At 42.4% G+C, this 57,671-nt stretch carries 54 protein-coding genes, 1 tRNA gene and 1 rRNA gene (1 of these 56 running past the window's edge); 16 read left to right on the top strand and 40 right to left on the bottom strand.

What is annotated here, in order from left to right:
• From walK to IEW05_RS16500, 6 genes are all read right to left on the bottom strand, one after another.
• A protein-coding gene (gene walK / locus IEW05_RS16525) for a cell wall metabolism sensor histidine kinase WalK (RefSeq protein ID WP_188540961.1) crosses the window boundary here: on the bottom strand, positions 1–1,312 show its 5' portion. Its footprint begins 515 nt before the window's first position; only the first 1,312 of its 1,827 coding nucleotides appear in the window; it begins with the start codon at positions 1,310–1,312; its stop codon lies off the left edge, out of view.
• Between the two features lies 1 nt (position 1,313).
• Positions 1,314–2,033, bottom strand: a complete 720-nt coding sequence (yycF, locus tag IEW05_RS16520; RefSeq protein ID WP_188540960.1) for a response regulator YycF — start codon at positions 2,031–2,033, stop codon at positions 1,314–1,316.
• Between the two features lie 130 nt (positions 2,034–2,163).
• Positions 2,164–3,717 carry a M23 family metallopeptidase gene (locus tag IEW05_RS26020; protein WP_188540959.1) on the bottom strand — a complete coding sequence of 518 codons (1,554 nt, stop codon included), beginning with the start codon at positions 3,715–3,717 and terminating at the stop codon, positions 2,164–2,166.
• Between the two features lie 237 nt (positions 3,718–3,954).
• Complete coding sequence (locus IEW05_RS16510; protein WP_188540958.1) at positions 3,955–4,632, bottom strand: hypothetical protein; 678 nt, start codon at positions 4,630–4,632, stop codon at positions 3,955–3,957.
• Positions 4,633–4,839: 207 nt separating this feature from the next.
• Positions 4,840–6,126, bottom strand: coding sequence for an adenylosuccinate synthase (locus IEW05_RS16505; RefSeq protein WP_188540957.1), 1,287 nt, complete (start codon positions 6,124–6,126; stop codon positions 4,840–4,842).
• A 293-nt stretch (positions 6,127–6,419) separates the two neighbouring features.
• A complete protein-coding gene (locus IEW05_RS16500; protein WP_188540956.1) occupies positions 6,420–8,108 on the bottom strand; it encodes an MFS transporter in 1,689 nt (562 codons plus the stop codon).
• A gap of 164 nt (positions 8,109–8,272) precedes the next feature.
• Between IEW05_RS16500 and IEW05_RS16495 the strand changes: the two genes are divergently transcribed.
• Positions 8,273–8,905, top strand: coding sequence for a TetR/AcrR family transcriptional regulator (locus tag IEW05_RS16495; RefSeq protein WP_188540955.1), 633 nt, complete (start codon positions 8,273–8,275; stop codon positions 8,903–8,905).
• 38 nt (positions 8,906–8,943) lie between these two features.
• Here the strand turns inward: IEW05_RS16495 and dnaB are convergent, their stop codons facing one another.
• The 15 genes from dnaB to rpsF all read right to left on the bottom strand — a co-directional run bounded on the left by dnaB (position 8,944) and on the right by rpsF (position 23,420).
• Positions 8,944–10,305, bottom strand: coding sequence for a replicative DNA helicase (gene dnaB / locus IEW05_RS16490; RefSeq protein WP_188540954.1), 1,362 nt, complete (start codon positions 10,303–10,305; stop codon positions 8,944–8,946).
• A 1-nt stretch (position 10,306) separates the two neighbouring features.
• Entirely contained in the window at positions 10,307–10,750 is a 444-nt protein-coding gene (gene rplI / locus IEW05_RS16485) for a 50S ribosomal protein L9 (protein ID WP_188540953.1), read from the bottom strand.
• Positions 10,747–12,729: a DHH family phosphoesterase gene (locus IEW05_RS16480; RefSeq protein ID WP_188540952.1), complete on the bottom strand. Its 1,983-nt coding sequence runs from the start codon at positions 12,727–12,729 to the stop codon at positions 10,747–10,749. The genes rplI and IEW05_RS16480 overlap by 4 nt, the downstream gene beginning before the upstream one ends.
• An 11-nt stretch (positions 12,730–12,740) precedes the next feature.
• Entirely contained in the window at positions 12,741–13,685 is a 945-nt protein-coding gene (locus tag IEW05_RS16475; RefSeq protein ID WP_188540951.1) for a DUF2232 domain-containing protein, read from the bottom strand.
• A 7-nt stretch (positions 13,686–13,692) separates the two neighbouring features.
• Entirely contained in the window at positions 13,693–13,995 is a 303-nt protein-coding gene (locus tag IEW05_RS16470; protein ID WP_188540950.1) for a MazG-like family protein, read from the bottom strand.
• A gap of 95 nt (positions 13,996–14,090) precedes the next feature.
• Positions 14,091–14,516, bottom strand: a complete 426-nt coding sequence (locus tag IEW05_RS16465; protein ID WP_188540949.1) for a CBS domain-containing protein — start codon at positions 14,514–14,516, stop codon at positions 14,091–14,093.
• Between the two features lie 184 nt (positions 14,517–14,700).
• A complete protein-coding gene (locus IEW05_RS16460; protein WP_188541460.1) occupies positions 14,701–15,756 on the bottom strand; it encodes an LCP family protein in 1,056 nt (351 codons plus the stop codon).
• A 371-nt stretch (positions 15,757–16,127) separates the two neighbouring features.
• Entirely contained in the window at positions 16,128–17,102 is a 975-nt protein-coding gene (locus IEW05_RS16455) for an ABC transporter ATP-binding protein (RefSeq protein WP_308420431.1), read from the bottom strand.
• Positions 17,099–18,088: an ABC transporter ATP-binding protein gene (locus IEW05_RS16450; protein ID WP_188540948.1), complete on the bottom strand. Its 990-nt coding sequence runs from the start codon at positions 18,086–18,088 to the stop codon at positions 17,099–17,101. Before IEW05_RS16450 ends, IEW05_RS16455 begins: the two co-directional genes overlap by 4 nt.
• Positions 18,089–18,189: 101 nt before the next feature.
• Positions 18,190–19,101, bottom strand: a complete 912-nt coding sequence (gene opp4C, locus IEW05_RS16445) for an oligopeptide ABC transporter permease (RefSeq protein WP_188541458.1) — start codon at positions 19,099–19,101, stop codon at positions 18,190–18,192.
• A gap of 27 nt (positions 19,102–19,128) precedes the next feature.
• A complete protein-coding gene (locus IEW05_RS16440; RefSeq protein WP_188540947.1) occupies positions 19,129–20,091 on the bottom strand; it encodes an ABC transporter permease in 963 nt (320 codons plus the stop codon).
• A 66-nt stretch (positions 20,092–20,157) separates the two neighbouring features.
• The gene (locus IEW05_RS16435; RefSeq protein ID WP_188540946.1) at positions 20,158–21,912 is read right to left on the bottom strand and encodes an ABC transporter substrate-binding protein; all 1,755 of its coding nucleotides are present in this window, start codon (positions 21,910–21,912) and stop codon (positions 20,158–20,160) included.
• Between the two features lie 393 nt (positions 21,913–22,305).
• Positions 22,306–22,575, bottom strand: coding sequence for a 30S ribosomal protein S18 (gene rpsR / locus IEW05_RS16430; protein WP_188540945.1), 270 nt, complete (start codon positions 22,573–22,575; stop codon positions 22,306–22,308).
• 21 nt (positions 22,576–22,596) lie between these two features.
• Positions 22,597–23,094 (bottom strand): single-stranded DNA-binding protein, encoded by a 498-nt coding sequence (gene ssb, locus IEW05_RS16425; protein WP_188540944.1) that lies wholly within the window; start codon positions 23,092–23,094, stop codon positions 22,597–22,599.
• Positions 23,095–23,135: 41 nt separating this feature from the next.
• Positions 23,136–23,420, bottom strand: a complete 285-nt coding sequence (gene rpsF, locus IEW05_RS16420; protein ID WP_188540943.1) for a 30S ribosomal protein S6 — start codon at positions 23,418–23,420, stop codon at positions 23,136–23,138.
• 270 nt (positions 23,421–23,690) lie between these two features.
• Between rpsF and IEW05_RS16415 the strand changes: the two genes are divergently transcribed.
• Positions 23,691–23,888, top strand: coding sequence for a YjzC family protein (locus tag IEW05_RS16415; RefSeq protein WP_188540942.1), 198 nt, complete (start codon positions 23,691–23,693; stop codon positions 23,886–23,888).
• 378 nt (positions 23,889–24,266) lie between these two features.
• On the opposite strand, the gene IEW05_RS16410 is transcribed toward IEW05_RS16415, so the two are convergent.
• From IEW05_RS16410 to IEW05_RS16395, 4 genes are all read right to left on the bottom strand, one after another.
• Positions 24,267–24,357, bottom strand: a tRNA-Ser gene (locus IEW05_RS16410).
• A 74-nt stretch (positions 24,358–24,431) separates the two neighbouring features.
• Entirely contained in the window at positions 24,432–24,659 is a 228-nt protein-coding gene (locus tag IEW05_RS16405; protein ID WP_188540941.1) for a DUF951 domain-containing protein, read from the bottom strand.
• A 28-nt stretch (positions 24,660–24,687) separates the two neighbouring features.
• The gene (locus IEW05_RS16400; RefSeq protein WP_188540940.1) at positions 24,688–25,524 is read right to left on the bottom strand and encodes a mechanosensitive ion channel family protein; all 837 of its coding nucleotides are present in this window, start codon (positions 25,522–25,524) and stop codon (positions 24,688–24,690) included.
• Between the two features lie 42 nt (positions 25,525–25,566).
• On the bottom strand, positions 25,567–25,818 hold the full coding sequence (locus IEW05_RS16395; RefSeq protein WP_188540939.1) for a putative Se/S carrier protein: 252 nt from the start codon (positions 25,816–25,818) through the stop codon (positions 25,567–25,569).
• A gap of 193 nt (positions 25,819–26,011) precedes the next feature.
• Between IEW05_RS16395 and yyaC the strand changes: the two genes are divergently transcribed.
• The gene (gene yyaC / locus IEW05_RS16390) at positions 26,012–26,599 is read left to right on the top strand and encodes a spore protease YyaC (RefSeq protein WP_188540938.1); all 588 of its coding nucleotides are present in this window, start codon (positions 26,012–26,014) and stop codon (positions 26,597–26,599) included.
• Here the strand turns inward: yyaC and IEW05_RS16385 are convergent.
• The 12 genes from IEW05_RS16385 to rpmH form a co-directional block, all read right to left on the bottom strand.
• A complete protein-coding gene (locus IEW05_RS16385) occupies positions 26,580–27,071 on the bottom strand; it encodes a DUF4446 family protein (protein WP_188540937.1) in 492 nt (163 codons plus the stop codon). The two genes, yyaC and IEW05_RS16385, sit on opposite strands and share 20 nt — an antisense overlap.
• Positions 27,072–27,099: 28 nt before the next feature.
• The gene (locus IEW05_RS16380) at positions 27,100–28,254 is read right to left on the bottom strand and encodes an aminotransferase class V-fold PLP-dependent enzyme (RefSeq protein WP_188540936.1); all 1,155 of its coding nucleotides are present in this window, start codon (positions 28,252–28,254) and stop codon (positions 27,100–27,102) included.
• A gap of 118 nt (positions 28,255–28,372) precedes the next feature.
• Positions 28,373–29,212, bottom strand: a complete 840-nt coding sequence (locus IEW05_RS16375) for a ParB/RepB/Spo0J family partition protein (protein ID WP_188540935.1) — start codon at positions 29,210–29,212, stop codon at positions 28,373–28,375.
• Complete coding sequence (locus IEW05_RS16370) at positions 29,205–29,966, bottom strand: ParA family protein (RefSeq protein ID WP_188540934.1); 762 nt, start codon at positions 29,964–29,966, stop codon at positions 29,205–29,207. Before IEW05_RS16370 ends, IEW05_RS16375 begins: the two co-directional genes overlap by 8 nt.
• A 196-nt stretch (positions 29,967–30,162) precedes the next feature.
• A complete protein-coding gene (gene noc, locus IEW05_RS16365) occupies positions 30,163–30,981 on the bottom strand; it encodes a nucleoid occlusion protein (RefSeq protein WP_188540933.1) in 819 nt (272 codons plus the stop codon).
• Between the two features lie 335 nt (positions 30,982–31,316).
• The gene (gene rsmG, locus IEW05_RS16360) at positions 31,317–32,039 is read right to left on the bottom strand and encodes a 16S rRNA (guanine(527)-N(7))-methyltransferase RsmG (protein ID WP_188540932.1); all 723 of its coding nucleotides are present in this window, start codon (positions 32,037–32,039) and stop codon (positions 31,317–31,319) included.
• A gap of 5 nt (positions 32,040–32,044) precedes the next feature.
• Positions 32,045–33,931, bottom strand: coding sequence for a tRNA uridine-5-carboxymethylaminomethyl(34) synthesis enzyme MnmG (gene mnmG / locus IEW05_RS16355; RefSeq protein ID WP_188540931.1), 1,887 nt, complete (start codon positions 33,929–33,931; stop codon positions 32,045–32,047).
• A 127-nt stretch (positions 33,932–34,058) separates the two neighbouring features.
• On the bottom strand, positions 34,059–35,438 hold the full coding sequence (gene mnmE, locus IEW05_RS16350) for a tRNA uridine-5-carboxymethylaminomethyl(34) synthesis GTPase MnmE (protein ID WP_188540930.1): 1,380 nt from the start codon (positions 35,436–35,438) through the stop codon (positions 34,059–34,061).
• Between the two features lie 872 nt (positions 35,439–36,310).
• A complete protein-coding gene (gene jag, locus IEW05_RS16345) occupies positions 36,311–37,024 on the bottom strand; it encodes an RNA-binding cell elongation regulator Jag/EloR (RefSeq protein WP_188540929.1) in 714 nt (237 codons plus the stop codon).
• Positions 37,021–37,914, bottom strand: coding sequence for a YidC/Oxa1 family membrane protein insertase (locus IEW05_RS16340; RefSeq protein ID WP_188540928.1), 894 nt, complete (start codon positions 37,912–37,914; stop codon positions 37,021–37,023). Before IEW05_RS16340 ends, jag begins: the two co-directional genes overlap by 4 nt.
• Positions 37,915–37,986: 72 nt before the next feature.
• Positions 37,987–38,337 carry a ribonuclease P protein component gene (rnpA, locus tag IEW05_RS16335; protein WP_188540927.1) on the bottom strand — a complete coding sequence of 117 codons (351 nt, stop codon included), beginning with the start codon at positions 38,335–38,337 and terminating at the stop codon, positions 37,987–37,989.
• A gap of 282 nt (positions 38,338–38,619) precedes the next feature.
• On the bottom strand, positions 38,620–38,754 hold the full coding sequence (rpmH, locus tag IEW05_RS16330; RefSeq protein ID WP_019914530.1) for a 50S ribosomal protein L34: 135 nt from the start codon (positions 38,752–38,754) through the stop codon (positions 38,620–38,622).
• Between the two features lie 340 nt (positions 38,755–39,094).
• Between rpmH and IEW05_RS16325 the strand changes: the two genes are divergently transcribed.
• The 9 genes from IEW05_RS16325 (at position 39,095) to IEW05_RS16285 (ending at position 49,603) form a co-directional block, all read left to right on the top strand.
• Positions 39,095–39,772 (top strand): GntR family transcriptional regulator, encoded by a 678-nt coding sequence (locus IEW05_RS16325; RefSeq protein ID WP_188541457.1) that lies wholly within the window; start codon positions 39,095–39,097, stop codon positions 39,770–39,772.
• Between the two features lie 39 nt (positions 39,773–39,811).
• Positions 39,812–41,365, top strand: coding sequence for a gluconokinase (gene gntK / locus IEW05_RS16320; RefSeq protein ID WP_188540926.1), 1,554 nt, complete (start codon positions 39,812–39,814; stop codon positions 41,363–41,365).
• Positions 41,366–41,870: 505 nt separating this feature from the next.
• Positions 41,871–43,217, top strand: a complete 1,347-nt coding sequence (gene dnaA, locus IEW05_RS16315; protein ID WP_188540925.1) for a chromosomal replication initiator protein DnaA — start codon at positions 41,871–41,873, stop codon at positions 43,215–43,217.
• Positions 43,218–43,646: 429 nt separating this feature from the next.
• Positions 43,647–44,789: a DNA polymerase III subunit beta gene (gene dnaN, locus IEW05_RS16310; protein ID WP_188540924.1), complete on the top strand. Its 1,143-nt coding sequence runs from the start codon at positions 43,647–43,649 to the stop codon at positions 44,787–44,789.
• 52 nt (positions 44,790–44,841) lie between these two features.
• Complete coding sequence (yaaA, locus tag IEW05_RS16305) at positions 44,842–45,057, top strand: S4 domain-containing protein YaaA (protein WP_188540923.1); 216 nt, start codon at positions 44,842–44,844, stop codon at positions 45,055–45,057.
• A gap of 49 nt (positions 45,058–45,106) precedes the next feature.
• Positions 45,107–46,219, top strand: coding sequence for a DNA replication/repair protein RecF (recF, locus tag IEW05_RS16300; protein ID WP_188540922.1), 1,113 nt, complete (start codon positions 45,107–45,109; stop codon positions 46,217–46,219).
• 15 nt (positions 46,220–46,234) lie between these two features.
• The gene (remB, locus tag IEW05_RS16295; RefSeq protein WP_188540921.1) at positions 46,235–46,483 is read left to right on the top strand and encodes an extracellular matrix regulator RemB; all 249 of its coding nucleotides are present in this window, start codon (positions 46,235–46,237) and stop codon (positions 46,481–46,483) included.
• Positions 46,484–46,532: 49 nt separating this feature from the next.
• The gene (gyrB, locus tag IEW05_RS16290) at positions 46,533–48,443 is read left to right on the top strand and encodes a DNA topoisomerase (ATP-hydrolyzing) subunit B (RefSeq protein WP_188541456.1); all 1,911 of its coding nucleotides are present in this window, start codon (positions 46,533–46,535) and stop codon (positions 48,441–48,443) included.
• A 143-nt stretch (positions 48,444–48,586) separates the two neighbouring features.
• Positions 48,587–49,603: a LacI family DNA-binding transcriptional regulator gene (locus IEW05_RS16285; RefSeq protein ID WP_188540920.1), complete on the top strand. Its 1,017-nt coding sequence runs from the start codon at positions 48,587–48,589 to the stop codon at positions 49,601–49,603.
• Between the two features lie 80 nt (positions 49,604–49,683).
• Here IEW05_RS16285 and IEW05_RS16280 read toward each other — a convergent pair whose 3' ends face one another.
• Together IEW05_RS16280 and IEW05_RS16275 are read right to left on the bottom strand one after the other, a co-directional pair.
• Positions 49,684–50,031 (bottom strand): RidA family protein, encoded by a 348-nt coding sequence (locus IEW05_RS16280; RefSeq protein ID WP_229753454.1) that lies wholly within the window; start codon positions 50,029–50,031, stop codon positions 49,684–49,686.
• 153 nt (positions 50,032–50,184) lie between these two features.
• Positions 50,185–51,141, bottom strand: a complete 957-nt coding sequence (locus tag IEW05_RS16275; protein ID WP_268238752.1) for a sugar kinase — start codon at positions 51,139–51,141, stop codon at positions 50,185–50,187.
• 201 nt (positions 51,142–51,342) lie between these two features.
• Between IEW05_RS16275 and IEW05_RS16270 the strand changes: the two genes are divergently transcribed.
• A complete protein-coding gene (locus IEW05_RS16270; protein ID WP_188540918.1) occupies positions 51,343–52,008 on the top strand; it encodes a bifunctional 4-hydroxy-2-oxoglutarate aldolase/2-dehydro-3-deoxy-phosphogluconate aldolase in 666 nt (221 codons plus the stop codon).
• A 78-nt stretch (positions 52,009–52,086) separates the two neighbouring features.
• Here the strand turns inward: IEW05_RS16270 and IEW05_RS16265 are convergent, their stop codons facing one another.
• Positions 52,087–52,872, bottom strand: a complete 786-nt coding sequence (locus IEW05_RS16265) for a YheC/YheD family protein (protein WP_229753453.1) — start codon at positions 52,870–52,872, stop codon at positions 52,087–52,089.
• A 355-nt stretch (positions 52,873–53,227) separates the two neighbouring features.
• Here IEW05_RS16265 and gyrA point away from each other — a divergent pair, with 355 nt between their 5' ends.
• The 3 genes from gyrA to IEW05_RS16250 form a co-directional block, all read left to right on the top strand.
• The gene (gyrA, locus tag IEW05_RS16260) at positions 53,228–55,792 is read left to right on the top strand and encodes a DNA gyrase subunit A (protein WP_188540916.1); all 2,565 of its coding nucleotides are present in this window, start codon (positions 53,228–53,230) and stop codon (positions 55,790–55,792) included.
• A 273-nt stretch (positions 55,793–56,065) separates the two neighbouring features.
• Positions 56,066–57,148 carry an HD-GYP domain-containing protein gene (locus IEW05_RS16255; protein WP_188540915.1) on the top strand — a complete coding sequence of 361 codons (1,083 nt, stop codon included), beginning with the start codon at positions 56,066–56,068 and terminating at the stop codon, positions 57,146–57,148.
• Positions 57,149–57,429: 281 nt separating this feature from the next.
• Positions 57,430–57,671, top strand: a 16S ribosomal RNA gene (locus IEW05_RS16250); the annotation flags it as partial.

The following is a 57,671-nucleotide window of genomic DNA, read 5'->3' as shown; positions in this document are numbered from 1 at the left end:
AGAGATGCAGCAAATCCGTGACCAGCCGAATCATCCGTTCTGTCTGATTCTGGATAACCGAAGCAAATCTTGGACCTAGATCAGGGTCATTCATCGCGCCATCTTCTAGCGCCTCCGTGTAACTCTTGATCGTTGTAAGTGGTGTCCGTAATTCATGGGATACGTTCGCCACAAATTCGCGCCGCGATGCTTCCAGCTTCTCCTGCTCTGTTACGTCCTGCAATACCGCAATCGTACCGATGATTCCAATTTCCCGCCGATGAATCGGTGTGAAGGTTACTCGGATCAAGAACGTATCGCCTTCCCCCGTTTCATTCTCCAAAATAGTAGAATGCATCGTTCCTTGCTTCAGGAATTCACGTTCCTCATCTGATAGATTGAGCAGTGTCATCATGTCCGTATCACTACCTGCAGACTCTTCTTCAACCTGCAGCATCTCGTGTGCACGCCGATTCATCAGAATCACATGGCCTGTCTCATCTGTCGCAATGACCCCATCACTCATATTGGTCAGAATGGAGGTCAACTTCTCTTTCTCTTCTTCATTTTGCGCCAACGCATTGCGTAGACGACTGGTCATGTAGTTGAAGGCTTTGCTAAGTTGTCCGATTTCATCATTGCCCAGCACGGGCATGGTCTGATGGAACTGACCTTCCGCCACCGCCGTCGCCCGCCGGGTTAATTCCATAATCGGCGAGGTAATCGTGTGTGCCAGAATCACGCCGAGCACCGCCGTCAGCCCTAAGGCCAGTAACATACCGGATATAAAAATATTATTAATCCGCTCCATCGTGTCATACAAATCACTCATCGATGCAGCAATATAAATTGCACCGACGATTTTCCCACCGCTATATACGGGCTTGGCCAATACTTTCTTGCGGATATCATCCACATCGATGATATATTCCTCATTATCACGATTTCCTTGCAATGCACGGCTAACCACTGTCTGTGTATTCTTCGTGCCTACGTAATCCGCATGGGACGGCTTCGACGTCGTAAGTACCTTGCCCCCGGCATCCAACACCTGAATCTCTGCACCATTGATGTTAAAGAGGTTATTAACCAACACTCGTAAATTATCTAGTGATTCTTCTGCCGCTTCTCCGGTTACCCCCAGGTTTTGTGCTGCTAATACCGAGAGCAATTCCGCACGTTCCTGCAATTCCTTAGTGAAATTGTTAGTCAGTGACGTCTTCATTGCGCTCACGAAATAGACCCCAATCAATTGCATCGCGATCAGGATCAGCAGTACATAAATAATAATTAATTTAGCCTGGATCGTACGGAAAAAAGAAGGCAATTTCATTCTATAATACACCCGCTTTGGAGCTACGCATCATATACCCCAATCCCCGCCGTGTCAAAATATACTCTGGTTTACTTGGGTCTTTCTCGATCTTCTCCCGCAGACGGCGAATCGTTACATCGACTGTACGCACATCCCCAAAATACTCAAAGCCCCATACCGCTTGTAGCAGATGTTCCCTCGTCATCACACGTCCAGAATTCTTCACCAGATAGTGAACAAGCTCAAACTCCCGGTGTGTCAGATCTAGTGGTTCATTGTTCTTATACACGGTATACATGTCCGTATCAATGAACAATTCGAATAGACTAATCCCTTGTGCCTGCGGACTTTCATCTCCTTCTGGAGTCACGGGCTTCTGTTGACGTCGCATCTGTGCCTTCACCCGAGCAAGCAGCTCACGAGTGCTGAAGGGCTTCGTAACATAATCATCTGCACCAAATTCGAGTCCCAATACTTTATCAATCTCTCCATCTTTAGCTGTCAGCATAATAATAGGGGTTTGCAGTTTCGCACGAACTTCTCTGCAAACATCCATACCATCCTTACCGGGCAACATCAAGTCTAATAGAATCAGATCCGGATGTTCCGAGAACGCTAATTCAACCGCTTCGATCCCATCGAAAGCCAGGATCACCTCATAGCCTTCTTTTTCCAAATTGAATTTTAAAATATCAGCAATTGGTCGTTCATCATCTACGACTAGAATTTTCCCTTGCATTCTTGACTTCACCCCATACTTTCAGGCCTTGGCCGTCTCTTTTCCTATCTTACCATACCTGATGCCGCCCTTCCCACTCAGCCATTAAAAAAGGCCAACCAGTATATGCTGGTTGACCTCAATCTATATTTTACAAATATTTCATTGGATTCTGCACGGAGCCGTTCTTAATAATTTCAAAATGTAGGTGTGTTCCAGTAGATCGACCTGTATTACCCATAATACCAATGACAGAGCCTTTCTCTACAACCTGACCTTTCTTAACACTGATTTTACTCAGATGTCCATACAAGGTTTCATATCCATTCTTATGATTAATAATGATACAATTGCCGTATCCTGATTTCGTGCCTGCAAAAGTGACAACACCTTCGTCTGAAGCCATAATATTTCGTTTGGAGGAGACAAGGTCAACTCCCTCGTGCATTCTGCCCCAGCGTTTGCCGTAGCTACTACTCATCGTAGCACTAGCAACTGGCCATGCAAAATCACCAGTTCCTTCACCAAGAATCTTCGTACCTTTAAGTACGATCTTTGGCTTGGACTCGACGCTAACTTCCTGGCCCAACCATTCCTCGGCAACAACGACTCCATTCTCTTTCGTCAAACGATATTCCATTGTCTTCAGGCCACTTTGACCTTCAGATATCACCTTCGTTTTACCCGCCTGCATATCACTACTCTTGCGAACAATAACTTGCGGCTCAGTCACAATCTCCTCGGATACGCGTTCCACCGTCTTCACAGTCAACGCGGGCTTCACTGCTTTAATCTTCAGCTCCGTACCGATTTGCAAGCTACGTTCTTTGACGTTTGGATTGTTGCTGAATAGCTCTTTTTGCGCTATACCAAAACGCTGTGCAATGGAAGAGATCGTGTCTCCTTCACGTACTTCATATGAGATTGCCTTTTCGCTACCTTGAAGAATAATATCCAACGCTTCTTGTGGATCTATAACCTGATTCGGTTCTGCCTTTAGAGAAGCCTGTGAAATCTCCTCGTTAAATTTAACCGATTCTAATGTGACACTTGAACCTTTGGTCTTAGCTGAGGTTGCTTGGACCCCTCCGGTTCGCTTCATCTTGTCGGCCACTTTTGTTGTAGTTTCCGGTGTATACTTGCCCTTTAATTCATTCAGAACCGCCGTCACTGCAGCCTCATCCTTGAGTAGCCCAATCACTTTTCCATCAATCCGAAGTTCCACTGCTTTTGCATGAACTTGCACTAAGCTATCTAGTTTGTCCAAAGTCTCATCCGTATTCACTTCCGCTTTATAGGAACGCTCTGGGACCGTCTTGATTCCATTATGTTCTACCACGATATCAGCCTGCGGATATTGCTCTTTATATTGTGTTTCCTTACGTTCGTAGAGAGCCTTTAAACTATTCTCACTATCTATCGTTCCAATTTCCTGTCCGTCCGCATACACTCTCAAATAAGAGACCGTATTCGCTTGTACATATTGTTTTCCAGCAAAGAAAAGGGTCCCTGATATCACGACAGTAGCGATCGCACCAATGACAACCACCTTAGACTTTAATTTGAGGCGCATAGCGGAATGAACTGCAACTTCGGTGTCCTGTCCAGTCAATCCATGAACTTCTCCTGAATGACTGTCTTTCTCCCTCGCCCGGGACCATTTCCCGCGCCAGAGCTGCTCAACCTTCCCTCTGAAACCTTTCATATAAATCTCCTTTACCCATCTACTAGATTGAACCTTAAATAGTGTCAAAAATTTAACCTTTATCACTATCGTCTACTGTACCATAGGCAGGTAAAAGAATTCAACTATCGGTAAAAATAGAAAAACCCGCTTACAGTGCGGGTTTCGTCGAATTTTAGCATTTTTAATAATTAGTATATTGTTTACAATTATGTGAATGTTACCGCTTTATTAGGTAAAGTCTATCAGAAAATATAGTCATTTCTGGAGAATCTCCATCATTTTGGAGTATTCCTCTTTATCCAAATATTTAGACAAGATTTGTTCGATATCAAATATTTCGGACTCCGTTAGTCCTCCCTCCATCGCCTCCGTTAGTTTACGCATTTCCTCTTCTGGAAGCTTGGACATCAGCATAGAGAATACTTCCTCCTTCTCTGTGCTAGCCAGTCCATCCTTCTTCGCCACCAGATCATCCGGTGAAACAATAATCTCTTGATCCTGTTGAGAGTCACCCGAAGTGATTCCCCCCATCACCGGTAGGGCATCTTCCGGTATATCTTGCTCCGTATCCTCGCTGGTAGACTTTCCATTATCTTTGTTCTGATCCGTGGTCCCTTTAGACGGATCTCCGGAAGTATCAACTCCACTTGGCGATGTTCCTACTGAACCATCTACTGTACCATTTCCAATTTTCCCTGTGGAATCAGCTCTTTGAGAATCCTTGGTATCCTTTGTTTTATTACCTCCACCTAGCCCCAGCATTTCCTTAAAAATCCCACCGATGCTAGGCGCCTGGGCAGCCACCGGAATATTATAACTGCTCAATAACGAACCGATGTAATGATTCACAACGTACCCGGTCGTCAACACTGTCAGTAAACTAACCATAACTATCGTAATGGAGAGCTTCAGCAGCCACCCGATCCATTTCATTCTTGTTTGCCTCCCTCTCACTCACTCACTCACTAGCCTTATAGAACAACACACTTACACTACCTATTGTCCTAGTACCAGTATGGACGGTGAGAGAAGGATTCAACCCAGTAGATCAGAAATTTATGCATTTCTACATAAAAAAAACCATCCAGAACGTAGCAACTATCGTTACGCTGAATGGTTATAAGTTATATTATTTGGTTTCTACTCGTAAATTGGCAATACTTGATTCGTTTGACTCCGGTTACGGCCAACGGAGAAGATCGCAATCGGAATTCCCGTTAATTCCGACACACGTTCTACGTACTTGCGAGTTGTTTCAGGCAGCTCATCTAGCGTCTTCACGCCAGAGATATCCTCGCTCCAACCTGGCAATTCTTCATAGACAGCTTCACACTCAGCAAGCATCTTGAGGCTAGCTGGATAATGCGTGATCACTTCACCACGGTATTTATAACCGGTACAAATCTTCACTGTCTGAAGTCCTGTAAGTACGTCAAGCGAGTTAAGTGATAGACCCGTTAGACCACTAACACGACGAGCATGACGAACAACGACCGTATCGAACCAACCTACTCGACGAGCCCGACCCGTAACTGTACCATATTCATGGCCTGTTTCACGGATGAAATCTCCAACCTCATCTTTTAGCTCCGTTGGGAATGGGCCATCGCCTACACGAGTTGTGTACGATTTAGCGACCCCAATGACTTGGTCGATCTTCGAAGGACCTACACCAGAACCGATACAAACCCCACCTGCGGATGGATTAGAAGACGTTACGAAAGGATAGGTTCCTTGGTCGATATCAAGCATGACGCCTTGTGCACCTTCAAATAATACCTTGCGATTATCATCAATTGCATCATTCAATACAACGGAAGTATCCGTTACATAAGGGCGAATGAATTCAGCATATTCTAAATATTGTTTCAGCGTTTCTTCAACTTCAAGCGGCTCAGAACCATAAACTTGCTCAATAATGTGGTTCTTCTCCTTCATCAAATGACGCAATTTCGTTTCAAACTCTTCAGCATCAAGCAAATCGGCAATCCGAATGCCGTTACGTGCCGCTTTGTCCATATAGGCTGGACCGATCCCTTTACGAGTCGTACCAATCTTATTCGGTCCTTTGCGATCTTCTTCTAGCGCATCCAGCACCATATGATATGGCATTATGACATGTGCACGGTCACTGATGACCAGATTCTTTGTACTGAATCCATTCTCATGGATATAAGTAATTTCTTCAATAAGCGCAGCCGGATTGATAACCATACCATTACCGATTACGCATTTCTTATCTTCATAAAAAACACCTGACGGAATCAAACTAAGTTTGTACTTCTTACCATCGATGAGTATGGTGTGACCGGCATTATTACCGCCTTGATAACGGGCCACCACATCTGCGCTCTCCGCCAGAAAATCCGTGATTTTACCTTTACCTTCGTCTCCCCATTGTGTTCCCACAACGACTACCGTTGACATGTACATTCCCCCGTCGGTGCTGTGCACCTATATTTGCAATTAATATAACAACATCACATTTTAAGTAACATATCCATTTACTGCCTTAACGCAGCAATAACAGTTTAACAGCCTACATTTTCAAAGTCAAATTAAAGACGAACAATCCTAGTAATAACTATATAATTGTTCGGAAAATTGAGAGGATAGACCTATAAATCAAGTATATATCAACTAAAGACTACGATAGAGCCATGAAAGAACGGGTACGTCTCAATAAAGATCGTACCCGTTTCTGTAATAATTATACGCAATTATGACTCTGTTTTATAATTCAGGCTTTCTATACCGGCCCTCTCTTTTCGGCGATAATCACTAAACCATGCAAAAGGAATCCCCAATAACATCAACACGCTTGAGAATACAAATGTTCCATTAAACGCATTTGAAGCTGCCTCCAGGTAACTGTGCTGAATTCTCAGAAGAAGCTGCTTCACTTCCTCTGCCTGCTGCTCAAGCGCAGCGACAAATACTGGACGTTGCTGTTCTGTAAGCTGCTCGGCAGCTACCTTGCCTTGCTCCTTCATCGTGTTCACGATCTCATCCGCAGATATTTGCGCGCTACCCGTAGAGCTTACACTCGTATGCATCAACCCTGTCTTCAGTTGTTCCTTAACCTCCACACTTAATGCCGCATTAGACTGTACCAACTCAAGCGCTGCCCCGCGGGCTTTATCCATTTCCCCGGTCATATTGCTTTGGAGAATAGTAACAATGATGGCCACGCCCAGAACGCTACCCAACGCCCTCATCATATTCACTGCCCCCGACGATATCCCGACCTTCTCCTCAGGTACATTTCGAACGATTGAGCCCATGAGCGGAGCCATAGTTAACCCAACTCCAACACCAGCAAGTGCGAGCCGAATCACGACATCTATTTTCGTGGAATCTATGCCTAGACCGCTTAACCAATAAGTCGAAATACACAGTATCACAACCCCAATGACTGCGAACCACCGACTGCCATACTTACTCGATAACGGACCTACAATCATGGAAGCGACCATTGAACCTACAGCAAGAACCGAAATGAGTAATCCTGCCTTCAACTCCGTCATTTCCATTACCCTAGTAAGGTAAAAGGAAGATAGAAAAGTAATGTTCATAATCCCTGCTCCAACCATAAATAACGTCAAAGCTGCTCCATCAAACACACGAATTTTCAATAGTGATAGAGGGAGCATAGGATGTTTGCCCTTGGCCTCTACCACAAAGAATAGAAGGAGAAGTAAGCATCCCCCGGCAATTAACCCCATGATCTCATAAGAGCCCCAGCCATATTCATTGGCTTTGATCAATGCGTAGGTGAGGCAAAACATTGCTCCCGATATAGATATCGTACCAGCATAATCAATTCTTTTACTGGAAGTGGAATCATAAGATTCCTTAATAAAGAACATCGTGAGTAAAATACTAATGATCCCTAACGGAATATTCACAAAGAAGATCCACTGCCAATTTAATTTTTCGGTTAAAATACCTCCCAGTGCTGGACCACTTGCTGCCGCTAACCCAGAGATACCACCCCAAATTCCAACAACTGTCCCATGCATTTCTTTGGGGAAGATTTCAGTAGCCATTGGAACTGTAACAGGAACAATAATCGCTCCAGCCAATCCCTGCAACACGCGCAGACCAATTAACACCTGGGCCGATGGAGCAAACCCCGCGAGAAGTGAAGTCACAGTAAACAACAACACACCAATTAAGAACACCTTTTTCCGTCCAAATTGATCGGCCAGCCGAGCTGCTGTAAGGATAAAGACGGCAAATGCTAGGTTATACCCATTCATAACCCATGAAATCTGTCCCACTGAGCCGCCAAAATGCTTGATCATTTCCGGCAAGGCAATGTTAACGATCGTTGAATCCAGCAAAGCCATAAAGAAGCCCAATACAATAGCTACAAAAGAAATCGTTCGTCTCGTTACTGTACTCATCTCTTCTCCACTTCCTCACTAACAAAATATGAACTTTGGTTCATATTTGGATTATATGAACTTTGGTTCAACTTTGTCAATATAAAAAATGAACCTTGGTTCAAGTTTTATTGACACTCCTAGAGACTTCAACTACAATCGAGTCGAAAGGAGCGATTGGTTGAATGAATAGTACTAAGAACACAACGGAGAGCACTACACGCAAACCTATACAAGACCGTAGTATTAAGACGAGAGAAGCGATCGTGCAAGCGGCGATGAAGCTCTTCTCTGAAGCAGGATATCATCGTACCAATACCAAACAAATCGCAGCAGCGGCTAACGTGTCCACAGGCAGCTTCTACTCCTATTTCACCGATAAACGAGAAGTTTTTATGGAGGCTTTGAAATTATATTGTCATCAATTCACACGCCAACTGGACAGCTTACTTCAAGAAATGGATTTCTCAAACGCAGACAAGCTTACCGGAATTAAGCAACTGATTGATTGTCTTGTTCGATCACATGATGTGTATATCGGATTTCACAGTGAGCTAACAGCGATGTATGAAATGGATTCCGAGGTTCGATCTCTAATAGATACACAAATGGCCGCCAATCGTGAGAATGCGAAGAAATATTTATATACGTGGAAGGATGAACTGAAGGTTGGCGATCTGGACGCAGCTTCGATCGTAGTATTCGAGGCTCTTGATCGACTCGTCGATATGATGGTCTTTTACAATAAAGGGCTGGATCTGGAGAAAATAAAGGCAGAAACTGCCGATATGATCTATGTCTATTTGTTTGTTCGATGAATTGAACAAGATATAAAAAACGGACTGACGATAGTTCGTCAGCCCGCAAACGCATCGGTATGCGCTCGTTCATAATTTGCAAATTTATTGAAATTCTTCAAGAAGACAAGCTCGACTGTACCTACCGGACCATTCCGCTGCTTAGCGATAATGATCTCGATGATATTCTTCTTCTCTGTCTCCTGATTATAATAATCATCCCGATACAGAAACGCCACGATATCAGCATCTTGCTCGATGGAACCCGATTCCCGAAGGTCAGACATCATCGGACGCTTGTCCTGCCGTTGCTCTACGCCCCGGCTAAGCTGTGACAGTGCAATAACCGGCACTTCCAACTCCCGAGCAATCTGCTTGAGGGTCCGTGAAATTTCCGATACTTCCTGCTGACGGTTCTCCCCCGCCTTACCACGTCCGTGAATCAACTGAAGATAGTCAATGAGGATCATCCCGAGCCCCTTCTCCTTCTTCAATCGACGGCATTTCGCACGAATATCCGCAACCGTAATCCCCGGTGTATCATCGATATAAATCTCAGCTTCTGATAAGGCAGCAATCCCCATCGTTAGCTTCGACCAGTCATCATCACTCTTAAAATCACCTGTACGCATGACACTCGCATCCAGGTTCGCCTCTGCACAAATCATCCGTTGTACAAGCTGTGGAGCCGACATCTCCAGACTGAAGATCGCAACGGTCTCTTTAGCTCGCACAGCAACGTTCTGGGCAATATTAAGGGCAAACGCCGTCTTACCTACGGATGGACGCGCAGCAACGATAATGAGATCATTGCGCTGAAATCCCGCCGTCATTTTATCTAAGTCAATGAAGCCCGAAGGAATCCCCGTCGTAGTTCCACTATTCTGATGGAGAACTTCCACTCGTTCGAATACTTCCATCAATACATCACGAATGGCGACAAATCCGCTACCGGAGCTGCGATTGGAGATCTCCAGAATCTTACGCTCCGCATCGCTTAACATACCGGAGACATCTTCGCCACCGGTATAACCGTCACTGACGATCTGCGTTGCCGTCCGAATCAAACGACGGAGCATCGATTTTTCTTCAATGATCCGTGCATAATAATCAACATTAGCTGCCGTTGGTACGGCATGGGCTAGCTTGGACAAATAACTAACTCCGCCGATATCCTCCAGTTCGCCCCGATCCTGAAGCCGTGAAGTTAGCGTCACCAGGTCGATCGGCTGACTCTCCTCACCCAGCTGCACCATAGCTTCATAGATCATTTGATGCGGTTTGTCATAGAAATCCTCTGTCCGCACCCGTTCCATCGCTGTAATTAATGCCTCTGACTGGAGTAGAACCGCACCGAGGACCGCCTGTTCCGCCTCTAAATTCTGCGGAGGGATCCGGTCGAAAAAAACATCTGCAGCCATTTTATTCCTCCGTTACTTGGACCTTAATCGTTGCCTTTACTTCAGGATGAAGCTTAACTGCAACTTCCGTTACACCAAGGCTCCGAATAGAATCACTCATCTCAATTTTGCGTTTATCAATTTTATAGCCAGCCTTGATCACAGCTTCTGCCACTTGTTTGCTCGTAATAGCACCAAAGAGACGTCCACCTTCACCGGCCTTGGCTTTCAGGGTGATTGTCATTTCTTCTAATTTCTTACCGAGGGCAATCGCGTCTTCCTTCTCTTGCGCCTTACGTTTCTGTTCTGCCGCTGTTTGATTCTCGAGCGTTTTCACATTACCGCCTGTTGCTATGGACACAAGTCCACGTGGAAGCAAAAAGTTTTGAGCATACCCTTCTGAAACGTCCTTAATTTCCCCTTTTTTACCTTGACCCTTTACATCTTTTAAGAAAATTACCTTCATTCGAATAACCCCTCTTCCTTCTCTATTTCATCCAGTACCTGCATTAATCTTTTCTCTGCATCCTCCTGGGTTCCTTCTAATTGTACAGCGGCATTCGTCAAATGCCCACCACCACCAAGTCGTTCCATGACGACTTGCACATTCATGCTGCCCAGCGAACGGGCACTAATGCCGATAAGACCATCAGGACGTTCGCTAATGACGAATGAGGCAAGCACATTCGTCATATTCAACAATGTATCAGCCACCTGAGCGATCAGTAGCTGTGGAATAGGATGACCTGGCTCGGATACAGCGATCGCAATATTGCCATAAATCAAACGAGCATGCTTGATAATATCAGCTTTCGCCATATATTCCTGCAAGTCTTCCTTCAACAAGCGTTGTACCATCATCGTATCAGCACCAACCCGGCGTAGAAAGGCCGCCGCCTCAAACGTCCGCGAGCCGGTATGCAGAGCGAATTGCTTCGTATCTACCGTGATACCCGCTAGCAGGGTTGTTGCTTCGAGCGGGCTAATTACTACCTTCTCATGGATATATTGCAATAGTTCCGTCACTAACTCACATGTAGAGGAAGCGTACGGTTCAAGATATACGAGCATGGCATCGTTGATGAATTCCTCACCACGGCGATGATGGTCAACGACCACGATTCTTGAAGCTTCTTCTACTAACTCTGGCTCCATCGTCATGGACGCCTTATGCGTGTCCACGAGCACGAGCAGTGTATGCTCGGTCATGATCCCCATTGCTTGTTCCGGTGAGATAAATCTCCGGGATAATGCTTCTTCCTTCTCAATTCGATCCATGAGTCGATCAATGCTCGGATTTGAACCATCAAGAACAATATAAGACTCCACCTTGTACATATCGGCGGCCTTCAGCACACCGATGGAAGCCCCGATCACATCGAGATCAGGCATACGGTGGCCCATAATAATCACGCGATCGCTCTCCTGCATCAAATCGCGCAACGCATGCGCGATGACACGAGCACGGACACGCGTCCGCTTCTCTGTGGCGCCTGTCTTGCCGCCATAGAATGACAAGCGCTGACCGGCCTTCACAGCGGCCTGGTCACCACCCCGCCCGAGAGCCATATCAAGACTGGACTGCGCAAGCTCGCCCAGTTCACTGAAGCTCTCGGTCCCAAAGGCTAGGCCGATGCTAAGCGTCATCGGCACCTTGAGGTCCGCGGTCATCTCGCGGACCTCATCCAAAATCACAAATCGGCTCTGCTCCAATTCGCTGAGCGATTTCTTGTTCAGTATCATTAACGTTCGCTCCGAGGACAGCCGTCGCAAATAGAGCTGATACTGTTTGCCCCACTCCGTAATCGCCGTCGTGACACGAGCAATTAACGCCGTACGCTGCTGATCATCCATCCCTTGAGTTGCTTCATCCAAGTTATCCAGCATTACGATACCTAGCGCAGCTTTCCCGTCTTCATAGCTTTCACGAAGTAAGGCCAGCTCTGTTGTATCGCGAATATAAATCAAGCGTTCAGCCGAATCAATCATCAACTCATAGTGCCGTTGATTAATCGGAATCTCGATCGTAGACCTTCCGGCGTTTCCCTCTTTCTTATCCTTAGACAATTGCGGTAGCACCGGCAACAGTTCGGATAAGGGTTTGCCTACAACTGAATCTTGATCAAACATCGCGGCAACAAACCGATTATGCCACTCTACAGAACGATCCTCACTGTAGAGCAGAATCCCAAACGGTAGACGACTAACCGCTTCACCTTCCACACGTTTGATCCGGTAGGACAAGTCAGTAACGTACCTGACCAGTTCCTTGCGGAATCGCCGCTCTGCACTGAGCATGGCATACGTCAAACCAATAACCAAACATAGTCCGATTAAGCCAAGCACCCAGTTATAATAAGAGATGACAATGATGAGCAGGAGTTGAAGCATAAACACCCACACGGTTTGATAACCGTGCCAACGTTTTTGTAACAAATTAGGCATGCCTTCTCACCCTATCGTCTTGATCTAGTAATCATCTCACGTAGCGGAAATGCAATATCCAATAGCCCCAATAGCCACAACCCCGGGATGAACAACAACAATATAACACCTAACACCGCAAGTATTGGATTCCATTTTTTGTGATAGGCCACAAAGAAGATAAAACTGGCTGTCTGAATTATAAAGAAAGCTTGCAGCAGCGGAATTAAATTATCCAGAATCATACCTAAGAATCCTTCATTTGCTGCAGACCCGGCAAACATAGCTAAGATTGTAGCGATCAGATAGTACCAAATAAGCGACCTTGGTAATCTCCAATCTCGAAGCGCTGGTAGCTTAGACACCACATGTCCCATACTTCCAAGTGTAGGTCTGACGATAGCATGACTTACCGTAGAAATTAACAACGAACATAAGATTAACGTAAATGGAATAAATCTCACCGTATAAGACGAGAATTGCTCTGTCATCTCAGGAGACCAGGCGATGCCACCAGTTAGAGACGGGTCCGTTACATTTTGTAGCGGAGCCATAGCATTATTCATGATATCCTCAATAGAAGCTGCCAGATTAAAATCAAGGAACAGCGTACCTATCATCAGAATAAGCAAAAATTCAAGCAGAATAACTCCCGCTCCAGATATTACGATTTTAACAGCAGAAGCCCGTTTCTTGTATAAGTGACCCATTACCAAAGAAGGAATCAAGAAATAAAGGGCTTGTAACAATAATACGGCTCCTATTAAATAGCTCCATACTAACGTTCCAATTACAGCAACAATAATCCATACAGCCGCAACATGTACAACAAACCTCTTACGCGGTAGCGTCGTATAGAGAATTATTCCCGGAATGACGAGAAAAAAAGCTGTAATGACCGTCAGCGGAGTTAAAAGTGATAACAGCAGCAACAGATAGACCGCGCTCCATGCAATCGATGTCCAGTGTGATTTCAAAATCGTTTCACCTCTTACGCAAATGATCTTCAAGTGTGGAGATATCCTGATACCAATCCTCTAATTGGTGTCCTTCTTGTTTATGCTTCTTTAATTTATCCATGATGGTATCGTCTAAATCCCGATAGGATACTCCAAGTCTACGTCCCAGAATATAACTGCTGACAATCAGACTCGCGAGGCTGTCACTTACCCGTGTCGTGCTGCCTTCCCACAATGCTTTGAATAAACGGGCTACGTGATCGACTACTTCCGTTTTGAGCCATTCAATCACTTTGGCGCGTTTGGCCACATCCATTTCTTTGTGCATGGCAGACAGCTTTCCACCCTCCTAGGTAAAGTCATTCACTTCATTATAGCATAAAGCAATTACTCTTAGAGAAGCAACCACCTTGACCTGTGGCTTCAATTTTTGGCTTGGATGTCCCGAGTAACAAATTTCTCGCAATATTCAATAATTTGGCTGCGCCGAACAATTCCGATGAATCGCCCGATATCATCAACAACCGGAACAAAGTTCTGAACCTTCGCCAGATTAATTAATCCTTCCATATCCTCGTCAATCGATACGGGTTTGATATGCATTTTTAATGGGACATCCTTGAGTAGAAATTTTGAAGCGTTCTCAAAAGTAACCTTCCCGCCCGAATTTTTCATATACCAAAGAAGGTCACCCTCTGTCACAGTACCCACATATACTCCATCCTTACCAATAATCGGAACAGCAGTATACCTGTGATACTCCATTCGCTCCAGCGTTTGCCGCAAAGTGTAGTCCAGTGTTACAGCAACAACATCATTCTTCGGCAATAAAAAGAACGCAATATTCATAAGAAAAAATCCTCCCTTACTCGTTTCAGACTCCCCTATTTATAACGTTTCAAAACAGAAACTGTTCCATCATTCGCGACAAATCGGCAGCCGGAAACCGGACTGCCGAAGGACTTGCTGAGCTAAATCGCTCTTTATAAAAATCTCTATAAGTTAAATTATGATTACTTCGTGTCACTCATTCTTACTCTTGCGGCCGTGATTCAGGTTTCAACAATTCTTCCGGCTTCGTATCCGGGTTAGACCAGTTCTCGATCATCTCTTTGGCAAACGCTACATCTTCTTCATTTGCAATATCATAGTAAACACCATTCATTCGCTTACCTTCGCCAACAATCGTGAACCCACTAATTTCTGGACGATCGCCAAGCAATATTTGCTTCGCTAGAGCAATAATAGAGCTTGGAGTCATATCTGTCTTAAAATTTTCCCCGAGCATATCCATCAAGTCTGGTATTTTCATGACTTGATCCAGCTTCAACATCCGATCAACCATTGCGTTTAGAAATATCTGATGTCGTATCGTCCGGTTAACACCGCTATCCTCACGATATCGAACATAGTTCAGAGCCTCTTGACCATCATATAATGGTTTACCCGCTTTGATCGTGAACTTCTCATGATCTTTCTCTTTATTCACGATATCTTTAGTAATAGGAAGCTCAATACCACCTAGCGCATCCACGACTTCACGCAGACCTTCGAAATTAATTGCTGCATAATAATCCAGATCATATCCAATAAAGTTCCTCACGGTATCCTTAGCCATCTTCTCACCGCCAAAGGCGTAAGCATGATTAATCTTATCCTGTTTATCCTTCCCAACAATCTCAGTATACGTGTCCCGTGGGATAGAAATAAGTAGTACCTTGGAATCCTTAGGGCGTACAATCGAATAAATCATCGTATCTGAACGAGCTGGTTCATTATCTCGCTGATCTATTCCTAGTAGAAGTATACTAAACGGGTTCAACTGCTCTTCCTTAACAACGGCTACTGGTTTAGCAACCTCACCTTCTAAAGGAGCATAAGACTTATCTAATTTCTTTTCTACTTGACCGGAAAGGAACATATCAAAAGCCATAACCGCTAATGGTTTACGGAATACATATCCTCCTACCCCGACTAGGATCAAGACTACCAACGAAATCAGAGCAATTTTCCCTTTATTCCTGCGCTTTTTATCTTTATTTTGTTTATCACTGGGTTTATTTTTAACTCGTGATCTTCTTTCCAATATCGTCTGCCTCCATTTTATTGATTAAATGATGTCGATCCTGTTGTTATAACTCAACGCTTCTTCTATTAATTGTAATCGCTAGTCTCCATATAGAAACTACAAAATAGTAATAAAAAATAGAAGTAATCAAAATAACCCTTCCGTTTCGTACTATACCACATGGGGTAATTTCGATACAAATATTGCTCTACTATCAGGGTCAAAACTATGAGAACTATGTGAAAAATAGGAGTGAGAATCACTCAAACTATCCATTATTTTCAGTCGATAGGGGTCAAAATCCTTGGCACTAACTATCATTCGGAAGAAAGACGGTAAAATAGAAAACCGCTAGGAAATGATTCCCTAGCGGTTTCTCTGAACTTTCCTTTTTATACAAAATGACAAGAAACTAGGTGTTCATTATCTGCAGTACCTACATTACGGTATTCTGGTATTTGCTGTTTACAAATATCCGATGCCATAGGACAACGTGTATGAAACTTACATCCTGATGGTGGGTTTGCCGGACTTGGTATATCACCCTGTAGAACAATACGATCACGCTTCAATGTTGGATCAGGTACAGGAATGGCCGACATTAGAGCCTTAGTATACGGATGTAGCGGATTACGGAACAACTCTTCTTTGCTCGTCATCTCTACCATAGAACCAAGGTACATAACACCAACACGGTCACAAAGATGTTCCACTACACTCAAATCATGAGATATGAACAAATACGTTAGTTGCTTATCGCGTTGCAAATCACTAAGCAGGTTAATGATCTGAGCTTGAATTGATACATCAAGTGCGGATACTGGCTCATCTGCTACGATAAACTCTGGATTCATAATAAGTGCGCGAGCAATCCCGATCCGTTGCCGTTGTCCACCAGAGAACTCATGTGGAAACCGGTCATATTGATAGCTTGCAAGACCACAAATATTCATCGTCTCTAGTACGCGTTCGCGGACTTCCTTTGGATTGGTGATCCCATGATCAAACAAAGCTTCACCAATCGCCCGGCCCACTTTAATCCGAGGATTCAGTGAGCTGAAAGGATCCTGAAATACGATTTGCAACTTCGGACGTAGTCGACGTAGCTCTTCTTTTGGTAGCTTATATAGATCTCTACCTTGAAATAGGACATTTCCAGAAGTCTTCTCATGTAGCCGTAGGATGGTACGACCGATCGTACTTTTCCCACAACCGGATTCACCTACTAGACCAAAGGATTCACCCTTTTTAATACTGAAAGAGACATCATCAACCGCTTTAACATGACCAACCGTACGCTGAAAAACTCCACCAGTAATCGGAAAGTATTTCTTTAGATTGTCTACTTGCATTAAGACTTCACTCAAAGTACTTCCCCCTCTTTCTCATATAACCAGCAGGCTGATTTATGGGTGTCGTTCCCATGCGTCTTAAACGGTGGTTGCTTCTCTCTACAAATATCCATGCAAAATTCACAACGATCATGGAAATGACAATTATCCTCAAGATCAATTGGGTTGGGAACTTGACCTGGTATTGAATAAAGCCGTTCTTGCTTCTGATTAATAATCGGCTTCGCCTTGAGTAACCCTTTGGTATACGGGTGTTGTGGGTTTTGGAACAATTCCAACACCGGAGCTTCCTCGATGACTTTACCGGCATACATAACTACCACATAATCTGCCATTTCGGCTACGACACCCAAATCATGAGTAATCAACATGATCGATGTATTTAATTTCTTCTTAATATCACGCATCAAGTCCAGTATTTGTGCCTGAATAGTAACATCAAGTGCTGTTGTTGGTTCATCAGCAATCAACAGCTTTGGATCACAGCTAAGGGCAATCGCAATCATAATCCGTTGACGCATCCCACCACTCAACTCATGCGGATAGGAATCAAATATTTTCTCTGCACGTGGAATACCAACCATATTGATTAGCTCAATAGCACGCTTCTTAGCCGCCTTACGATCAAGCAGCATATGCAGGATCAAAGGCTCGCAAATCTGCTCGCCTATGCTTAATACTGGATTAAGTGAAGACATTGGTTCTTGGAAAATCATCGATATCTGATTCCCGCGAACGCGAGACATGTCTCTTTTATTTAACTTGAGCAGATCTTTGCCCTCGAAGAAAATCTCACCGCCAACAATTTCCCCAGGTGGTGACTCTATCAATCGCATAAGTGACATCGCCGTCACACTCTTACCGCAACCTGACTCACCTACAACACACAAGGTTTCACCTTCACGGATCGTAAAGCTTACATTATCCACGGCTTTTACGATACCTGAACTTGTCTTAAAATGAGTCTCCAAATTACGGAACTCTACTAAATCTTTTGCCATATTGCATCTCCCATCTTGAAGATATCGGCTGCGCTTAGGGCAACCGACGTTGTTCAAGGCAGCAGCTCCCGCTGCTTGCATTCATCACCTGTATACTTGTATTACAATTTCTTCATTTTTGGATCCAGTGCGTCACGCAGTCCATCACCAATTAGATTAATCGCCACGGTTGTGATTAGAATACATGTACCTGGTGGAATCCATAACCATGGTCTCTTACGGAAATCAATCAAATTGTTTGCCGCCGAGATCATGTTCCCCCAAGATGGGGTTGGTGGTACAACACCTAATCCTAGGAAGCTTAGTGCTGACTCTTGTAGAATCGCACTAGCTACACTAAGCGTTGCAGTAACGATAATGACAGGAATCGTATTTGGGAGTAAATGACGGAAAATCTTTCGTTTGTCCTTTAAACCCAGCGCTTCGGTTGCTTGCATAAACTCTTGCTCACGCAGCGTCAGAATTTGTCCCCGTACAAGCCGTGCGAGAGTTGTCCAAAATAACACACCAATAATTACCATCAGGTAATATATTCTAAACTTCGGATTAACCTTCAGATCCGATAGGACAGCTCCTAGAATAATCAAGATCGGTAGCGATGGAAGAGCCATAAAGACATCGGCAATACGCATAATAATCGTATCTACCCATTTTCCATAAAATCCGGCCAATGCACCCAATGTAGCGCCAATCACAACGGCTATTGCCGTTGCAACAAGCCCAACCATTAGGGAAATCCGACCAGCGAGCATGATGCGAAGTAACATGTCACGTCCAAGCTTATCTGTACCCAACCAATAAGTTGAACTAGGTGGTAAGTTCTTAAGCTTCGAATTATAATCATAAAGATTATATGGTGAGAAATAAGGACCTATAAAACAAAATAAAAACATAAATACGATCAATATAAATCCGATTACCGCGAGCCGATTCCGGGTAAAACGGCGCCATGCCGTCTTCCATAGTGAATCTGGAGCTTTGGCCGGGGAATTTGTATTCTTTGTTATTGGCATAACATCAGCAGACAACGCAATCTCCTCCTACTTTAAACGAATTCTGGGGTCTGCAATTCCATAGAGCACGTCGGCGAGCAAATTACCCACTAAGGTCAGCATAGCTAGAAAGATAGTAAACCCTAACATAAAGGGATAATCTCTCATGTTAATCGAACTAAGGTACACATGACCAATACCAGGCCAAACAAATATTTGCTCCATAATCATAGCTCCACCGAATAGAGCAGGCAGTTCAAACCCAAGTAGAGTGATTGCAGGAATCATCGCATTCCGAAATGCATGTTTAAAAATGACTGTTCGTTCTTTAAGACCCTTTGCCCGGGCAGTCCGAATATAATCCTGCCTGATAACTTCAAGCATACTGGTACGGAAGTAACGCGTTAAGCTACCGGTAGACAACATGGTCAGTACCATAGTAGGTAAGAATGCATGATTAATTACATCTTTTATATAGGCCCATCCACTAGCATTTAACCCCGCTGTTGTCATTCCACCAACCGGGAACAATTTTAAATCCAATGCAAGTAACTTGATTAGTAATAGTCCAATAAAAAAGGAAGGTAATGACATACATACAAATACTAATAGTGTAATTATTTTATCAAACAAAGAATATTGAAATTTGGCCGAAAATATACCGGTAATTATCGCAATTGACCAACTTAGGATCAAAGAGAAAACACCGATAATAAATGAATTCCACACGAAATTGTTAATAACGGATGTGACAGGTTGTTTGTGCTGTAAAGAATCCCCGAAGTTACCCTGAATCATGTTTCCTGCCCATATGAAATAACGTTGATAGTCTGGCTTGTCCAGTCCGTATATGGCTCTAAGCTGTTCTTGCTTTTCAATGGTCATATTCGGATTCGCCCGTGCTGTAATATAATCCCCTGGTACCATCGCTTGTATGGCAAAAATTATGATAGAAATGCCGATTAGCGTAGGAATCATCTGCAACAGCCGTCGAATGATATACTGCTTCATTCCTTATTCCCCCTGGCTATAAGTGGATATGCCCAGCTCTTATGAGCTGAGCATATCGATTGTACTTTATTGTTGCAATTCAACTTGGTACAAGCTGAAAGGGAAATCCTTATACGGCGAGATGTCGAATCCTTGCGCTCTAGCGTTAATAGCATTCATGTTGTTTCTTTGATACAAGAAGATGTTAGGAACATCCGTATTCATCTCTTGATACATCTCTTTGTAGTACTCTTTACGTTTTTCTGTATCCATTTCTTTCTTAGCTTTAGCCATCAACTCATCGACTTTAGCATTTGAATATCCTTGATCGTTTTGTGCACCACCAGTGATATACACTGTATTGTCTGGATCTGGTGTCAAGCCCCAAGCAGCGAAGTACATATCAAAATCGCCTTTTGTTTTCTTGTCCATGATCGCATTAAAGTCAAGTGTTTCTGCAATAACTTCAATACCCAATTCTTTGTAGTTCGTAGTCATAACTGGTAACAATGCTTCTACAACCGGGTTATCAGCAGTAGCGGAGAAGTTAATTTTGAACTTTTCTCCATCCTTCTCGCGGATTCCGTCTGATCCAACCACCCAACCAGCTTCATCCAACAATGATTTTGCTTTTTCAATATCGAAGTCATACGGATTAATATTTTCATCGGTAAATGCCCATGATACTTTTGATTCTGGAATATTGATTACATCAGCATAAGGTCCATAGATACCTTCTACGATATCTTTACGATTCAAACCATAAGTAAGTGCTTGGCGTACTTTTTGATCTTGGAATTTTGGAAGCTTATGGTTAAATCCGATGTAGCCATAACCATTGTTAGGCAACAGGTTAATATCTAAGAAGCCCAAAGCTTTCAATGCTTCTACATTATCTTCCGTAACGTTAATTTCGTTCATATCCGTTTCACCCGACTCTAGCATGGCTAGGTTAGTTGAATCGGTTGTAGTTTTATAGATCAGGTTCTTAATTTTTGGAGCTCCATTGAAATAGTTCTCATTAGCTTCAAAAACGATTTCTTGTCCTGCCTTGTAGCTTACCAATTTGTATGGACCGCTACCCATTGGTTTCGTGTTTAACGCTTTAACTGATTGAAGATCTCCTTGCTTGTAGCCTTTACCATAGTAAGCTTCGGACATGATATATACATAACCCAAGTCTACTGGTGTCAGAGCTGAATATTCAGATACAGTTACTTCAACTGTATTGTCATCAATAACTTTGATACCTGAGATATCACTTGCTGTACCCTCATGATACTCTTTACCACCAACGATATGAGCTGCAAGTACATCAGACTCACCATCATAGCTAGCATCATGATACAATTTCATTGTGAACAAGTAGTCTTTAGCTGTAAGTGGAGTGCCATCACTAAATGTAACACCTGGTTTCAAGTGGTACGTATATTTCAAACCATCTTCAGATACATCAATCTTTTCTGCAAGGCTGTTTTCGTATGTTCCGTCAGCTTTATACGCTACAAGTGTATTAAATAAGACATAGTTTACGTAATAGTCATATGCTGTTTCCATAAATAATGGGCTGAATACCCCTTTAGGATCTGTCATACCAATAATCATTGTGTCTTTACGATTGTTTGCTAATGCTGGGCTAAGCGATGGATCAGTTGCTTTGATTAACCCACTAGCTTCTTCTCCTACTGGTTCAGTAGGTGTGTTTGTGTTTTCCCCCGTGTTTGTGCTGTTGTTTGTTGCTGCAGGCGCGTTTGCCTCTTTGTTGTTACCGCCGCCACATGCTGTAAGCGCCATGGTTAGTGCAAGTACAAGCACTAGCATTAAATTCCATTTCTTTGTCATGCAAATTCTCCTCCTTTTAATAATTTGTTTGTATATATATTATAAAAATAATATATCCTCTAAGTATCAGTAACCATGTAGGTTAACTGAGTTTAATCTTTGAAACTAAGATTTGCTTACCACTTACTACCTAATATTTGTTACTTATTTCTACTTGATGTAATTAAGGGGAATAATGACCAAGGGTCAATTGAGGGGCTCTGAGATGTATAAAAATATATGTAAGGTATATTAACACAGTAAAATTAATTTTATTTAATAATATAACCCAAATCTCATAATATTCCAAGCATTTTAATTTATATTATATTAATATAAGTTTGCACTATTTATAAATAATTTTATTATACAAAAAAGCAGCCGAAGAATTCGGCTGCTTACTTGTTGTATTATTTACTCGGTAGTGTATGGAAGCAAAGCGATTTGACGGGAGCGTTTGATCGCGATCGTCAAAAGGCGTTGATACTTCGCGCTAGTACCAGTTACACGACGTGGCAAAATTTTACCACGTTCACTGATGAATTTCTTCAACAGTTCTGTGTCTTTATAGTCAATGTGAGTAATTTTGTTTACAGTGAAGAAACACACTTTACGACGTTTGTTACGTCCACCGCGGCGAGCCGGTCTTTTGTCGTCTCCGCCTTCTCTTGGTTTGAAGCTCATGCTATTCAGTCCTTTCCGTTTTTAAAATGGCAAATCGTCATCCGAAATATCGATCGGTTTCCCGTCATCGGAGAAAGGATCCTTATTGTTACGTGAGGAATTATCGCTACGATTGTAGTTGCTGCTGTTGCTATTGCTAGCACCACCGCCACCAAATGAAGCTTCCTCCCGCGGCCCATTGCCACCTGCTCCACCTTCGCGGTTCGATTCTAAGAAGCGGACATTATCAGCAATCACTTCGGTCACGTATACACGTTTTCCTTCGTTATTCTCATAATTCCGTACTTGAATACGTCCCTCTACAGCAGTCAAACGGCCTTTACGCAAATAGTTTGCGCATGTCTCCGCCAACTGTCTCCAAGTTACGACCGGAATAAAATCCGCTTCACGTTCTCCACCTTGTGATGTAAAAGGTCGATCCACAGCAATTGTGAATTGGGTGACCGCTACGCCAGCTGGTGTATAACGCAATTCCGGGTCTCTAGTAAGACGTCCGATCAGAATGACACGGTTCAACAATATAATCCCCTCCTTCGGGCAAGTGTTTACAAACCTGAAACTTAGGCTACGTCTTTCGTAATGAGATAACGGATAACCTCGTCGGATATCTTCATAACCCGCTCAAGCTCAGCAATCACGTCTGGTGTTGCTGTGAAGTTAACGAGAACGAAAACTCCATCACGGATCTTGTTAATCTCATACGCAAGCCGGCGTTTGCCCATCACGTCATGTTTGGTAATTTCACCGCCGTTTTGGATGATGCCTTGGAATTTCTCGACTGCTGCTTGTAGCGCTTCTTGCTCAAGTTCAGGACGAAGAATGTACATCACTTCATATTTGCGCATATATTTCACCTCCTCTTGGACTATGGCCCCCAACTGTTACTCTGGGAGCAAGGAACGAGCTTAAACTCGAACCATATAAATATATCAAATTCAGGTATCAAGCGCAAGCTTTCTTCAGATGGTACTTTCATGAAGACCAAAGGATACATCGTTCTAAGATCACATAACCTAGCAAAATCGTCTGAGCTTGTAAGTCTGCTGACACATGATTAATACGCATGCTGCACACAATATAGGCGTATCCCTTTAATCTCAGAAAGGAGGCATACCATGGGCGAGAAGACTGAATTTGAACCAGGCGACAAGGCGCCAAATCCAGGAGTTTACACCGAGGTTGGCGAAGCAAGAAGCTTTCATACCCAGATCCAAAATCCAAAGCGGATTGAAATGGAACGTGGCGATACGTTCCCCGAGACATCCAATCACAATCGCAAGTGGAAAAAAGCCGAAAAAGCTCGCGTACATTAATTGAATAATTAATCGAAGTACCGCACATAATACTTTCATGGCGGCGTACTCAAGAGAGGTGTGGTTCCGTTGGACACTTATGCGAAACAACCTAACCGTTCGGAGTCTTATTCACTACAGTAGTGGAAGCTAAGATTATGGATTAAGTAAAGACCCCTCTTTCTTAATCTATATTGCTTAAAACGCATGCATCTAATCGTTTCTCAGTTGTGTGACAAGAATTCCATTTTGTACGCCGTCACCTTAAAGAAGGGTCCTTATGGGCCCTTCTTTTCTGGTTTTATTACATTAAATAAACAAATAAAACCCCTCTTACTAATGTAAGAAGGGTTACTGTTTAATTGATCATGGCCCATATGTATCCGATTAAGAAATACATGGCGGAGAGGGTGGGATTCGAACCCACGCACGCTGTGACACGCCTAACTGATTTCGAGTCAGCCCCCTTGGGCCTCTTGGGTACCTCTCCGCAGCAAGAATGATTGTATCACGAATAGTGGTGATTTGCAATAGAGGGAGCCCCTAATGGCTCCCTCTATTCCCTTACTCGATTACGTCGGTATTACCCTCTACCTTAGATGCTGTAGACCGCAGCACTTTGCGCATATTCTTCTCAAATTTGGCCCGGGGAACAAGCACACTGTGTTTACATCCTACGCATTTGATCCTTATGTCCATCCCCATCCGAATGATCTCCATCTCAGAACTACCGCAAGGATGATTCTTCTTCATTTGTACGATATCACCTAATTGAAACTGTTTCCGTTCCATGGCTACTCCCCTCCAACCTTTTGACTTTTTAACCCTTTAACATCTCAGCTTGTTCCAATGCTTCCTTCGCATAGGTCTGAATTATTCGTTCTACATCCGCTTTTGAACCTGGAGGACACTCCACTGCAATCCGTAGCACAAACTCACTTGCCGTCAACGATTGAATCCCCAAAACATTTGGAACTTGCTCTACAGCATCACTGTTCTCTTTGAGATTAAGCATAGCTTTCCGTAACATGGAGATGCTCTGATCCAGCTTCATGCTATTACTAAAAGGTAAATCAACCACCGCTAAAGCGTTACCTAGAGAATAATTGGTCACATTTGTAATAAGACCATTCGGGATAATGTGTACTTCACCAGTCCAGCTGACCAACCTCGTTGAACGTAAACCAATCATTTCTACTGTTCCTTTCAGCGTCCCCGTCTGGATAACATCTCCAACCGCAAATTGATCCTCTAATATGACGAAAAATCCAGTAATAACATCCTTTACTAAACTTTGAGCACCAAAACCTATCGCTAATCCTAACACCCCTGCTCCTGCCAATAAAGGAGCTAACTTGAACCCAAATTCCCCCATCACTAACATTACCATGATAAGATTGCAAGTCATCGAGGTTACATTTTTCAACAGCTCTCCCACCGTGATGAATCTACGAGGATTCATTTGTAAGCGACTTTTCTCTCGGCGTTCCAAAGAACGATCGATTACTTTATATATGATCTTTATAAAAATTCTCGTCAATATAAATATGAGTAAAACGCGCAGTCCGGCAAATAAAACACTCTGCCACATATCCATATTTGTAAACCATTCCCATATTTTATCCGTCCATTTACCTGCAGCCTGCACAATTTCCATCGTGTCGCTATTATTACTATTCTGTCCGATCTTGTTCGCCTCCTAAAGCCTGATATTATCATATCCCACTGCACTCTTGGAGTAAATCCCACGAATCTCCACGCCTTCTTGCTTAATTATTTCTTTGACCGCAGTTAAGGAGTCACTAGGAAATTGGATAGATAGCGCACATCCAGCTGTAATCTCCTTAGGTGTAGGGAATAAATCAATCTCTATCTCAGCATATTCCAGCAACATTTCGGCGCGTAATGCCTGCTGAGTGGAATCAAACGCCATGACAAGCCACATCTCCATGAATACCTTTCTCTCCTCCTGCAATCGCGACTTTAGTCGGAGTATATTATTGATTTTTCTTCCATATACTATCTACTAAATATTCATAAATTCCTATATTGGCATGATGAGATTTGATTAAGTTTCATTCAAAGATCGTTACCCATTCTAGGAACGAAGATAACATTTTCGGTATAAAGGAAGGATAGATTCTATGCTAGGACAAGAGATTTCCTGCTTAAAAGTCCCCCATACGGAACCTGGAATTCACTCAGCAATCATTCATCGATTACTGCTTCATTTCGCCAAGCTATCTCCCGGTCAGGAGATCGTTGTTGTATGCATTGGGACAGACCGCTCTACAGGTGATTGTCTTGGCCCTCTTGTCGGGACTTCTCTATCCAAATTTGCAAGTCCCCACTTCCATCTGTTCGGTACATTAGAAGAACCAGTTCATGCCATGAATTTAAATGACACACTAGAACTAATTAACCAGAAATTTCGCAACCCGTTCATCATCGGTATTGATGCTTGTCTGGGACAGACGAGTAGTGTGGGTTCAATTCAGGTCGTACAGGGACCATTGCGCCCTGGAGCTGGCGTAAATAAACAATTACCGCCGGTCGGCGATATCCATCTTACAGGCATCGTCAATGTCGGCGGCTTCATGGAATATTTCGTATTGCAAAATACACGACTAAGTCTAGTGATGCGCTTATCTGAAATTATTTCGAGTAGTCTCTATACCGCGATCAAGGAATGGAATCGGGAATTCATCCCTTTTATTCGGCGAGAGCAATAGCTTCTTTTTCTTCAGTTGATAGTGCATGTGGTGACTCGCCTTTAACAAGTCCTTTGGCATAGACATATGAACCATCTCGATTATATAGACCAGTAATGACTACCCCGTCTTTCTCATCGTTTATGAAAGCTACGGAGAAGCTAAGGTCACTACCGCGTTCAGAAAACGCATTATAACGTTTAATTCCAATTTTTCCGATTTGCTTCGGTAGTAGACTTTGCACACTAACTAGCTGCCGCTGTTGTTCTTCTTGTGCATCCTCTATCTTACCTTGCTGAACCTTCAAATCGATGAGAAGGTCCTCTAAATTGTCTATCCCCGAGCCATTCATCATCGCTTCGTATTTTTTACGTATCTTACGCAGTTTTGCACCCTGAGCGATATTCCAAATGAATAACCACAACATTATTACTACCAGCCCACCTACAATCCACACCAACTGATCAGAAATTAAATTATTCCATTCCGTCATGCTCTTTCTTCTCCTCTATAATTAAATATCACGTTGCTATCAATCGTATGGCTGAGATTAAACTCCCAATTTCTTCATATGTCGTGTCATATCCCACACTCACCCGCACTGCTCCGCCCATCGATGTTCCGGCACTCTGATGTCCAAGTGGAGTACAATGGTATCCAGCCCGAACTGCAATATTATATTGTTTGTCTAATATAAAAGCGATTTCCGCTGCATCTCGATTCTCCAAGTTAAATGAGACAATCCCCGTCCTAGGTTTTCCACGGTTTGGACCTAGTAAGATCACGTTCGGTATATCCCCCAGCCCCTCCATAAGAGCCTGAGTCAACTCCCATTCATGTTGGTATATACTGGAAACCCCTTGGTTCAGAACAAACTCTACTCCAGCTGCTAAGCCTGCAATTCCTACTGTATTAGCGGTCCCTGCCTCATACCGATCCGGTCGTACTGAAGGTTGCTCTAGCTCCTCTGATTGACTACCAGTACCTCCATGCAACAACGGTTCTAACTCAAGACTCGGATGAATGTATAGCCCTCCAGTTCCTTGAGGACCGAGCAATCCTTTATGACCTGGAAAGGCCAACATATCGATTCCCATTTCTTGGACATCTACAGGATATACTCCCGCTGTCTGTGCAGCATCCACCAAAAACACAACACCATGATTATGAGCGATTTCACTTAATTTTTCTACTGGCAATATGCTTCCAAGCAAGTTTGAACTATGTGAGCAAATCATCATTCGTGTCTGTGGTTTGAACGTTTGTTCTACAACCTCTAGATCTAATTCTCCTTGCTCATTTACCGCTACATAATCAACACTTATGCCTTGAGTTCTTTTTAAATATTCAAGCGGTCTTCTTACCGAATTATGTTCAATCATCGTTGCGATAACATGGTCACCCGGTTTCAAGTAACCTTTGATCGCCAGATTAAGAGCTGTTGTCGTATTGGAAGTAAATGCAATATCGTTGGGGTTGGGAATATTAAACAGCTTAGCAAGTTTGGTTCGTGCCTTGTACAATATTCTACCAGCTTGCAATGCCATTCCATGATTCCCACGACCTGAACTTGCCGCAGCACCTTCTAATGTGTTTAACATTGCCACCCCTACTCCAGGAGGTTTCGGCCAAGACGTTGCAGCATGATCCAAATATATAACTGATTTCTTGTCCAAGTTTTCCCCTCCCCCGAGTATGAAGATTCTTAATGACTTCTTATTCAGATTAATAATGACATACCTCCTTCTTCCAAGGATTCGTCTCCTGTTAGAAGTAAGAGATATGTCATTTTAGTTAGCTAAGCATATCTAACAATCTTTGTAGATCATCTTGGCTATAGTAGTTAATTTCAATTTTACCTTTATCTTTGTTCGCTTTGATCTTTACCGTAGTTTTATAACGTTCCCGCAAACTGTCTTCGACTTCATCAATATACGGGTCTCTCTTCTTATTGGAAGTCTTTGGCTTATCATTTTTTTTGCGGTCCAATTGTTGCAATGCATCTTCTAATTCACGAACACTCCACTCATGGTCAATACATTGCTTAGCCAATTGTTTGATCGTTGCTGCGTCCTTCAATCCAACCAATGCTCTAGCATGCCCCATCGATAATGTTCCACGTGAAACATCTTCCTTAACTTCTTCTGGCAATGACAGCAAACGCAAAAAATTTGCAATATGAGAACGGGATTTTCCAACCTTTAAAGATAACTCTTCTTGTGTCAATTGGAATTGATCCATTAACCCTTGATAAGCTACGGCCACTTCCATTGCATTTAAGTTCTCCCGTTGTAAGTTCTCAATTAATGCAATCTCCATAACCTGTTGATCAGTAAATGTTCTAACAACAGCAGGAACCGTTGACTTTCCACAAAATTGGGAAGCGCGGAACCTACGTTCCCCAGCTATGATTTCATACCCTTTCATCACGCTGCGAACAATAATTGGCTGAATAACTCCGTGTTGACGAATGGATTCTGCTAATTCCCGGATAGCTTCCTCATCAAAAGTTTTACGAGGTTGATAAGGGTTAGCCCGAAGTTGATTTAGTGGAATTTCTACCACTTTATCATCGTCTTCAACAGCTAGTGAGGGAAATAAAGCATCTAATCCCTTCCCTAATCTTTTATTCATAGGAGACCACTTCCTTTGCCAACTCTAAATATACCTCTGCACCTTTTGACCGTGGATCATACGTAATGATTGATTGACCGTATGACGGCGCTTCACTTAAGCGCACATTCCGAGGAATAACGGTCTTGTAAACTTTCTGTTGAAAATATTTCTTAACTTCTTCAATAACCTGAATACCTAAGTTTGTACGGGCATCGAACATCGTTAATAATACCCCTTCAATTTGCAATGAGGTATTCAATTGCTTCTGAACGAGTCGTACTGTATTGAGTAATTGACTTAGACCTTCCAACGCATAGTACTCACATTGAATTGGAATAAGTACAGAATCGGCTGCAGTAAGAGAATTGATCGTAAGAATACCTAAAGAAGGTGGGCAGTCAATAATAATATAATCATATAAATGTTTGACTTGTTGAATAGACTTCTTCAACCTGAATTCACGAGAAATCGTGGGAACTAATTCGATCTCCGCCCCTGCTAACTGAATCGTAGCAGGAATAATATCCAATCCATCAACCTGAGTACTAGAAATTGCTTCTTTCGGATTCACTTCGTTAATCAGCACATCATAAATACAATTGGCGACATCCGCTTTATTAATTCCAACTCCACTTGTCGTGTTACCTTGCGGATCAATGTCGATGAGCAGTACTTTTTTACCAATCGCAGCAAGTCCCGCCCCCAAATTTACAGAAGTTGTCGTTTTACCGACGCCTCCCTTTTGGTTAGCAATGGCAATGATTTTGGACAATTCATTTCACCTCAGTATAATTAGAAAACTCTTTTTGTAGTTCATGATCATCAAGTACCCACTAAGTTGTAGCTACAAAAAGACCAATGCGCCCCATCTGAATCAGCCGCTGCAACAATCTCACAATTTCGCGATCTACCTGTACAAACTAGAATTATATTTAATATGCCTATAGATTAAGATAACCGATAAAAAATCATTTCTTAGGAATGCGGATTACAATTTCATAATGATCATCATGATCACTTTCATCTGTCTTAATCTGTAATCCAGAACCTGACACCATATCAATAGATTGACGAATCGTATTTAGCGCCAATCTCACATCTTTCGTAAACGAAATTCGTTTCGAAGACTTCTTGTTATTGGAGACTTGTTTATAAAATGCAATACGAGCTTCACTTTGTTTTACGTTTAATTCTTTACTAATAATTTCGTTAAGTACTTTTATTTGTAATTCTTCAGTATCAAGCGACAATAGTGCCCTAGCATGACGTTCCGTAATCTTACGTTCCATCAATGCATTCTTTACAACTTCAGGAAGATGAAGAAGTCTGATTTTGTTGGCGATGGTAGACTGGCTCTTTCCAAGTCGCTGAGCCAAGCTTTCTTGAGTCAATTGATGTAAATCTATCAAATTCTGATAGGCTAAAGCCTCCTCAATAGAAGTTAGCCCTTCACGTTGTAGATTCTCAATCAGTGCAATGGACGCCGCCTGTGAGTCATTAAAATCCTTCAAAATGGCCGGTATCGTCTCAAGCCCTAACTTTTTCACAGCACGCCAACGTCGTTCCCCAGCTATTATTTCATACTTATCATTGCGATAACGAACAACAATAGGTTGAATAACTCCAAGGGTACGAATCGTTTGACACAACTCATCAATCTTGTCCTCATCAAATATAGTCCGTGGTTGATAGGGACTACCAACGATCTCCCCAACCGGAACTTGCTTCACTTCTTCGCCACTGGATCGTTCGGTTAAACCAAACAATTTAGAAAATTGTTCTTTCATTCCGTAGATTACCACCTAATTTCATAGTGACATAAGACGAAATGCCTTATGGGCTTCATTTGTAAAAACTAGAAACGCAAATGCTATCAATGGGCGTAAAAATCCCTTTGAAGAAGACCATTCTCCTATGTATCCACGATTTGTCATGCCTTTAATTGTCAGTATGACACTTGTAGATGTGGCCGTAGAACGAAAATCATTCAACGTTTAGTAGTATTTCTATTCTACCACTTTTTGCCCAATAATCCTATTCTCTTTCAAATGTATTTTTGAGAGAATAATCCCCCTAGTAGCTTGTTTCACGTGGAACAATTTTCTAGGGGGATTGGAAAATATTATATTATGGGAGTTTTGATCGGTGTTCCCGCTTTTCGGGGATATTTCTTCGGTGTTGAATTTGTTTTACTAATCATAATGATATGTCTCTCAGAGTTCTCAAGTGGCAATGTGAAGTGATGATTACCAGACAATTTGCCCTTTAGTTCAGACATACTGCGTTTTGCCTCTTTAATCTCATCACTTGGATCGTTACCCTTCATAGCAGCGAAAATCCCACCTGGTTTCACAAAAGGTAGACAAAATTCATTCAGCACAGCCATACGTGCTACAGCACGAGCTGTTACTAGATCAAATGCATCCCTTAAATGATCTTTACGAGCAATATCCTCTGCACGACCATGAATAAGCTCGACATTTTGCAGCCCTAATTTATCTACTACATTTTGTAAAAACTGAATCCTTTTGTTCAATGAATCAACAATCGTTAATTTCAAGTGAGGGAAACAGATTTTTAAAGGAATACCTGGAAACCCTGCACCGGAACCAATATCAGCTAGGTTAGATATGTCCGAGATATTTAAATAGAAGGAAAGCGTCACAGAATCATAGAAATGCTTAATATAAACCTGCTCTCGCTCGGTTATCCCTGTTAAATTCATTTTTTCATTCCAAGAGACTAATTCTTGAAAATAGATCTCAAATTGGTTCAATTGTTCTTCATTAAGATCGATTTGATGCTCAAGTAACAAATGATGGAAATGGGATTGTATGGAATCCACAATCTTTACCCTCCCGCTGCGGTAACCCGGTTAAAATGCTCCAGATATACCAATAAAATAGAAATATCGGCTGGAGTAACGCCAGATATACGCGAAGCTTGACCGATAGAAATTGGACGTATCTTCGCTAGCTTTTGACATGCTTCAATCGCAAGACCATGCACATCTTCGTATTTGATCTTTTCAGGAATCTTTTTCTTTTCCATTTTTTGTAATTTAGCGACTTGTGTCTCTTGCTTCTCAATGTAACCGGCATATTTAATTTGAATTTCAACTTGTTCCATCATGTCCTCATCCAGTTCTGCTTCCGCAGGAAAATATGAACTGATGTGAGCATAGTTAACTTCAGGACGACGAAGTATCGTCAGTAAATTACTACCATCCGTAATTGGCGTCGAACCAATAGATTCGAGCAATGAGTTAATGGCTGAAGGAGAAACGGAAGTCTTCTGTAACCGAATAATTTCCTGTTCAATCTTCTCTTTTTTATCCAAAAACCGTTGATATCGATCTTCCGGAACCAAACCAATCTCATGGCCAATCGGAGTCAAACGTAGATCCGCATTATCATGACGGAGCAAAAGTCTATACTCTGCACGTGAGGTAAGCAAGCGATAAGGTTCATTCGTACCTTTTGTCACCAGATCATCAATCATGACACCAATGTAGCCCTGTGAACGATCCAGAACAACGGGTTCTTTACCTTGTGCTTTACGAGCAGCGTTAATCCCTGCCATAACTCCTTGACCTGCTGCCTCTTCATAACCTGAAGTCCCATTAATTTGCCCCGCTGTAAAGAGACCTGGAATCTTCTTCGTTTCCAAAGAAGGCCACAACTGTGTTGGAACAACCGCATCATATTCAATAGCGTATCCGTTACGCATCATCTCAACATTCTGTAGTCCTGGGATGGAACGTAACATTTGCAGTTGAACATCCTCTGGCATACTCGTTGACAAGCCTTGGACATAATATTCAGAGGTATTCTTACCTTCTGGCTCTAAGAAAATCTGATGCTTCGGCTTATCGCTGAAACGTACAATTTTATCCTCGATCGAAGGACAATAACGTGGTCCAGTCCCCTCAATAACCCCGGTATACATCGGTGCACGGTGAAGGTTAGCATTAATAATGTCATGTGTGTCGCTTGAAGTATATGTTAACCAACAAGGCAATTGCTCATTGTCTGACTCTTTTGTCTCATAGGAGAAAAATTTGATCTTGTCATCCCCTGGCTGAATCTCCGTTTGAGAAAAATCAATCGTATCTTTATGAACACGTGGAGGGGTTCCTGTCTTGAACCGAACTAACTCAAGCCCATGCTCTTTCAAATTATGTGATAAATTAACCGAAGGCTGCTGGTTATTAGGACCACTCTCATAAGTTAGTTCACCCATAATTACTCTACCGCGTAAATAGGTTCCCGTTGTCACAACAACAGATTTAGCACGATATTCAGCGCCCGTCTTAGTAACTACACCAACACATTGTCCCTCTTCAACGATCAACTCCTCAACCATTCCTTGGCGAAGCGTCAAATTGGGTTCCTTCTCCATCGTTTCTTTCATGGCGTGCTGGTACAAAAATTTATCAGCTTGTGCGCGAAGTGCATGAACAGCAGGTCCTTTACCTGTGTTCAGCATCCGCATCTGAATAAAGGTTTTATCGATATTACGCCCCATTTCCCCGCCTAATGCGTCGACCTCACGGACGACATGGCCCTTAGCTGGACCTCCAATCGACGGATTACATGGCATAAATGCAACCATATCCAAATTGATCGTGATCATCAGCGTAATACAACCCATGCGTGCAGCAGCAAGTGCTGCTTCACTACCCGCATGCCCGGCGCCAACGACAATCACATCATAACTACCTGCATGATAGCTCACTATATATCTCCCCCTTTGACTGGCTCATTCTATTGCAAAAAACTCAAGTATATATCTTCAAAATCTTATATTTAAAAACTAACGTTATCATCATACCATGAACAGACATTGACGATACACCCGGCCATTATTTACCCAAACAAAATTGTGAGAAAATTTGGTCGATCAGAGCATCTGGCGCTGAATCTCCAATGACTTCACCCAACTGCTCCCAAGCAAGTCGTACATCAATTTGCAGGATATCAATCGGTACTCCCATCTCCGTTGCCTCATAAGCATCCGCTAGTGACTTCTTCGCCTGTTTGAGTAGTGCGATATGACGAACATTGCTTACATAGGTAAGGTCTCCAGACTCAAGCTTGCCCCCAAAGAACAACTGTGAGATAGCTTCCTCTAAATGATCCAATCCCTCACTTGTCTTCACAGACAACTCTACGATAGCCTCTTTTGGAAAATAACGAGACACTACATCCCGGTCTAATTGTTGTGGTAAATCGATCTTATTCAGCAATACAATCGTTGGACGGCCCTTAAGCTGTTCCATCAGCTTAATTTCATCTTCATGCAAAAGATCCGCACTGTTTAGAACTAGTAAAATTAAATCAGCCTCATTTACAGCAGCCTTTGATCGCTCAACACCAATTTGCTCTACGATATCCATCGTTTCGCGGATTCCCGCTGTATCAAGTAGCTTCAGAGGAATATTATTGATCGTTACAAACTCCTCAATAACATCACGCGTTGTTCCTGGGATATCCGTTACAATCGCTTTATTTTCCCTTGCTAACGCATTCAGTAGCGAAGATTTACCAACATTAGGACGTCCAACGATAGCTGTGGTAATCCCTTCACGGAGGATTTTGCCCTGATTCGCATTCTTTAAAAGTTGCTCTATTCCTTCCGTCACTTCCGCGCACTTGTTGCGAATAAACTCCATCGTCATCGATTCTACGTCATGTTCCGGATAATCAATATTAACTTCAATATGTGCCAACGTCTCCACCAGCGTGTAACGTAACGAAGTTATTTTTCGCGACAGATCTCCTTCCACCTGCTTCAAAGCGACCGAGAACGCCCGATCCGATTTCGAGCGGATCAAGTCAATCACTGCCTCTGCCTGAGTTAAATCAATCCTTCCATTCAAAAAAGCGCGCTTCGTAAACTCGCCCGGCTCAGCCAAACGAATCTCCCGTTGCTCCAGCAGCAAATCCATCACTCGCTTAACTGAAATAATCCCGCCGTGCGTACTGATCTCCACCACATCTTCTGTTGTGAACGAACGTGGTGCTCTAAAGACCGACACCAGCACCTCTTCCAGCTTTTCATTTGAATTCGGGTCAATGATAAAACCATAATGCACCGTATGACTATCTGCATCCTCTAACTTCGTCTTTGAGCGAAATAGACGACCAACCTCAGTGATCGCCTCTGGACCGCTGATCCGAATGACCGCAATTCCGCTCTCCCCCACCGCCGTCGAAATGGCGGCTATTGTATCACTCAACATGGTTAGTTCACCTCTATAATTATTATAGTGAAATAGTACGCTACATAGTCCGTTTGATTCTTCGATCGCTGTTGTCGTCAGATTATTTGATTATTAATACCTAACTAGGTAATAATCCGACGACAAAGGCGACCGCAGCTTATGCTTCCGAAGCAGCTTTCTTACAGAAAGCTTTGAGCTTCTCCGAATTCAAACGGCTTATTCCGCTATCTTTTCACCGCTAAATTTTAACCCCCACAAAACATCACTAGTAGTCAGCGCATCCCCAACGGGGACAGCGACTCCTTACACAACGTAGCACTATATCCTCAATTCGCTACTCTCTCCACCCTATTTCGTAGCGTTGCCCCATTCAAACACTATAATCCCTGCTCATACCCAAGCGTATCCCGAAGGGACAGCGACTCATTGCACAACGTAGCACTATATCCTCAATTTGCTACTCTCTCCACCCTACTTCGTAGCGTTGCCCCATTCAAACACTATAATCCCTGGTCATATCTAAGCGTATCCCGGAGGGACAGCGACTCATTGCACACCATAACACGAAATCCTTTTACCTCGACTCTCTCTGCCAGATCTCCTTCCAATCCGGGACAAGCAACCTGTCCCCTTTGTCCAACGGTTGCTCCAAAAGTGAGACGTACCCGAAGGGGGAAAAGCGTTCCACACACCATACTTTAGCGCATCCCCGAAGGGGACAGCGAGCAGGAGCACCTCTTCCCCTCCTACGTTATGTGAACTTGAAAGCGGGAGTCCAGAGGGTGCAACCCTTGGGGCCCTCCCTTAAGATAAGGGAGGGTTTGGGAGGGATGGGAACATAAAAATAAACGCAATGACATTTGCCGGGGCAAAACATCATTGCGTCTCATTCATTTACTTTGCTTCAGTGTAATAACGACCCGTCGGTTTGGCTCCTCGCCTTTACTGAAGGTTTTAACCTCCGGATGGTCCTGAAGTTTGGAATGGATCACTTTGCGTTCCTGCGGCGACATCGGCTCAAGAACAACCTCTTTACGTGTACGAACTACACGTCCAGCCAACCTTGCGGCCAGCTCCTCTAGCGTCTTCTTCCGACGTTCACGGAAGTTTTCAGCGTCCAGTGTAATCCGGATAAAGGTCTCTGAATAACGATTCGCGATGATATTCGCCAAGTATTGCAAAGCATCGAGAGTTTGACCTCTACGACCAATCAACAATCCCAAGTCGCTACCTGAAATATTTAAAATAATACCGTCCTTCTTCTGGAGGATATCTACCTCCACTTGAAGACCCATATTCTCGCCAACGTCTCGAATAAATGACGCCGCCTCCTCATAAGGATCCCGGTCAACGGTTGTCCCATTCTCATTCAGAGATGGGGATACTGAAGATTCCATAGGGTTCTTCTGAGGGCGACCTGAAGGAGTCTCTTGAAGCAAAGTAAGCTCAACCTTTGCTTCCTTTACGCCGATCAGGCCTAGGAATCCTTTTGATGGCTGCTCTAACACATTCACGGCGACTTTATCCTCGGTAGTGCCGAGCACGGCCAATCCTTGTTTTACAGCTTCTTCAATGGTTTTTCCCGACGTCACAATTTTATTCATTTCGACTTTTTGGCCTCCTTGGCGCCCTTACCAGGATGTCCGGCTTTCAAATTCGAACCGCCCTTTTTAGAACCACCTTTTTTAGAACCATCTGATATTGCCGCATTATTATTAAGCGCCAGAACCGGATCTTTCTTACGGTAGATCAAGTAGTTCTGTACGATTGTGTACAAGTTACTGTAAATCCAGTAGAGCGGAAGCGCTGCTGGGAATTGATAAGCCATAAAGAAGATTAAGACTGGATAGATGAACATCATGAATTGCATAGGTCCCTGCATCCCACTAGGATTCATGTTGGACATCATCTTCGTCTGAATAAACGTAGTTAATGCTGCAATTATAGGAAGGATAAACATCTTATCCGGTTCCCCTAATTGGAGCCATAAGAAAGAGTGATCACGAATTGCTGAGTTATTATAAATAGAGTTATATAGAGCGATGAACACCGGCATTTGAATAATGAGTGGGAAACAACCGGCCATCGGATTAACTTTATTTTCTTGGAATAATTTCATCGTCTCAGCTTGCTGCTGTTGAGGATTATCTTTGTATTGCTCCTTAATTTTTGCGAGCTGCGGTTGAATTGCTTGCATCGCTTTCGAACTTCTTACCTGTTTAAGCGTAAGTGGTAGAATCAAGGTCCGTACAATGAGCACCATAATAAGGATAGCTAATCCATAAGCACCATTGAACCATTTGGCAAATGTATCCAATGCAAGTGAGAAGAAATACACTACATTAGATGTCCACCACGAACCGCTGGCTCTCATATCCTCAGTCGTAGTAGCTACTCTAGTAGCGGTCGTTCCACAACCAGATAATATAGCTATTAATCCAATTGCAAGGATGAGGAGAATCCATTGCTTTTTGTTATTCTTAATTCGTGACACTTCAAAACCCCTCTCTTAGCCTTCCATCATGTAAATCATACCATATTTAAAGGGACAAGGAAACCAGCGTACTCATGGCCGCGAAGACCTAAGCAACGAGGACTTCCGTAGCACATGCAACACACTTTTTTCCAGTTCCTGATATTCCATTTCCACTGCGCCATTACGTACAATTAGAATGATATCGACATGATCTCTAATCTCCGCTTCATGCAAGCGCACAATCTCTTTTAATCTTCGACGCATCCGATTTCGAACAACAGCGTTTCCAATTTTCTTACTAGCTGATACACCCAATCGAAAACGCTCAATATCATGTTTATTTGACCAATAGACGACGAGTTGACGATTAGCGAAGGACTTTCCAGATCGGTATACCCGTCCGAAATCCGCCCGGTTCCTTAATCGAAGCTTCTTATGCACGAGCAATCTCCTTGACTTAAACCCTTGTACTAATCAAGAAAGGGCTAAAGCTTCTATTGTAATGTGAATCAACGTCAAAAATGATACCCCTCATCCCTTAGTATTACCTCAAAGATATCAGGCATATCATCAACAGTAGTCATCCTTTTTTTTCTAAAAACATAGTGAAAATAATTACTTTTGTATCTTTACAAAGGTTCCGGTACGAATAGATTCAACTAAAAAAGACTCCATACCAGAACACCTACAAAAAAAGACCACCGTAGTGGTCTCACGTAGTCATTACGCACTAAGTACTTTTCTGCCTTTTAGACGACGAGCAGCAAGAACCTTACGGCCGTTTTTCGTGCTCATTCTCTTACGGAAACCGTGAACCTTTTTACGTTTGCTCACATTCGGTTTGAAAGTCGGTCTCATTTATTGCACCCCCTTACAGGAACTACTATCGTATTTACCATTTTCATTACGCACAGAAAATGCCTTTTTACATTTAACCACGAACGATCTGAAAAGTCAATCAAGTCCTCATTTCTTTTCAGCGAGATTAATTATACACAATTCACTTCAAAAAATCACGTTGTACACAGTGAATACATCAATTTACCATCGAATATAAGTTATGCACATGTGGAAAAGTAATTTGCACCAAGAAATATGCACATTTTGATGGATATCAACAAAGTTGTACACAAGTATACTAATTGCGATATGATGGTTTATAATCGAAGATACATCCTTGAATAAGGAGTTAAATATGATGCAATATCCAGTTTCATGGTTAAAAGGAACTACGCTTGGCGAATCCATCGCCAGCCAACTTCGCCTGCGAATTATTAATGGTGAAATCCCACATGGTGAAATTCTGTCAGAGAATCGAATCGCAACGGATTTTGGAACAAGCCGCTCTCCTGTTCGCGAGGCACTAAAGCTGCTCTCGAGTGAAGGACTCATTACTTTGCAAAGGATGGGAGTTCAAGTCGCGGGTCTGAGTTTAAATAATATAGAAGAACTAGTTGATGTTCGGTGCTTAATTGAGAGTTTTGCCTGGCAACGCATAGGGGCAGACTATTCGGAGATACGGATATCCACTTTGAATCAGATCATCGATAAAATGCAATTAGCAGCCAAACATCGTGATATCGCAGAATTTGCACATCAACAATACTCTTTTCACGAATACATCATTACAGAAGCGAAGCATACGAGAATTTTGCATTTGTGGAATAGCATTTCTGGGATTGTTAAAACTATTATGCTCCTTACAGCCAGAGATCTACTTACGCAAGAAGAGGACAAAATTCAATATGTGATTCATAAACATCAATGGTTATTAGAAAGTCTGGAGACTAGAGAACCTGCGATCATTCAGGAGCGGATCGAGACATATTTTACCGATTCTCGTAATACATTTGCACACCCGCACTTTGCCGAATAAATGAAAGTACTTCTACATAATGGAGAGAAGGTTATTGTGATGGAACATAAGTCTTATATGATCGGGGTAGATATCGGCACCACCAGCACCAAAGCGATCCTATATGAGCAGAACGGAAAAGTGATAACTAGTGCTAATGAAGGTTATCCTTTGTATACACCAAGCTTCAATGCAGCGGAACAAGATCCAGAGGAAATTTTTGCAGCCATCCTAAAATGTGTTCATCAATTGATGAGTGACAGTAAAATTAGTCCAGAATCCGTTATGTTTGTCTCCTTTAGTTCAGCAATGCATAGTGTCATTCCTATAGATTCTAATGGTCAGCCACTTATGCGCTGCTTAACTTGGGCAGACAACCGAAGTGCCGCATGGTCCGAGCGTTTAAAGAACGAGCTTGACGGTCATGAAATTTATTTACGAACAGGGACACCCATTCACCCCATGTCCCCTCTAGCCAAACTGTTGTGGCTCCGCGAAGATTATCCGGATATTTTTAATAAGACATATAAATTTATTTCTATTAAGGAATACGTATTTGCCAAACTATTTGCAGGTCAATATGTTGTCGATTATTCTATCGCCTCCGGTACAGGACTGATGAACCTAGAGCAGCTTAACTGGGATGAAAAAGTGCTAGAACTTATAGGAATTACACCGGATCACCTTTCAACCATCGTGCCGACGACTCATATCATGCAAGGATTATCTCAGAAATATGCCGATGCCATGGGACTAATACCCTCTACCCCATTTGTAACTGGTGCAGCTGATGGAGTCCTGTCCAATCTTGGGGTTGGCGCTATAGATCCTGGCGTTGTTGCTGTTACGATTGGAACAAGTGGAGCAATCCGTACTATAGTAGATCGTCCTCAAACTGATCCAAAAGGACGGATATTCTGCTATGCATTAACGGATAAACACTGGGTCATCGGCGGTGCGGTGAACAATGGTGGCGTTATTTTCCGTTGGCTCCGGGATGAATTTGCCTCTGCTGAAGTAGAAACAGCCAAACGCCTAGGCATTAATTCCTATGATGTACTAACCCAAATTGCCGAAAGAGTGATGCCTGGATCCGAAGGACTGCTCTTTCATCCTTATTTGGCCGGAGAACGAGCCCCGCTTTGGAATCCTCATGCTCGTGGATCCTTCTTTGGACTTTCACTTAATCATCGAAAAGAACATATGATTCGTGCTGTTTTGGAAGGTGTTATCTTCAATTTGTATACCGTATTGCTCGCGATGGAAGAACAAATGGGTAGACCAGGACAAATTCAAGCAACCGGAGGTTTTGCCCGCTCGCCGCTATGGCGGCAGATGATGGCCGATATTTTTGATCAAAAAATTGTGATTCCCGAAAGTTATGAGAGCTCATGTCTTGGGGCTGTCGTGCTTGGTCTATACGCGCTTGGCCATATTGATTCGTTTGAAATTGTTAAAGATATGATTGGAGAAACCTACGAACATACTCCAAATAAAAAACATGCCACCATTTATAAGGAATTACTGCCGATCTATATCCGTGTTTCACGTAAATTTGAAGAAGATTATGAAGCCATCTCTAAATTTCAAAGTAAATATTCAGACCCTCAGTAGGTAGGATATTCCTATCTCACCCTGGCGAATAAAAATCAGAGCTACTTTCTATAATAGAAAGTAGCTCTTTTTGTTGTTCATGTTATACACATTCCACGAACCACGAAATTTTTTCATCCTCACTCATGATCTAACAACTTGTGCATATTTTTTTCTGCTAATTCACTCTTTCTGTCGAACTTTAAACAATTTATAAACAATATGTAGTGGTGTTGATGAAAATTATGCACAAGTTATTGAATTTGTGGATAAAATACGCCTTTGCATTGAAATATAAGGACTATTTTGCTATGATAATAATGCTTTTGATGTGCATATCTTTATTTTGACCAATAACTTATTCACAGCCTGTGGATAATATTGTGAACAATTATATTTTTCATCTGTTTATAATCATTACATTTTACTTACTATTGGGGATAATTTCTCCCTTTATTTTTGTTTTTCGACTCTTTCTGCACATGGCTCAAGCCACAATTGGAAGATCTTAAAGGAGTGACAGTCTGTGGACAGCCATACCTCCGAAATATGGCAACATATCTTATCCATCATCAACACCAAACTTAGTAAACCCAGCTTCGACACTTGGTTCAAAGCGACGAAGGTGGTTTCCCTCACGGACCGTTCCATCGTGATCTCTGCGCCCACCACATTTGCCGTGGAATGGCTGGAGAGTCGCTACACCAAACTCGTAGCTACAACCGTATTCGAATATCTGAATAAGCAGGTGGAAGTCTCTTTTGTTATTGAAGAGTCCGCCCCCGCCGAGCAAACTCAGACACATCGTGAGCCCCCTGCACCCATCCAAATGGAAGAAAGCGTTTCCCATATGCTAAACCCGAAGTATACCTTTGATACTTTTGTCATTGGTTCGGGTAACCGGTTCGCTCATGCGGCCTCTCTTGCTGTTGCCGAAGCACCGGCTAGGGCTTATAACCCATTGTTTCTTTACGGTGGAGTAGGTTTGGGAAAAACGCACTTAATGCATGCTATTGGGCATTACATTTTGGAGCACAGTCCGAGTAGTAAAGTGGTATACATTTCATCAGAGAAATTTACGAACGAGTTCATTAACTCGATCCGAGATAATCGGGCAGAGAGCTTCCGCAACAAGTATCGTAATATAGATATTCTGCTGATTGATGATATCCAATTTCTTGCGGGTAAGGAATCTACCCAAGAGGAGTTCTTCCATACTTTTAACGCGCTACACGAAGAACGCAAACAAATTATCATCTCCAGTGACAGGCCGCCAAAGGAGATTCCTACCTTGGAGGAGCGACTGCGTTCACGGTTTGAATGGGGACTTATCACAGATATTCAGCCGCCAGATCTGGAGACGCGTATTGCGATCTTACGTAAGAAAGCAAAAGCCGAAAATCTAGATATTCCGAATGAAGCCATGATGTATATAGCTAATCAGATCGACTCCAACATCCGGGAGCTCGAAGGCGCACTGATTCGTGTGGTAGCTTATTCTTCCTTGATCAATCAAGATGTGACCACACATTTAGCAGCCGAAGCACTTAAGGATATTATTCCTTCCAGTCGGCCAAAAATGATTACGATCCAGGACATTCAGCAAAAGGTTGGCGAATATTACAATTTAAAGCTGGAGGATTTCAAAGCGCGGAAACGAACGAAGGCCATCGCCTTTCCCCGTCAAATCGCCATGTATCTATCCAGGGAATTGACAGATTTCTCGCTCCCTAAGATTGGGGATGCTTTTGGAGGACGAGATCATACCACTGTCATTCATGCGCATGAGAAAATAGTACAGCTGCTCAAAGTGGATCCCGATTTATATAAAGTTATCAACACGATAAGCGAAAAAATCAAAAATTCGTCCTGAATAAGGTAAAAGCCTATGCACATTCTATTAACATGTGGATAGGCTTCATTTCATATATTTTATATTGTTATCCACATATTCAGTGCCCCTACTACTACTTCTATATTTATAAAGATAAATATCATCATATAAAGCGGCTCTGCCGCGAACAGCATCTTAACCCCAAACTGCAATCATTCAACCCTTAAAGAAGATGCTTAAAACATATTGCGATGAAAATGAGGAAGCTAACGCTTCATGAATTATGAATATGCTGAGGAAGTAAATTTTATGACTTTATGACTGCTGCTTAAGAAGCAAAGTTTTATTACGAAGTTAACCCCAGAAGCCTATGCTTCATAAAACTAAGAGGAAGCTTACGAAGTAAGTTTTATTACGAAGTTAAATCCCAGAAGCACATGCTTCATAAAACTTTTAGGAGTTGAATTTATGAAAATCCGAATTTTAAAACATGATTTAAATGAGTCTATCCAGCACGTATCCAAAGCGATCTCAAGTAGAACTACGATCCCGATTCTGACGGGAATTAAGCTAGATGTAAATTTTCAAGGGATGACATTAACAGCTAGTGATACCGATATCTCTATTCAAGCCTTTATTCCAGCTGAAGATAATAATAAGCAAATTGTGCAGGTAGAACGCTCAGGTAGCGTAGTTCTGCCTGCTAAATTTTTCGTCGAAATTATCAAAAAACTTCCTTCTCAAGAAATTGAAATGGAAGTGATGGATGGCTTCCAAACCCTCATTCGCTCGGGTTCGACAGATATCCAAATGGTGGGGATGGACCCTGAAGAATTCCCAGTATTGCCAAGCATAGAAGAAGATCAAATCGTTACAATTCCTGGTGATCTACTTAGAAATATGATCAAGGGTACCGCATTCTCGATCTCAGCAAATGAAACATCACCAATTTTAACCGGGGTTCTATGGAATCTGAGTGACAATAACTTCAAATTTGTCGCAACGGACCGCCACCGTCTTGCAAGCCGGATTGCTGTACTAGATAATGCTGAGAATGTACGTTTTAGCAATGTTGTTATCTCCGGTAAAACGCTAAATGAACTCAGCAAAATCATTCCTGATCAAAATACACATGTGGATATCGTTGTAGCCGATAATCAAGTGTTATTCAAAATTGATCGGGTACTGTTCTATTCCCGTATTTTAGACGGAACTTATCCGGATACTTCCAAGATTATTCCAACGACCTATAAAACAGAACTCGTCCTTGATACCAAAAAATTAAGTGACTCCATAGACCGTGCTTATTTGTTATCACGTGAAGAGAAAACTAACATTGTTCGTCTGCAAACGATGGAGGATGGCTCGATTGAAATTTCATCTAGTTCTTCGGAATTAGGAAAAGTAACCGAGCAATTGGAAGTGGCTCATTTTACAGGGGATCCTATTCGAATTTCTTTTAACTCTAAATATATGCTTGATGTACTGAAGGCTGTGGAAAGTGAACAATTACACATTGGCTTTACTGGAGCAATGAGTCCGATCATTATTAAACCGGTTGATGATAGTCAAAGTTTGTACCTCATTTTGCCATACCGGACAACGAATTAATTGGCAGCAAAGATAATCTGGAAATAGTCACTAGAAGGGACAAGTGTAACTTATGAAGACGATTGCGATATCAACACCTTATATTAAGCTGGATCAATTTTTGAAATTGGCTGATTGTGTTTCTACCGGAGGAATGGCCAAAGCGCTTTTGCAGGAAGAAGCGGTGAAAGTAAACCAAGAGCCAGAAGACCGCCGGGGTCGCAAATTATATCCCGGTGATATCGTAGATGTGGATCAATGTGGTTCTTTTCAAGTCATTGCTAAGTAAGGCACCCTGAACCTAGATTTCAGCGGGAAATGAGGGGGCTAGAGTCGTCGTGTTTGTAAAGAATTTATCACTTCAGCATTATCGAAATTATGATGCGCTCACTCTAAATTCCTTCGGGAACGTGAATTTGATCATTGGTCGTAATGCCCAGGGGAAGACCAATTTGGTCGAAGCTCTGTTTGTTATGGCATTGACTAAATCTCATCGAACGGCCAAAGATAAGGAACTGATTTCCTTTGGGAGCGATCATGCGATTGTGACCACGGAAGTGGAAAAAAAATACGGCACGGTAGGATTGGAACTGCGGCTATCGAGTCAAGGGAAGAAAGCGAAGATAAATGGACTTGAACAACGGAAATTAAGTAACTTTATCGGATCTCTCAACGCCGTCATGTTCGCTCCGGAAGACCTCGAAATCGTCAAAGGGACGCCTGGAATAAGACGGCGTTTTCTTGATATGGAGATCGGTCAGGTGCAGCCCAGTTATTTATTCCACCTTCAGCAATACCAGAAAGTACTCGTACAACGTAACAATTTGTTGAAGCAGTCATGGGGTGCTGGGCCCGAAATGGGGACCATGCTGGAGATATGGAATGAACAACTTGTAGAGCATGGCGTTAAAATTATCAAGAAAAGGAAACAATTTATAAGAAAGCTGCAAAAGTGGGCAGAACAGATCCATGAAGGCATTACAAGAGGCGAGGAAAGACTCAGGTTATCCTATGTTCCTTCGTTCGGTGAGGCTGAGGAAGAAGATGAAGCTGTTTTATTGCAGCAATTTATGATAAAGTTATCACAAATGAAAGATCAGGAAGTTCGCCGCGGAATGACGCTCTCTGGACCGCATCGTGACGATTTGGCTTTTCATATCAATGACAATGAAGTGCATGTATATGGGTCGCAGGGGCAGCAGCGGACAACAGCGTTATCACTAAAATTGGCGGAGATTGAACTCATTCACGAGGAGATCGGAGAATATCCTATTCTTCTGCTCGATGACGTGTTGTCTGAATTGGATCCTTACCGCCAAACACAACTGATTGAGACATTCCAGAGCAAAGTGCAGACGTTCATTACGGCTACGGGAATTGAGAGCATCAATGCGAGTCGACTTAAGGACGCTATCATTTTTCATGTCCAGGATGGGCAGATCAATTTATAAGGGCGGAGGATAGAGATGTATATTCATTTGGGCGGGGAAAGGGTTATTTTCTCCTCAGAACTGATCGCAATTTTTGATATCTCCATCGAGAAATCATCCAAGGTTTCCAAACAGTTTGTAACTCATGCGCTACAAGAGAAGAACCTGGTGCGAATCGGAGAGGAAGAAGCAAAATCCATTGTCGTGACCAAGAATATGGTATATTACTCACCCATTTCCTCTGCAACACTGAAGAAAAAAGCTAACATAATTTTTGCTGTCTAACCGCCCTATGAGATCATAGGGAATGGAATCTATAGAAGTAGGTGAAGGCATGTCTATGAACGAACAATCGTATGATGAGAGTCAGATACAGGTACTAGAAGGTTTGGAAGCTGTTCGCAAACGGCCTGGGATGTATATTGGTTCTACCAGCGCTCGTGGGCTACACCATTTGGTCTGGGAAGTCGTGGACAATAGTATTGACGAAGCACTAGCTGGCTTTGCAACTAAAATTGATGTGATTGTGCATCAAGATAACAGTGTAACTGTTATTGATAATGGTCGTGGTATTCCAGTAGGTGTACAAGCTAAATTGAAACGTCCAGCCCTTGAGGTTGTTATGACAGTTCTTCATGCCGGCGGTAAATTCGGCGGTGGAGGATACAAAGTATCCGGTGGTCTTCATGGGGTAGGTGTGTCCGTAGTTAATGCCTTGTCGGAGAAACTGGTTGTTGAAGTTAAGCGTGAAGGGCATATTCATCAACAAGAATATCGTCGGGGTGCACCGCAATATGATCTGCGGGTAATCGGAGATACAGAAGAAACAGGAACCAAAACAACTTTCCATCCGGATCCGGAGATTTTTACGGAAACTACCGTTTATGATTACAATACATTGTTGACCCGTATTCGTGAGCTTGCTTTCTTGAACAAAGGAATTAACATGAGCCTAACCGATGAACGCACAGGAGCTTCTGATGTGTTCCATTACGAAGGCGGTATAAAAGAATATGTGAAGTACTTGAATCAGAATAGAGAAGCACTTCATGAACAGCCGATTTATGTTGAAGGTCAACGTGACATGATTCAAATCGAAGTTGCTTTGCAATATAACGATAGCTATACGGAGAATATTTTCTCCTTTGCGAACAATATTAATACGCATGAGGGCGGAACACATGAATCTGGATTCAAGAGTGCTTTGACTCGGATCATTAATGATTACGCTCGTAAGAATGGTCTGATCAAAGATAATGATTCCAATTTGACTGGTGATGATGTGCGTGAAGGATTAACAGCGATTATTTCGGTGAAAATTCCAGAACCACAATTTGAGGGTCAAACGAAAACGAAGCTGGGCAACAGTGAAGTTCGTGGTATTGTGGAATCACTATTTGCGGAGAAACTTCAGGAATTTATGGAAGAGAATCCAGCTGTATCACGGCGAATTTTGGACAAAGGTCTGCAAGCATCACGGGCACGAGAAGCTGCTCGTAAAGCACGTGAATTAACGCGACGTAAGAGTGCGCTAGAAGTAAGTGCTCTGCCAGGTAAACTGGCTGACTGTTCATCCAAGGATGCTTCGATCAGTGAATTATACATCGTCGAAGGTGACTCCGCAGGAGGGTCCGCTAAACAGGGACGTGATCGTCATTTCCAAGCGATTCTGCCTTTGCGTGGTAAGATCCTAAACGTAGAGAAAGCGCGCCTTGATCGTATCCTCGGCAACGCGGAGATTCGGGCTATTATTACGGCGCTTGGTACAGGGATTGGCGAAGAGTTTGATATTTCCAAGGCGCGGTATCACAAAGTTATTTTGATGACCGATGCCGATGTCGATGGAGCACATATTCGTACACTACTATTGACCTTCTTCTTCCGCTACATGCGTAAGATTATCGAAGCAGGTTATATTTATATCGCACAACCACCACTCTTCAAAGTGGAACGTAATAAAGTGATTCGTTATGCCGGTTCCGAGAAGGAACGTGATGAGATTATCGCTGAATTTGGAGAGAATGCGAAGTTTAACATCCAACGTTACAAAGGTTTGGGTGAGATGAATGCTTCTCAACTGTGGGAAACGACGATGGATCCAGAGAGCCGTACGATGCAACAGGTTTCGATCTCTGACGCAATGCTAGCGGATACCATCTTTGATACACTCATGGGCGATAATGTAGAACCACGTCGTGACTTCATCCATGAACATGCACAGTATGTTAAGAACTTGGATATCTAAAAGATACAACTTATAATGCCGTCATCTCAGATGACGGTATTTTTTATTTACATAGGATGAATGTTATTTTTACTAAAAAGAAGGTATACTTTTTTTGATAAACTGATTTTTTTCCTGTAACAATAAAGAGTGGAGAAGACGATATGAAAAAGTTAACCATTGAAGATGTGGCACAAAGAGCAGGGGTATCTAAAAGTACTGTCTCGCAATATTTGAATAAAAGATATAAATATATGAGTGAAGCAACGAAACAGAAGATCGCCCAAGTGATTGAGGAGCTGAATTATCAGCCTAATGGGCTAGCTAAAGGGTTAAAGCAAAATCGTTCCTATATGGTGGGCATCATTGTAGCCAATATTGATTATTCTCTATCAATTCAGTGTATTAGAGCGATCGAGAATGAGCTGCAGAACTCGGGAATTCAGGTCATTATCTGTAATGCTGATGAGAATCCGGACAAAGAGAGTAAATATATTGAGATGTTGGCTGCTCGCCAGGTGGACGGTTTGATTGTATTTCCAACGGGAACCAATACTTCAGCATATAACAGATTGATTGATAATAATTATCCGCTTGTATTTCTGGATCGGCTTGTTGATGGTATTATGACGCAAAGCCTACTCCTGGATAATGAAATGGCGGCTAAGATGGCTATTCAAGAACTGGTACAACATCACCATGAACGAATTGCCTGGTTATCACTGCCTATTGGAGTTAACGGTATTACACCGCGTAAGGAAAGACTCAGTGGATATAAGAGGGCGATGGAGGAATATCAGCTTCCCATTAACGAGCAGTATATATGCAGCGCTACTAGAGATGAAATTGCATCGGTTTTGAAAAATTTGCTGGAGCTACCTAAACCACCAACTGCGATATTAGCTAGCAACGATATCGTTCTGGCGGAAATATTAAAATTCGCGAATCATTCATCTCTTCGTATTCCAGAGGACTTATCCGTGATCGGGATTGATGATGCTGAATTTGCCCATATCTACAATCCAGTCATTACGACGATTACTCAACCTGCCTATGAAATGGGAATGCAGGCTGCTAAAATCATTCTTTCCTGTATTGAAGAGAGTGGAGAATCAGTTCCCATAACGTATCGTTTTCCGCCTACTTTAAGACAAGGCAAGTCTGTTAAGGATAATAAATGACAACTCGCTCCACGATTGAATGCTATAAAAAAATGCCGAAAGTACAGCAAATCTGACTGTATCTTCGGCACTTTTCTTAATTATTCCGATTTTGGATTATAGGCTACTCCATCAATCATCATAAGGCAATCAGCATCAAAAAACTCAGTTGTTGAGGTCATTCTGGCTGGAAATTTATCTGTTTCAAAATAATCACAAAATACCTTTTCCATTTCGGGTAAATCTTTTATGTCCTTAAGATACACGTTAACCTTCACGACTTGATCCAATGAAGCATTGCATTGAAGCAGTGTCTTTTGTAGATGGCCAAAGGTGTCATGCATCTGTTGAGTGAAGGTTTCACCAAACCCTCTATGTAATCCTAAAAATACATAATCCCCCGCTATAACTGCCGATGAATAACTGAATGGTGTTGTGATTCGATTCACCAAAGTAGCATCTCCTTCAAATTAGTATTCTTATTTTAAATAATAGAACAAATGTTCCTGTATGACAATATATATTTACTAAACTTGGAAACAAAATGACGCCCCAAACTGTTGTCAGTTTGTGCGCCATTTTTAGAGTGAATGATGTGGTACTTATTTAGCTGCTTGATTCATGAATTTTTCAAGTATTTCACGAGTAGGTAATCCATCCATATCTCCAGGAGACATAACAGCTAGAGCTCCAATAGCATTACCCCGTCTGACGGCTTGATCTAGAGCTAGATTCTCCAAAAGTGCACTAATTACGCCTACTGCAAACCCATCCCCTGCACCTACGGTATCAATGACTTTATCGACTTTGAAACCAGTCACATAACCTTCCTGTTCTGCTGATTTATAATACGCACCCTCAGGTCCTAATTTAATAACGACAAGTGAAGGGCCACGCTCCAAATAGAAGGAGGCGATTTCCTCTGGTGTTGTGTACCCCGTAAGAATTTTTCCCTCGTTAATCCCTGGGAGGAACCAATCAGATAGAGTAGCTAAATGATTGATCGTCTGAATCATAGTTTGGGTATCAGGCCAAAGGGCAGGACGTAGATTGGGATCAAAAGATACCGTTTTTCCACAGCGATGCATGTAATCCATAGCATAAAGAGCAAATTCATGGCAATCGCTTGATAATGCAGATGAAATACTCGTTACATGCATATGATTTGCAGATTCAAAATAAGATCCATTAAAGTCAGCAAGACTTAATGTGGAGGCCGCTGAATTTTTACGGAAATACTCAACCTGTGGATCACCCGTAGTCACTTTAGATTTGATTAGCATCCCCGTTGAATGTTCCTGAGAATAAAAAATACTCCCCGTATCGATACCTTCATATTTCAACGAGGATTCGATGAATTCACCAAAATTATCTTTACCTAGTTTTGTAACGAGCCCGGTGGTGTGTCCCAAACGTGATAATCCGGTAGCTACATTTGATTCTGCGCCCGCCAAGGCTTTGGAGAAGGATCGCACTTCGTGCAAAGGTCCCTCCTCATTTGCATAAAACATAGTCATTGGTTCGCCAAAAGTAACTACATCCAGTTTCTTGGTGTCCACATTTGTTCCTCCTTAAAGGATTGTTCTTCGTAATGATAGATTATAAAAAGAAATTATCATATAAATCGGTTTAGTTCAATTGTTTTAAGGAAACTATTGACTTAAATCAGATAATTAATTACTATTTCAGTATATTGTTTTACATATGTTTAGTAAATTATTTTATTTTATAATAATCCCCCAATAAGGAAGGGTGCTAACATGAAAAAAATCAAAGTACTGCAGAATATTACCTCTGTCGGCGTTGTGGCTGTGATCAGGGCTGATACTCCGGAAGTAGCTGTTAAAATGTCAGAAGCCTGCATAGCAGGTGGATTGAACAATATTGAAGTGACCTTTACTACACCACATGCTGATCAAGTGATTGAAGAGTTGGTTCAGAAGTTTGCAGGGCAAGCAGTGATCGGTGCGGGTACAGTTCTGGATCCACTGACGGCTAGAATTGCTATTATGGCAGGTGCTGAATTTGTAGTAAGTCCTTCCTTTGAGGTGGAGACAGCTAAGATGTGTAACCTTTACGGGGTACCTTATATGCCTGGCTGCATGACACTGAATGAAATGAAAGATGCTTTGAAATTAGGGGTAGATGTGCTGAAACTATTCCCTGGTAGCGCCTTTGGACCTGACTTCGTTAAGGCAGTTAAAGGCCCTATGCCACATGTGAACATCATGCCTACGGGTGGAGTCGATTTGGATAATATGGGGCAATGGATTAAGAATGGGTGTATCGCAGTGGGGATTGGCGGAAATCTGACTGCCCCGGCCAAAGATGGTCGGTATGATCTAGTTACCGAGTTAGCTGCTAAATATGTAACGAAATTTAAAGAGGTAACTCAAACAGATACTCAATGGTCACTGACAAAATAGTGCGAAATAAACAAAGCCGTAGCAGGTAGCTGCGGCTTTTATTTATGGAAACTCATACTTATTTAGGGATAGAGTAGTTCATTGATTGGAGGTTGCCTTTAATCGTCCATAAGCGATGGCATATCGGCGAATTTTTTTATAAATAGTTTTGTCTCGTAAAATTTTAAACGGATAGAGAGCGGGTAGTGTATTAACTTCCAATATCCAGATATGAAATTGCTCATCTATTGCGATGTCGAGGCCAATTTCTTTGAGATTTGGTAGTTTGCGATTTAACTGAGCGGCTACTTGGACACCAACCAGTTTCATTTCTTTGTAAAGATCGGCAAATTCCTTTGGTGCAAGATAAAAACCAAGCATATCTTCTATAGGCTGAATGGTGCCCCCACCATGATGGTTCGTAATGATCTTGTTTGGGGCGGCAACACGAGCGATGAAGCCAGTTGTCTCCCAGTTTCCTTGCGGAGTTTTTTGTACTAAGGCACGAATATCAAATTTTCGCCTTCTGTACGTAAGCATCGTGATTCCTTTTTGAATTAGGTATTCTCTTTTGCCTATTTTATCTACAAGTACGGCATGAAGTTCTTCAATCGTAGGGTACACTTGGCTTTGAATTCCGTGTCTGAATTTGAACTGCTGAGGACTATCCGAGGATAATTCATCCTTCCAGTTCTCCACACTCATTACGCCGATACCATACGTTCCCCGATCTGGTTTTAAGTAAACGATCTCATGTGTGAGTAACATATTTTTTAGGTGATCCAAAGAATACTTGCGTGTTTCAGGGATATAGTGTGTGAGCAGTTCCTTTTGTTTTATAATTCTCGTTTTTTCCCATTTGCTCGCTACTCGTTGAATCGTCAAGTTCAGTCCCTTCCTTTCCAAAATCTTCGTAGTACATTTTCTTTGGAGTATGAAAAACATAGGACAGAAGAGATTTTCAATGATATAATTATAAGATATGAGGATTTTATAAGTTTTTTGACGTTTAAAGAAAATGCCTATATTCGTAGTGTATGAACATACATTGCAATGGGAGTGGACACATCCCTATTTTTTTGTTGTTCTCTGGGAAAGGGTAGGAAGGAACCACGTTTAATTGTGCTTGATTTGTGAAAGTAATATAATAGACGTTGGTGGTTTTCCTATATATGTGCCTTATTTTTAGGTTTTCTCCCATACATATAGGCGTTTGGATAGATATTTAAGGAGGTCCAGCATGGCGGAAGAAAAATTCTCGCAAATCACAGATCGGGACATTGGTGTAGAAATGCGCGAATCCTTTATGGATTATGCGATGAGCATTATTGTCAGTCGTGCTTTGCCGGATGTAAGGGATGGACTGAAGCCGGTGCATCGGCGTATTTTGTTCGCGATGTCGGAACTGGGTATGTATCCGGATAAGCCATATAAGAAATCGGCGAGAATCGTCGGTGAAGTTATTGGTAAGTACCACCCTCACGGAGATTCGGCAGTTTATGAAACGATGGTTCGTATGGCCCAGGATTTCTCTATGCGAAATATGCTTGTAGACGGACATGGTAACTTTGGTTCGATCGACGGCGACTTCGCAGCAGCAATGCGTTATACAGAAGCTCGGCTGTCCAAGATAGCTATGGAAATGCTTCGTGATATTAATAAAGAAACCGTTGATTTCATGCCGAACTACGATGGTGAAGAACATGAGCCTGTCGTATTACCGGCGCGGTATCCAAACTTGCTTGTAAATGGTGTATCCGGAATCGCGGTTGGGATGGCAACGAATATCCCACCTCACAATTTGGGAGAAGTCATCGATGGTGTACAAGCGTTAATTGAGAACCCTGAGATCACTTCGCTAGAGCTAATGGATTATATCCAAGGTCCGGACTTCCCGACTGCTGGTTATGTCATCGGGCGTTCAGGTATTCGTCAAGCTTATACCACGGGCCGTGGCTCGGTTACAATGCGGGCGAAGGCAATTATCGAAGAGAACAACAATAAAGCTCGCATTATTGTTTACGAGCTACCTTATCAAGTGAATAAAGCGCGTTTGGTTGAGAAGATTGCGGAATTGGTTCGTGAGAAGAGAATCGAAGGTATTACCGATTTGCGCGATGAATCAGACCGTACTGGGATGCGGGTAGTGATTGAGCTGCGTCGAGATGTGAATCCAAGTGTTGTGCTGAACAATTTGTACAAGCATACAGCGCTTCAGAGCACATTCGGTATTAACATGCTAGCTATTGTTAATAATCAACCGAAAATCTTGACGTTGAAGGAAGTTCTCTATCACTATTTACAACATCAAATCGAAGTTATCCGTCGTCGTACGGAGTTTGATCTCAAAAAAGCTGAGGCGCGGGCTCATATTTTAGAGGGTCTACGTATTGCACTGGATCATTTGGACGAAGTTATTGCATTAATCCGCGGTTCACAGACAGCAGAAATTGCTCGAAATGGATTGATGGAACGCTTTGGACTAAGTCTGGAGCAAGCTCAGGCTATTCTTGATATGCGTCTACAACGATTAACAGGGTTAGAACGTGAGAAGATTGAGAGCGAATATAACGAGCTTCTGCAGAAAATTGCTGAGTATCGGGAAATCCTGGCTAACGAATCACTGGTACTGCAAATTATTAGTGAGGAACTTCAGGAGATTCGCGAGCGGTTTGCTGATGCTCGCCGTACTGAGATCACAGTGGGTGAAGATAGCATTCTGGATGAAGACTTGATTCCACAAGAGGAAGTCGTGATCACGATTACTCATACGGGTTATATCAAGCGTCTACCAGTAACGACATACCGCAGTCAGAAGCGTGGTGGCCGAGGTGTCGTAGGGATGGATACGAAAGATAATGATTTCGTAGAGCATCTGTTTGTAACGAATTCTCACCACTATTTGATGTTCTTTACCGATCGCGGGAAAGCATATCGTCTCAAAGCCTATGAGATCCCTGAATTGGGCCGTACGGCACGTGGGACGCCAATTATTAACTTAATTCAAATCGAACAAGGTGAAACTGTGAATGCAGTTGTTCCGGTAGAGAAGTTCGATGAGGATAAATATCTATTCTTTGCTACCCGTCAAGGGGTCGTTAAGAAGACACCGATCGAAGATTACATTAATATCCGCAAAGGCGGTCTGATTGCCGTAAACCTACGGGAAGATGATACATTAATTGATGTAAGATTGACGGATGGACAGCAAGAATTGATTATGGGTACGGCGCAAGGTATGTCGATTCGTTTCCCTGAGAGTGATGTACGTTCGATGGGAAGAGCGGCTACCGGTGTCAAAGGTATTACCTTATCCGAAGATGATGAACTGATCGGAATGGAAATTGTAGTTCCGGACCAGGATGTCCTGATCGTAACCACCAAAGGTTACGGCAAACGGACTCCAGTCTCAGATTATCGTATCCAAGGCCGTGGCGGTAAAGGGATTAAGACCATTAATGTTACCGACAAGAACGGTCCGGTGGTTGGCCTGAAGGTCGTCAAGGACGATGAGGATTTGATGATTATTACGAGCAGCGGAACACTGATCCGTACGAGCATGGAGGGAATCTCCACCATGGGTCGTTATACACAAGGTGTGAAACTGATCAATATCCGTGAGGATGATTCTGTAGCGACGGTATGTCGTTCGGATAAGAATGAAGATTCTGAGGATTTAGGTGAAGAATCAGGGGAAGGGTTTATTGAATCTACCCCAGAGGGCGCCTCTGACCAAGGAGATTTCGTTCAAGAGACTGATGAATCAGGGTCTGAATCGGAATCTTCATCAGAATCTGAAGAATAATTGATAAAGCTAACACTGCAAATTGCGGTATTTACTTGAGTGAAGTGGACTTCCCTTGTTGGAAGTCCACTTTTTTATAATGAAATATGAGCTACATTTCCAAAGTAGGACAATATATTTGTATTTAATTGGTATGATGAATGAAATAGGTATTAAAAGAAGGATTGTTGTGAATATATTGTCGTAATATAATGGAAATAGTCGTTCGGTTGTTACGTCTATAGTGTATAGGGAACGCACCCTACAGTATTTAATTGGAGGAGAGAATGTATAATGGCTATTTTCCCTGTATCGGATTTAAAAATCGGAATGAAGATTATAGATGACGTACATACTTCACTTGGAGCTCGTCTGATGCCAAAAGGGAAGGTACTGCTGCCAAGAGACTTAGAGATTCTACGCGCCTTTATGATTCAACAGGTTGCTGTAGAGGAAATACATAATACTTCTATGGGGGAAACGGCAAAAATAAAACGGGTTGGTACTCAAACTGGGGGTTCTTCAACGGAGGCAGCCACAACTGATCTACTCTATCAGGAGTATGACCGGATGCTCTCTTTATTAAAGAATGCATTTCAATCTGTTCTAGCGTCTGAACTTCCAATTTATGAATTGCGTCACCAATTGGAAGCTTTAATTAAGAATTTGAAATTTTATAAAGTCTTGACGTTTACTCCACGTAATATGAACGAATACGATTATATATACCATAATGCAATTCTCTCATCTCTTACATCCTATTTATTGGCTAAGTGGCACGGACTGCCTCAAAAGGACTGGATGCAAGTGGCTTTTGCCGGGTTGTTACATGATATTGGTAACACCAAAATAGATTCTACTATTCTCCACAATCCCAATATGCTCTCTGGGGCCGAGTTAGAGGAAATGCGCATGCATACGACTTATGGTTACCAGTTGCTTCGTAAGACTGCAGCAGTCAACGAGGGGGTGCGTCTAACAGCTCTACAGCATCATGAGAAGATGGACGGCACGGGGTATCCATTTCATCTTACGGAGGAGAAGATCCATATCTATGCGAGAATTGTAGCAATTGCCGACATATTTCATGCTATGACGCTGAATAGAAGATATCGTAAGGCCAAATCTCCTTATTTAGTGTTAGAACAAATCAAGTCGGAGGCATTTGGTAAGTTAGATCCAGGTGTTGTTCAGACATTTATTGATAAGGTAACACAGTTCCACAATGGAATGAGAGTGCGTCTTAGCAATGATAATATAGGGGAGATTGTCTTCTCCGACCGAAATCATCCTACACGACCGATGGTATCTGTGAAAGGACAAATTGTTAACCTGATTCAGGAAAAAGGGCTTCATATTGAAGAAGTCTTGTCCTAGGGTTGCTTTTAGTATAGAAGATAGGGTATAGTGTTATTTGCTGCTGAAAGATGAAGTTGAGTTAACGAAAATTAGAAATAATTAATTTTAAAAGAAACTCTTGCATTATTCGACAGCACATGATATATTATAAGAGTTGCTGCTGAGACATTGAACGGCAACGAAAACGAAGTTGATCTTTGAAAACTGAACAACGAGTGAGTGAAATTCACGAAAGTGAAATTCAAAAATAGAGAATTATTATTCTCGTCAGTTTCAAAATGAGCACAATCATCTTTTCTTTTATGGAGAGTTTGATCCTGGCTCAGGACGAACGCTGGCGGCGTGCCTAATACATGCAAGTCGAGCGGAGTTGATGAGGTGCTTGCACCTCTGATGCTTAGCGGCGGACGGGTGAGTAACACGTAGGCAACCTGCCTGTAAGACTGGGATAACTACCGGAAACGGTAGCTAATACCGGATAATTTATTTCACCGCATGGTGGAATAATGAAAGGTGGAGCAATCTACCACTTACGGATGGG

Origin of the sequence: Paenibacillus segetis (genome assembly GCF_014639155.1) — a bacterium.
In the GTDB taxonomy this organism is placed as follows: Bacteria; Bacillota; Bacilli; order Paenibacillales; family Paenibacillaceae; genus Fontibacillus; species Fontibacillus segetis.
Note: the sequence above shows the minus strand (reverse complement) of the source record. Positions and strands in the feature narration are given on the sequence as shown.

What these genes read in the sequence shown, in the direction of transcription:
- IEW05_RS16285 (WP_188540920.1), top strand. Translation starts at nt 48,587, where the DNA reads ATGAAAAAGTTAACCATTGAAGATGTGGCACAAAGAGCAGGGGTATCT.
- dnaN (WP_188540924.1), top strand. Translation starts at nt 43,647, where the DNA reads ATGAAAATCCGAATTTTAAAACATGATTTAAATGAGTCTATCCAGCAC.
- IEW05_RS16415 (WP_188540942.1), top strand. Translation starts at nt 23,691, where the DNA reads ATGGGCGAGAAGACTGAATTTGAACCAGGCGACAAGGCGCCAAATCCA.
- IEW05_RS26020 (WP_188540959.1), bottom strand. Translation starts at nt 3,717, where the DNA reads ATGAAAGGTTTCAGAGGGAAGGTTGAGCAGCTCTGGCGCGGGAAATGG.
- IEW05_RS16450 (WP_188540948.1), bottom strand. Translation starts at nt 18,088, where the DNA reads ATGGCAAAAGATTTAGTAGAGTTCCGTAATTTGGAGACTCATTTTAAG.
- IEW05_RS16510 (WP_188540958.1), bottom strand. Translation starts at nt 4,632, where the DNA reads ATGAAATGGATCGGGTGGCTGCTGAAGCTCTCCATTACGATAGTTATG.
- dnaB (WP_188540954.1), bottom strand. Translation starts at nt 10,305, where the DNA reads ATGGCTGCAGATGTTTTTTTCGACCGGATCCCTCCGCAGAATTTAGAG.
- IEW05_RS16470 (WP_188540950.1), bottom strand. Translation starts at nt 13,995, where the DNA reads ATGCACAAAGAAATGGATGTGGCCAAACGCGCCAAAGTGATTGAATGG.
- IEW05_RS16270 (WP_188540918.1), top strand. Translation starts at nt 51,343, where the DNA reads ATGAAAAAAATCAAAGTACTGCAGAATATTACCTCTGTCGGCGTTGTG.
- IEW05_RS16325 (WP_188541457.1), top strand. Translation starts at nt 39,095, where the DNA reads ATGCAATATCCAGTTTCATGGTTAAAAGGAACTACGCTTGGCGAATCC.
- jag (WP_188540929.1), bottom strand. Translation starts at nt 37,024, where the DNA reads ATGAATAAAATTGTGACGTCGGGAAAAACCATTGAAGAAGCTGTAAAA.
- IEW05_RS16440 (WP_188540947.1), bottom strand. Translation starts at nt 20,091, where the DNA reads ATGAAGCAGTATATCATTCGACGGCTGTTGCAGATGATTCCTACGCTA.
- noc (WP_188540933.1), bottom strand. Translation starts at nt 30,981, where the DNA reads ATGAAAGAACAATTTTCTAAATTGTTTGGTTTAACCGAACGATCCAGT.
- IEW05_RS16405 (WP_188540941.1), bottom strand. Translation starts at nt 24,659, where the DNA reads ATGGAACGGAAACAGTTTCAATTAGGTGATATCGTACAAATGAAGAAG.
- opp4C (WP_188541458.1), bottom strand. Translation starts at nt 19,101, where the DNA reads ATGCCAATAACAAAGAATACAAATTCCCCGGCCAAAGCTCCAGATTCA.
- rpsR (WP_188540945.1), bottom strand. Translation starts at nt 22,575, where the DNA reads ATGAGCTTCAAACCAAGAGAAGGCGGAGACGACAAAAGACCGGCTCGC.
- yaaA (WP_188540923.1), top strand. Translation starts at nt 44,842, where the DNA reads ATGAAGACGATTGCGATATCAACACCTTATATTAAGCTGGATCAATTT.
- IEW05_RS16395 (WP_188540939.1), bottom strand. Translation starts at nt 25,818, where the DNA reads ATGGAGATGTGGCTTGTCATGGCGTTTGATTCCACTCAGCAGGCATTA.
- remB (WP_188540921.1), top strand. Translation starts at nt 46,235, where the DNA reads ATGTATATTCATTTGGGCGGGGAAAGGGTTATTTTCTCCTCAGAACTG.
- mnmE (WP_188540930.1), bottom strand. Translation starts at nt 35,438, where the DNA reads ATGTTGAGTGATACAATAGCCGCCATTTCGACGGCGGTGGGGGAGAGC.
- IEW05_RS16385 (WP_188540937.1), bottom strand. Translation starts at nt 27,071, where the DNA reads ATGACGGAATGGAATAATTTAATTTCTGATCAGTTGGTGTGGATTGTA.
- rpsF (WP_188540943.1), bottom strand. Translation starts at nt 23,420, where the DNA reads ATGCGCAAATATGAAGTGATGTACATTCTTCGTCCTGAACTTGAGCAA.
- gntK (WP_188540926.1), top strand. Translation starts at nt 39,812, where the DNA reads ATGGAACATAAGTCTTATATGATCGGGGTAGATATCGGCACCACCAGC.
- rpmH (WP_019914530.1), bottom strand. Translation starts at nt 38,754, where the DNA reads ATGAGACCGACTTTCAAACCGAATGTGAGCAAACGTAAAAAGGTTCAC.
- IEW05_RS16505 (WP_188540957.1), bottom strand. Translation starts at nt 6,126, where the DNA reads ATGTCAACGGTAGTCGTTGTGGGAACACAATGGGGAGACGAAGGTAAA.
- IEW05_RS16495 (WP_188540955.1), top strand. Translation starts at nt 8,273, where the DNA reads ATGAATAGTACTAAGAACACAACGGAGAGCACTACACGCAAACCTATA.
- rplI (WP_188540953.1), bottom strand. Translation starts at nt 10,750, where the DNA reads ATGAAGGTAATTTTCTTAAAAGATGTAAAGGGTCAAGGTAAAAAAGGG.
- IEW05_RS16480 (WP_188540952.1), bottom strand. Translation starts at nt 12,729, where the DNA reads ATGCCTAATTTGTTACAAAAACGTTGGCACGGTTATCAAACCGTGTGG.
- IEW05_RS16375 (WP_188540935.1), bottom strand. Translation starts at nt 29,212, where the DNA reads ATGAATAAAAGATTAGGGAAGGGATTAGATGCTTTATTTCCCTCACTA.
- IEW05_RS16435 (WP_188540946.1), bottom strand. Translation starts at nt 21,912, where the DNA reads ATGACAAAGAAATGGAATTTAATGCTAGTGCTTGTACTTGCACTAACC.
- yycF (WP_188540960.1), bottom strand. Translation starts at nt 2,033, where the DNA reads ATGCAAGGGAAAATTCTAGTCGTAGATGATGAACGACCAATTGCTGAT.
- IEW05_RS16500 (WP_188540956.1), bottom strand. Translation starts at nt 8,108, where the DNA reads ATGAGTACAGTAACGAGACGAACGATTTCTTTTGTAGCTATTGTATTG.
- IEW05_RS16400 (WP_188540940.1), bottom strand. Translation starts at nt 25,524, where the DNA reads ATGGAAATTGTGCAGGCTGCAGGTAAATGGACGGATAAAATATGGGAA.
- gyrA (WP_188540916.1), top strand. Translation starts at nt 53,228, where the DNA reads ATGGCGGAAGAAAAATTCTCGCAAATCACAGATCGGGACATTGGTGTA.
- gyrB (WP_188541456.1), top strand. Translation starts at nt 46,533, where the DNA reads ATGTCTATGAACGAACAATCGTATGATGAGAGTCAGATACAGGTACTA.
- IEW05_RS16255 (WP_188540915.1), top strand. Translation starts at nt 56,066, where the DNA reads ATGGCTATTTTCCCTGTATCGGATTTAAAAATCGGAATGAAGATTATA.
- IEW05_RS16465 (WP_188540949.1), bottom strand. Translation starts at nt 14,516, where the DNA reads ATGAATATTGCGTTCTTTTTATTGCCGAAGAATGATGTTGTTGCTGTA.
- yyaC (WP_188540938.1), top strand. Translation starts at nt 26,012, where the DNA reads ATGCTAGGACAAGAGATTTCCTGCTTAAAAGTCCCCCATACGGAACCT.